Source organism: Microbacterium sp. B19(2022) (assembly GCF_012030385.1).
Taxonomy (GTDB): domain Bacteria; phylum Actinomycetota; class Actinomycetes; order Actinomycetales; family Microbacteriaceae; genus Microbacterium; species Microbacterium oxydans_B.
The window spans coordinates 227,724-285,394 of record NZ_JAAUVO010000002.1; the positions used below are offsets into that span (position 1 = coordinate 227,724).

Consider the following 57,671-nt stretch of genomic DNA (forward strand, 5'->3'; position numbering starts at 1 on the left):
CGGGCCCTGAGGCCAAGACCGTGTACCTCACGTACGAGGTCTCCGACTCGCGCCAGCAGAAGGCGGCCGGCTACGTCACCATCCAGATCCTGCCCATCGACGAGGAGAACAACGCAGCTCCCCGTCCGCAGGACCTCGTCGCCCGCGCACTCGCCGGCACCGAGGTGAACATCGCGGTGCCGCTCGACGGCATCGACACCGACGGCGACTCCGTCGAGCTGGTCGGCATCGAATCGAGCCCCAGCAAGGGACGCATCACGAACGGTCCGAACTACTTCACCTACGAGGCCTCCGACGGGGCATCCGGTGTCGACGTGTTCAAGTACCGCGTGCGCGATCGGCTCGGAGCAGAGGGCGTCGCGACCATCCGCGTCGGCATCGCCCCGGCCGAGCAGATCAACCAGCCCCCGTATGCGGTGAAGGATGCGGTGGTCGTGCGACCGGGCCGCGAGATCGCCGTGCCCGTCCTCGCGAACGACTCCGACCCCGAGGGCGACAAGGTCTCGCTCCTCAAAGACGGCCTCGAGCTCCCGGAGGGCTTGGAGGCCCGTGTCTCCGGCGACCGGGTGCTCGTGCAGGCGCCGAACGGCCCGACCGAGACCTCGCTGCAGTACACCGCCGTCGACGCCCGCGGGGCCGAGGCGACGGCGACCCTGCAGATCACCGTCGACGAAGACGTTCCGCTGCGCGCGCCGGTCGCGCGCGACGACCGGCTGCAGCCGGTGGATCTGAAGGACGGTGGCCTGAGCGCCGACCTCGACATCCTCGCCAACGACGAGGACCCCGACGGCACCACCGACAGCCTCGCCGTCGCGATCGGCGAGGGCGGCACGCAGCTCGAGAACGGCAAGGTGCGCGTCACCGTCACCGACGAGCTGCAGCTGATCCGCTACACGCTCACCGACCGCGACGACCTGCAGGCATCGGCGTTCATCTTCGTGCCCTCGCGCGCCGACCTGCGCCCGACGCTCACCTCGACGAAGCCGCTCGAGGTCGTCAGCGGCGAGACCGAAGAGGTTCCGCTGTCGAAGTACGTCACCGTCGCCGGCGGTGGTGACGTGGTGATCACCGAGAAGGCGAAGATCAGCGCGAACCACGCCGACGGCTCCGACCTGCTCAAGGACGCGAAGACCCTCGTCTACACCTCGGCCAAGGGCTTCTTCGGACCGGATTCCCTCACCTTCGAGGTGACCGACGGCGATGGGCCGGACGACCCCGAGGGGCGCAAGGCCACGCTCAGCATCCCGATCAACGTGCTGCCGCCCGAGAACCAGCAGCCCACCTTCATCCAGGGGCAGGTCAACGTCGCCCCCGGCGAGCCGGCGACCTCGCTCGACCTGGCCGCTCTCACCGACGACCCCGACCCCGAAGACGAGGGCAAGCACGACTACTCCCTCGTCGGCGGCGAAGAGAAGGGCATCTCCGCCCGCATCGACGGTGACGACAGGCTCGTCGTCGAGGCCGCATCGAATGCCAAGAAGGGCACCACGGTCACGCTCAAGATCCGCGTCTCCGACGGCACGACCGAACCGGTCGAGGGCACGGTCGCGGTCTTGGTCACGGCGTCGACAAGGTCGATGCCGGCGGCGAACACCGACACGGTCGCCGAGGCGGATGCGGGCAAGACCATCACCGTGCCCGCTCTCGCGAACGACTACAACCCGTTCCCCGAGACGCCGCTGAAGATCGTGACCGCGGTCGCGGAGTCGGGCTCCGGCGAGGTCACGTTCACCGACAGCGAGGTCACCGTCACGCCGAACGAGTCGTTCGTGGGAACGCTCGTCGTGCGCTACCGCATCCAGGATGCGACCGAGGATGCCGACCGCGAGGTCAACGGCCAGATCGTCGTCACCGTGCAGGATGTGCCGGATGCGCCAGGCGTCCCGGTCATCGCGAGCGTGCAGGACCGCACGGTCGTGGTGTCGTTCTCGGCCCCCTCGAACAACGGCGCCGAGATCACGAAGTACACCGTGAAGTCGGTCGGTGGCAGCTCGTACACCAAGGAGTGCCAGTCGACCACCTGCACGCTCGACGGCCTCACCAACAACGTCGAGTACACGTTCCAGGTGACCGCGACCAACCGCGTCGGCGAGTCCGAGCCGTCTGCCCTGTCGGCACCGGCACGCCCCGACGCGCGTCCGGACACCCCGAACCCGCCGACCCTGAAGTTCGGCGACAAGTCGCTCCAGGTGTCGTGGGCCACTCCGACCACGCCGGGCTCTCCCGTCGACCGGTACACGCTCGAGATCTCGCCCGCGCCGCCTTCCGGCGTGACGCAGAAAGAGGTCACGGGCAACTCGATCACGTGGGAGGGGCTGGAGAACGGCTCGGACTACCAGGTGAAGGTGCAGGCGCACAACAAGGCGCCCGACCCCTCCAGCTGGAGCGGCTGGTCGGCCTCCGAGATCCCGGCCGGTCCGCCGCTGGCCCCGGCACCCCCGACGACGGTCGAGCTCTCGCCCGTCGGCAACCAGGCGCAGATGCAGGTGAACTGGGCGGCGCCGGACAAGAACGGCGACGCGATCCGCGGTTACCGGCTCGAAGTGCTGCGCGGCGGCGCGGTCGTGCGCACCATCACCCCCGGCCCCGAAGCGACGAGCCAGGCGGTCGTCGTCGACACCTCGGAGACGGCGTACACCTACCGCATCCAGGCCTACAACAAGGCCGGCTGGGGCGACATGAGCGCCCCGTCGGCACCCCGCCGCGGCGTGATCGCACCGGGCGCGCCGACGAGCCTGCGAGTCACGCAGGAGCTCGACCGCGCACTCGTCATCGACTTCCGTCCGGGGTCGAGCGGTGGCGCGTCTTCCGGCGAGATCTTCTACGAGTATCGGCTCGACGGCGGCAACTGGAACGCTTTGCCGGGCAACAAGACCATCGGCGGACTCACGAACGGCCACAACTACACCGTCGAGGTACGGGCCGTCACCCGCCTCCTCACAACGGACTTCGCGGGGTCGAGCTACGCCGGCGCCGTCTCGAATGCCGCACAGGGCAACCCGCACGGAAAGCCGGCCCCTCCGGCCGTGAGCGCGGAGTCGCTCGCGAGCCAGGTACGCCTGAACTGGAACGCGAACGGCTCGGGCAACGGCCGCAGCATCGACACCGTGCAGGTCAGCATCGACGGGGGCGGATGGCAGGGCGTCGCGGCGTCGGGCTACGTCGATGTGGGCACATACAGCGAGTACCACACCATCAAGGCGCGTGCGAGGGACACCACGGGCACCTGGTCGGATGAGAGCGGCACGGCGGGGAACACCGCGCAGGCGCAGCCGCAGCCGCGTTGGTGGGCCTCGCAGGGAGTCGACTCCCGCAACTGCAGTCCCGACACGTGCTACTACCTGAACCTGAACACGGCGAACGTACCCGCGGGAACGTACATGATCCGCTGCCTCGACAACGGTCAGCCGTACCGCTCAGCCAACGGGCAGGTCTCGACCTACAACCGGTACACCGTGCCGGCCAACGGCACGATCCAGCTCTCCTGCTGGCACGGCGGCATGGGCAGGACGCTGCAGGCCGACATCCAGGGCCTCGGCGCGTCCGAGGGCACCAGCTGGCCATAGGCCACCGCTCCCGTCACACGATTTCCCCTACGACAAGGAACCCCACACTCATGACAATGACCCCCGAGCAGGCCGCCTGGTTCCAGGGCACCTTCCAGCGACTGGTCGAGAACATCGACAAGGCGGTGCAGGGCAAGAAGGAGATCGTCGGTCTCGTGATGGCGTCGATGCTCGCCGAGGGCCACGTGCTCCTCGAGGATGCGCCCGGCACCGGCAAGACGAGCCTCGCCAAGGCGCTCGCGGCGACCGTGCAGGGCACCAGCGCGCGCATCCAGTTCACGCCAGACCTGCTGCCGTCGGACGTCACGGGTGTGACGATCTACGACCAGCAGTCGCACCGGTTCGAGTTCCACAAGGGACCGATCTTCGCGTCGATCGTGCTGGCCGACGAGATCAACCGTGCCTCGCCGAAGACGCAGTCGGCGCTGCTCGAGGTCATGGAGGAGTCGCGGGTCACGGTCGACGGCGTCACGCACGAGGCCGGTCGCCCGTTCCTCGTCATCGCCACGCAGAACCCGATCGAGCAGGCGGGAACGTACAAGCTCCCCGAGGCCCAGCTCGACCGCTTCCTGATCAAGACGTCGATCGGGTACCCCGACCTCGCGGTCACGGAGAGCATCCTCGCCGGAGCATCCGACCGCAACCCGTCGGCCGGCCTCTCGGCGATCATCACCACAAGCGCCGTCGCCGACATGGCCGACCTCGCTGCGACCGTGCACGTCGAGCCGGCCGTGCTGCGCTACGTGGCGGAGCTTGCCGAGGCCACCCGTGAGGACGGCGCGATCCGCCTGGGCGTGTCGGTGCGTGGTGCGATCGCGATGATCCGCATCGCCAAGGTGTGGGCCGCGGCGCAGGGCCGGCACTTCGTGCTGCCCGACGACATCAAGGCCCTCGCGCGGCCGGTGTGGCAGCACCGTCTGCTGCTCGACGCCGAGGCGGAGTTCGCCGGCACGAGCAGCGACACCGTCATCGCCCGCGTGCTCGACGGCGTTGCGGCACCCCAGGCCCGAGCAGCGGCCTGATGACCGCGGAGGCTCTTCAGGCGGCGCCGCCGCAGACGGAACGCGACGCCGGATGGCGTGACATCGCGGCCGTCATCGGCGCGCGCGTGCTGACGCGCCTCCGGAAGATCACCGCGGCGATCCGCCCGCTGGCCTGGGTGCTGATGGCCATCGCCGTCGGCTTCTGGGTGATCGGGCAGATCGCCGGCTGGTCGGAGTTCACGATCGCCGCGGTCGTGATCGCGATCGCCGTGGGCGTGTGCGCGCTGTTCCTGATCGGCCGCACCGCCTACGACGTCTCGCTCGACCTCGCCCGCACCCGCGTGGTCGTGGGGGAGCGCGCGGTCGGCGCCCTCACCCTGGCCAACCGCGGCAGCAGGGCCATCCTGCCCTCGCGCGTCGTGCTCCCCGTCGGCTCCGGCCGCGGCGAGTTCGGCATCCAGCGGCTCGCACCGGGGGAGGAGGCGGAGGAGCTCTTCGCCATCCCCACCCAGCGGCGCGGCGTGGTCAAGGTCGGCCCGGTGAGCGTCGTCCGCGGCGACCCGCTCGGTCTCTTCGAGCGCGCGCACCGCCGTGACGATCCGGTCGACCTGTTCGTGCACCCGCGCACCGTGCTGTTCGACGGCCAGTCGCTCGGCTACCTGCGCGACCTCGAGGGGCTTCCGGCCGCCGACCTCTCCCGCGATGACGTCTCCTTCCACGCGCTCCTGGAGTACCAGCCCGGCGACGATCTGCGCCACGTGCACTGGAAGTCCACCGCCCGGACGGGCACGATGATGGTCCGTCAGTACGAGGAGACCCGTCGCTCGCACTTCGTGATCGGTCTGTCCCGCTCCCTCAACGACTACGCCACGGCCGACGACTTCGAGCTCGGCATCTCGGCCGCGGGCTCGATCGGCCTTCGCGCCCTCCGCGACTCGCAGCGCGTCGACGTGCGCGTGCAGGGCCGTGAGCTGCCCGCCGGCACCGGCAAGCAGCTGCTCGACTCCCTCGCCGCCGTCGAGAACAGCAAGGCGAAGGAGGGTGGCATCGCCGACCTCGCCGGCATCGTCTCGGCGACCATGCCGCTCGCCAGCGTGGTCGTGCTCGTGTGCGGCTCCCGCGTGCCCTCCGACGACCTCCGCCTCGCCTGCTCGCGCCTGCCCTTCGGCGCCAAGGTGCTCGCCATCGTGACCGACACGACCGCGACCGCACCGACGCTGCGGCGCATCGGCGAGGCCGACGTCGTCACGGTCGGTGCCCTCGAACAGGTCCCCCTCGCTCTGCAGAAGGTGCTCGCATGACCGCGCCCGCCACCGCGTCCGCCACGTTGGCCCCTCGTCGTTGGATCCTCGACCTCGGGGCGACCGCGCTCCTGGTCGTGACGTCGATGGTCGGATTCTGGCCGACCTTCGCCGGGCCCTCCTTCCTCCCCGCCGTCATCGGCGGCATCCTGCTCGGCCTCGCGATCGCGGCCGTCGCGACGTGGCGTCGCTGGGGCATCCTGATCATCGCGGGACTCACCGTCGCCGCGTACTTCGTGTTCGGCGCGGCGCTCGCGCTGCCGCAGACCGCGATCCTCGGATTCATCCCCACCCTCGAGACGCTGCAGAAACTGGCGTTGGGCACGGTCACCGCGTGGAAGCAGATGCTCACCACGGTCGCTCCCGTGGCAGCGGCCGACGGGCACCTGATCGTCCCGTTCCTGCTGGCGCTCGTGGTGACCACGCTGACCGCCTCGCTCGCACTGCGTCTGTCGCAGGTCGCGTGGGCGCTGCTGCCGGCCGGCGTGCTGCTCATGCTCGTGATCGCGCTCGGCACCCCCGAGCCGGCCTTCCCCCTCGTGCAGGGGCTCGTGTTCGCCGTGGTGAGCATGTCCTGGCTGGCACTGCGTCAGCTCTGGGCGCCGCAGAACATGGCCGTCTCGGTGAGCGAGGTCGACCCGTCCCGCGCGGCGCACATGCGCACCCGACGTCTGCTGGCCGGAGTCGCCGTGCTGGCCGTCGCGGGTGGGGCGGGCGTGGCCACGGCCGCGGTCGCGACCCCCGCACAACCGCGCCACGTGTTCCGCGACGTCATCATCCCGCCGTTCGACATCCGCGATTACCCGAGCCCGCTGCAGGCCTTCCGCAAGAACGTGCGCGATGAGGCCGAGGAGACGCTCTTCACCGTGCAGGGTCTGCCCAAGGGCGCCCGCATCCGCACGGCCGTGATGGACCAGTTCGACGGCATGGTCTACAACGTCACCGACGGCGGTCCGACATCGTCGAGCGCGTTCGCTCCGCTGCGGTCGAACATGGCGCCGGAGGCAGAGGGTGTGCCCGTCACGCTGAAGTTCGCGATCGACGAGTACCGCGGTGTCTGGATGCCGACGGCCGGAGAGCTGTCGGAGATCCGGTTCGACGGCGACCGCGCCGAGGACCTGCGCCGCGGCACCTTCGTCAACACGGTGACCGGAACGGCCGTGGCCACCCCGAAGCTGAACGCGGGCGACGAGTACGCGGTCGACGCGGTGATGCCGAGCGAGCCCGACGACGAGCAGCTGGCCGAGGTGGCGTTCGGCAAGGTGTCGATGCCGAAGCCCAGCAACGTGCCGGAAGAGCTGACCTCGCTGGCCGCCGAGACCGTGGCGGGTGCCGAGACGCCGATCGAGCAGGTGCGGGCGCTCGAGACCTTCCTCTCCGAGGGCGGCTTCTTCAGCCACGGCCTCGAAGGAGAGGTGCTGTCGCGTGCCGGCCACACCGCCGAGCGCATCTCGACGCTCGTCGGCGCCGACCAGATGATCGGCGACGATGAGCAGTACGCCGTGGCGATGGCGCTGCTGGCCGGACAGCTCGACATCCCCGCCCGCGTCGTCATGGGGTACTACCCCGACGACGAGCAGGCGGGAGAAGCGGTCTTCACCGCCACCGGCGACAACGTGCACGCGTGGGTCGAGGTCAACTTCGAGGGCGTCGGATGGATGACGTTCAACCCGACGCCGCCCGAGGACCAGGTCCCGAACGACCAGAACACCAAGCCCCGCGTCGACCCGAAGCCGCAGGTGCTGCAGCCGCCGCCCCCGCCGCAGGAGCCGGTCGACCTGCCGCCGACGCTGCCCGACGACCGCGAGTCGGAGGATGAGAGCCTGAACCTCGCCGGCATCATCGGCGCGATCCTGCTGATCGGCGGGATCTCGCTCGCGGTGATCGCCGTGCTCGCCTCGCCGTTCATCGTGATCGGCGCCTGGAAGGCCGCGAAGCGCCGTTCCCGTCGCGCCGCTGCCCGCACCTCCGACCGCATCAGCGGCGGCTGGGACGAGCTGACCGACCGCGCCGTCGACTACGGCGCGCGTCTGGCCCCCGGCGGCACCCGCATCGAAGAGGCCGCCGTCGTGGCGTCTTCCCTGACTGTCCCGCAGGTCACCGCGCTGGCCGAACGCGCCGACGCCGAGGTGTTCGGTCCCGCCGAGCCGAGCCCGCAGGACGTGGAGTCGTTCTGGCACGAGGTCGATGAGATCGTCGGCGGACTCGGCAAGGAGGCCGGCTTCTGGAAGCGCGTCAAGGCGCGACTGAGCGTGCGGTCCCTGGTCGGCGGTACCGCGGTCTCGAACGGCCTGCAGAATCTGAAGGAAGCGGCCGCCGCGCGCGTGCGCCGCGAACCTGGCACCATCAAGAACAGCACGACGACTTCGTCCTCCGAGAGTGAGACCCCATGACGCAGCCAGCGCTCGATCAGATCGCGCCGATCTCCCGTCGCGCGGTCGCCTACGTCATCGACGCCCTGATCGCCGGCGGACTCGGCCTCCTTCTCGGCGGTGGCCTGCTGCTCGCCTCGATGCTCTCGGGCGGACTCGAGGCCTCGATCACCGTGCTGCTCATCGGCGGCCCCGTCGTGAGCCTGGTGCTGCTCGCCTGGTTCATCGTGTACACCGTCATGCAGGCGGGAAAGGGCTCGATCGGGATGCGGGCGAAGGGGCTGCGCCTGGTCTCCGCCGCCGACGGAGAGCCCCTCGGGTTCGGACGCACGCTGCTCCGCAACATCATCTTCGGCCTCGCCGGAGCCATCGTCGTCGGATACTTCAGCCCGCTGTTCGACGGCTCGGGCCGCTTCCAGGGATGGCATGACAAGGTCGCGTCGTCGCTGATGCTCGATGCCACGGTGCCGGCACCGGTACCCGTCGTCGAGGAGGCACCGGTGCCCGAGGCGCCACCGCTCCTGCCGGCACCGTCGTTCGAGCGCCTTCCTCCGGCTCCGATGCCGGGATTCGCTCCGGCGGTGCATCCCGCACCGGCACCCGCGCAGGCCCCGGAGCCGACCCCGCCCGCTGCTCCGGCGCCGGTCGCCCGGAGCTACACGGCCCCGGTGCAGGACTCCGGCATGATCGCCTATGTCCCCGGTGTCACTCAGCCGCCATCACCCGCGAAGGTTCCTGCGCCGGCAGCCCCGGTCGCTCCGGCAGCTCCTGCCGTCGCGAGCGCTGCGCCCGCACCGGTCGCTGCTGCGCCCGCACCGCCGGCGCCCGTCGCCGCCCCTCCGATTCCCCCCGCACCCGCGGCACCGCCCGTGCCGCCCGCGCCGGTGACGCAGGCAGCACCGCCGGCACCGCCTGTCCTTCCGACCGCACCCGCCGCCGCAGCACCGACTGCCTCCGCACCCGTGACGGCCGACGACGACCTCGAAGAGACCCGCATCAGCATCCCGGGTCACCGGCTGGTGTTCACGTGGGACGACGGGACGCGCATCCCCGTCTCGCGTCGCACGGTGTTCGGGCGCAACCCCGCTCCGGAAGAGGGCGTCGTGGTCGTGCCCGTGCGTGACGAGACTCTCTCGCTGTCGAAGACGCATTTCGAGGCCGCGGCCGAGACCTCGGGCGGCTGGATCCTCGACCGTCACTCCACCAACGGGCTGACCCTCGTGCGCGAGGGCCAGCGCATCTCCTGCCCCGCAGGCCAGCGCGTGCCGATCAAGCTCGGCGACGTGATCGAGATCGGCGACCGCGTCGTCATGGTCGGAGGATACGCATGACCCGTCCGCTCATCGTCGCCACGGGCGCCGCGACCCATTCGGGCCTGCGCCGCCCGCTCAACGAGGACTCGTACATGGCGAGCCCGCCGCTGTTCCTCGTCGCCGACGGCATGGGCGGGCACGAGGCGGGCGAGCGCGCGAGCGCGACCGTCATCGACGAGTTCGCGCGCTACATCGGCCGGGTCGACCTCGAGCTGGAGGATCTGCTCGAGGCGCTGGCCCGGGCCCGGTCGGCCGTCGAGGCCCTGTCCACCGACGGCAGCGGCCGGGCGGGCACCACGCTGAGCGGCGTCGTCGTCGCCTCGGTCGAGGGGATGGGCTACTGGCTCACCGTGAACATCGGCGACTCGCGCACCTACCGCCTCGCCGACGGCGAGCTCGAGCAGATCAGCGTCGACCACTCGGTCGTGCAGGAACTCATCGAATCGGGTGAGCTCACCGCCGCGGAGGCGGCCACGGATCGTCGCCGCAACATCATCACGCGGGCGATCGGCGCCAGCAGCACCGGCGACGCCGACTACTGGCTGTTCCCGGCGGAACTCGGCGATCGGATGCTCATCTGCTCCGACGGTCTGACCACCGAGGTCTCCGACGAGCGGATCACGCAGATCCTGGCCGCCGAGCCCGACCCGCAGCGGGCGGCCGACATTCTGGTCGACGAGGCCGTGCAGGCGGGCGGTCGCGACAACATCACCGTGGTCATCGTCGATGCCGTGTCGGTGGCGGCGCGCCGGGGGGCGCTGCTCCAAGCCGACGACGTCGACGCCGACACGCGTCCACGAGAAGCCGCAGCAGGAGGGGTTCGCTGATGCAGACGATCTACCGACCGGGACAGTGGTACCTGATCGTGATTCCGGGCGCCCTGGTGGCGCTGCCACCCGACGCGACGGGTGAGACGGTCGCCGCGCTGTGGGATCGGCTGCCGCGCGAGCGGAGCCTCGCCACGGTCATCGACGTGCTCACGACGCAGGCGGGCGGTTCGTTCGCCGACATGCCGCCGTTCGTCGCGGCCGTGCTGGAGGGCACCGACGCCAGGGTGGCCGTGCGCGGCTCGCTCGCCGTGCGGGTCACCGGCGCGGATGCCGAGGCGCAGACGTTCTCCGGCGCCGACGTCACCACGTGGAGCGAGCGCTTCGTTCCGGGGGTCTCGAAGGTGGAGATCACGGTCGACGAGGGCGGCTCCGGATCCGCGCTTCCCGTGCAGAGCGGCATCGTCCTCGCGGCAGCCGTGAGCGCCGACATCGAGCCGGCTGACGCCGAGGCGATCTCGGTCGCCGCGGGCCCCGCGCCCGTGCTCGATCCGGCGTCCGCACCGGCGTCCGTGCCCTCCGTCGTCCCTGCACCTCCGGCTCCGGTGGCCGGCACCTCGGTGCCGCTGCCGCCGCCTCCCGGGGTCGGGGCCGTGCCCGCGGTATCGGTGCCGACGCCCGACGCCGCATCCGATCTGCCCACTGTGCCCCCGAGCGCCGACGACGAGACACCGGATGCCGACTCCGATGCCGATTCCGAAGCCGCGGCAGAGGTCGCCGACGCCGACATGATCGAGTCGACGCTGGTGCCGGGGGAGTCGACGTTCGCTCCGCCCGTCGACGAGTTCGACCACCTCTGGGGCGCGACCGTGCACACGCCGATCGAGGCCGCCGCGGTCCGCCCGAGCGAGGAGCCGGAGACGCCCGCCGTCGACGCCGGCCCCGCGACCGGCGATCACGACGGGGCGACGATCTCGGCCGAAGAACTCCGCAGTCTGCGGCAGAGCGCCCCCGCGGCGCCCGAGGCTCCGACGGAGGTCATCCCGGTGGCCGCTGCGGCCCCGGCATCCACGGGGCGCATCCGGGTGTCGTCGGGACAGGTCGTGGCCCTCGACCGGACGGTCATCATCGGACGCCGACCGCGCTCCACCCGCGCGAGCGGGGCGAACCTGCCGCATCTGATCGCGGTGGACAGCCCGCAGCAGGACATCTCGCGCAGTCACCTCGAGATCCGTCCGGAGGGTGACACGGTCGTGGTCATCGATCTGCACACCACGAACGGCTCGACGCTGCTGCGTCCCGGCGCCGACCCCATGCGCCTGCACCCCGGTGAGCAGACTCTCGTCCTGTCCGGGGATGTGGTGGACCTCGGCGACGGGGTGACCGTCGCGTTCGAGGACCTGCCGTGAACCGACGCCCCTCGCCGCCGCCCGCGCTGCCCGGGTTCACCTATGTGGAGCCGCTGGGCACGGGTGGCTTCGCCGACGTGTTCCTGTACGAGCAGGAGATGCCGCGACGTCGCGTCGCGGTGAAGGTGCTGCTCGCCGACCGCATCTCCAGCGGTGCGGCGCAGGAGTTCGCCGACGAGGCGAACGTCATGGCGATGCTGTCGACGCATCCGGCGATCGTCACGATCTACCAGGCGGGCGTCGCCGGCGACGGCCGTCCGTACCTGGTGATGGAGTACTGCCCGCGGCCGAACCTGCAGATCCGCTCCCGCAAGGAGCCGTTCTCGGTGGCCGAGGCGCTGCGGGTCGGCATCCAGGTGGCCGGAGCGGTCGAGACCGCCCACCGTGCCGGGGTGCTGCACCGCGACATCAAGCCGGCGAACATCCTCGTCACCGAGTACAACCGTCCGGCGCTGACCGACTTCGGGATCGCGTCGACGACCGGTGCGACGGGCGAGTCCTCCGGGATGTCGATCCCGTGGTCGCCGCCGGAGTCGTTCGCCGAGCCGCCGCAGAGCGGTCCTCGTACCGACGTCTGGGCGCTCGGTGCCACGCTGTACACGCTGCTGGCCGGGCGCTCCCCGTTCGAGCGGCCGGGTGAGCGCAACTCCAGCGCCGACCTGATCGAGCGCATCGAACGCGCCGCCCTGCCGAATCTGGCCCGCCCCGATTCGCCCGACAGCCTGCAGCGCCTGCTCGACCGCGCGATGGCGAAGAACCCCGACGACCGCTTCCCGAGCGCCGTCGCCTTCGCCCGCGCGCTGCAGAAGGTGCAGATCGAGCTCTCGCACTCGGTGACGCCGATCGACATCGTCGACGATCACCCGCCGGCGGAGGATCTGGAAGATGACGGCGACGGTCTCACCCGTGTACGGGAGATCGTCAGCATCGATCCGGGGATGCAGAGCGCGACGCGCCCGTCGGCGATGACGCAGCCGAAGGGGCCGTCGGTCGTGGTGCCCGACGCTCCGCGCTTCGAGATGCCGCCGCGTCCCGAGCCGGCCGTCGAGCAGACGCAGCGTCGCCGGGAGGCGGAGCGAACCGCGCCGGGTGCGACTCCGCCGCCGACCGCCCCTGTGATGCCCGATCGTGATGACCGCACCATCGTGCGGCCGCCGCAGGTCGTGCAGCCGCAGGCGCCGGTCACGGCGCCCCGGATCGAGCCGGCGCCCGCCGCCGCACCCGCCCCGGTCGCCGAGGCGGCCGACCACCCGCAGCGCAGCCGCAGGGGACTGTGGATCACTCTGGCCGCCGTGGCAGCCGTCGTCGTGGTCGTCGGCGGGATCTTCGGCCTGAACGCCCTGGTCGCGAACCTCGGCACCGAGCCCCAGCCCGAGGCCACCGCACAGGAGGTCGACCCGCAGGACCCGGTGTCCGACGCCGTGCCCAAGGTCACCGAGCTCACCGGCACGCGGCAGGGCGACCAGGTGACCTTCACGTGGACGAACCCCGATCCGGTCGAGGACGACAGCTTCATCTGGTCCGAGACGGGTGGTGCGGCAGACGGCGCCGTCCGGCAGGCGCCCGACGAGACGGTCACGTTCACCCCCGCGTCGACGGGCGAGGTGTGCATCGAGGTGATGCTGCGTCGCGGCGACGGACGCGCCTCCGAACCCGCCACGGGGTGCGTCGGATGACCGCGCCCGCGGCAGTCACCGTCGAGTTCGCGGGGGAGTACTTCCCGATCGAACCGGGGAGCCGCTTCATCGTCGGGCGTGAGGGAGACCTCGAACTCGACGATAACCTCTTCCTGCACCGCCACTTCCTCGAGATCAGCGACGGCGAGGGGCTCTGGTGGCTCGCGAACGTCGGTACGCGTCTCACCGCGACCGTGACCGATTCGGCGGGCGGCGTGCAGGCGTGGCTCGCCCCCGGCGCGCGGCTGCCCCTGGTGTTCGAGACCACGACGATCGTGTTCAGCGCCGGTCCCACCACGTACGAGCTGGTGCTGCATGCCGCCGAGCCGACGTTCCGCGCCACCAAGCGCGAGCACGACGACGGCGGAGCCTCGACCATCGGCGACGTGCCGCTGACGCTGAGTCAGAAGCTGCTGATCCTCGCACTGGCCGAGCCGCAGCTGCGCCGCGACGGCACCGGCATGAGCGAGATCCCGTCGTCGGCCAAGGCTGCGGAACGGCTCGGCTGGACGGTCACCCGCTTCAACCGCAAGCTCGACAACGTATGCGACAAGTTCGACCGCATCGGCGTGCCGGGCATGCGCGGTGGTCAGCGCAGCTTCGCGACCAACCGGCGCGCGCGCCTGGTCGAGCACGTCATCGCCTCACGGCTGGTGAGCAAAGACGACCTCCCGCTGCTGGATGCCCCGCAGCCGAGTGAGACAGAGGGAGAGAACGAGTGAAGGTACGGCTGACCCTGCTCCGCCAGGGCGCGGCATCCAGCGACATCGAGGTCACCGCCGAGAACACGGCGACGATCGGCGAGATCGCCGCGATGATCGTCCGGGCGGATCCGCTCGGATCCTTCGCCACCGCCGACCCGACCGCGGTGACACTCGAGGCGTACAGCTCGGTGGTCGCCGGCTCCGGTGACCTGCTCGCGCCGGAGTCGACCTTCGCGCACGTCGGTCTCGCTCACGGAGCGACCGTCCGTGTGGTCCCCGCTACCTACCAGCAGCGCCCGGTGATCGGTCGCATGGAGGTCGGCACGGGGCCGGGAGCGCGGTCGATCGCGCTCACCCGCGGCACGATCGTGCTCGGCCGCGACGACTCCTGCGATGTCGTGATCGACGACCCGCTGGTGTCCAAGCGGCACGCGCGGCTCGAGATCGGCGATCGCGTCGAGATGATCGACCTGAACTCCGCCAACGGCATCCTGATCGATGGGGCCTCTGTCGTGCGTCTGGTCGCCGCCGAGGGCGAGCTCGCCGTCGTGATCGGCGACACCCCGATCACGGTCAAGGTCGAGGCCGATGCCGCTGCGCCCTCGCCGGCCGTCGCCTCGATCCGCCAGGTCGAGTTCGTGCGATCGCCGCGCGTCGAGGAACGGTACCTGGGCGAAGAACTCGACGGCACGGATCTGCCGGTCCCCGCGCGCAAGCAGCCGTTCCCGATGCTCGCACTGGTCGCGCCGGTGCTCATGGGTGGTGCGATGTTCGCCTTCACCCAGAGCCCCATGTCGCTGATGTTCGTGGCCCTGTCGCCGCTGCTCATGATCGGCACCTGGGTCACGACGAGGAACCAGAACAAGCAGGAGCTCGAAGAGGACAAGAAGCGGTTCGAGGAGCAGCTGGAGCGTCTGGACGCCCGACTGCAGAGCGAGCGCGAACGCGAGATCGACGTGCGTCGCCGCGAGGTTCCGCTGCTGCGCGAGGTCAGCGACGCCGCGCTCGCGGCCGGACCCACCATCTGGACGCGTCGTGCCGAGCACTGGTCGTTCCTGCACGTGCGGCTCGGCATCGGCGACACCGGCTCCCGCAGCTCCGTGAAGGATTCCAACGGCCGGGATCGTGCGATCCCCGAGTACGTGGAGAAGCTCGACGCGGTGATCGATTCCACCAGGATCGTGCCGCAGGTGCCGATCCTCGAAGACCTCAAAGACGTCGGCGCGCTCGGCATCGCCGGCCTCGGCGGCCGTTCCACGGGCTACGCCAGAGCGCTCCTCGCCCAGATCGCCGGCCTGCACGCGCCCGGCGACGTCGGCGTCGTCGGTCTCTGGGGTCCGCGTTGGGGTGCGCAGCTCGCCGACGCGAAGTGGCTGCCGCACGCCTGGTCGGCACAGGCCGTTCTCGGCGTGCAGCCGATCGGCGACGGCCCATCGTCGGCCGGGCAGATCGTCGCCCGTCTCGAAGAGCTCATCGACAACCGCTCCAGCCGTGGCGGCGAAGCCGTGGAGCTCGGTGCGCTGCAGGCCGAGAAGGCCGCGACGAACAGCGGCTCGAAGGTCGGCGAGGACTCCTCGCGCAACCGCAACGACTCGGTGCCGAAGCCGGCGATCGTCGTGCTCATCGCCCCGGATGCGCCGATCGACCGCGGACGCCTCATCCAGCTCTCCGAGCGCGCCGCCATGCGCGGGATCTTCCCGGTGTGGCTCACGGAGGACGCGGCTGCCCTCCCGGCATCCTGCCGCACGTTCGTGGAGCTCGGTCAGACCGACAGCGCGCACTTCGTGCGACTCGGCGAGACGGTCGAGAACCTCGCCATCGACGAGCTCACGCGCGAGCAGTTCTCCGTCTTCGCCCGCGCCCTGGCCCGCCTGACCGACGCCGGCGAGGTCGCCCTCGACCGCAGCGACGTGCCGCGGACCATCTCGATGCTGCACCTGCTGGGGCGCGACATGGCCACTCAGCCCGAGAGCGTCGTCGACCGCTGGACCCAGAACGACTCGCTCCATTCCCGGCGCAAGTCGGGGTCGGCGCGGCGCTACCAGCCGAAGCTGCGCGCCCTGGTCGGCGCCGGCGCGGAGGGCGCGCTGCAGCTCGATCTGCGTCAGCAGGGACCGCACGCCCTCGTGGGTGGCACGACGGGGTCCGGCAAGAGCGAGTTCCTGCAGGCGTGGGTGCTCGGCATGGCGACCGAGTACAGCCCGGAGCGCCTGACGTTCCTGTTCGTCGACTACAAGGGCGGCTCGGCGTTCGCCGACTGCACGAGCCTGCCGCACTGCGTCGGCATCGTGACCGACCTGAACGAGCACCTCGTGCGCCGCGTGCTGGTGAGCCTCCGGGCCGAACTGCACTACCGCGAGCACCTGTTCAACCGCAAGAAGGCCAAGGACATCCTCGAGCTCGAGCGCGCCGGAGACCCGCAGGCCCCGCCCGCGCTGGTGCTCGTGATCGACGAGTTCGCCGCCCTCGCCAAGGAGGTGCCGGAGTTCGTCGACGGCGTCATCGACATCGCCCAGCGAGGTCGTTCGCTGGGCATCCACCTGATCATGGCCACGCAGCGTCCGGCCGGCGTCATCAAGGACAACCTGCGGGCGAACACGAACCTCCGTGTCGCCCTGCGCATGGCCGACGAGACCGACAGCAACGACGTCATCGGCACGAAGGACGCCTCGCTGTTCGATCCGGGCACACCGGGTCGAGGCATCGCGAAGACCGGCCCGGGGCGCATGACCCTGTTCCAGTCCGCCTACGCCGGTGGCTGGAGCCTCGGCGAGAGCGACGGCGTCGATGTGGCGATCGCCTCGTTCGGCACCACCGACCAGGGACCGTGGGAGCTGCCCATCGACGAGAACGCGGTCGTGGTCGATGAGGATCTCGGTCCGAACGACCAGCAGCGCCTCGTCAGCACGATGGTGCTCGCCGCTCAAGCAGCACAGGTCGAGAAGCCGCGTCGGCCGTGGCTCGACGAGCTGGCACCGACGTTCGACCAGCTCAAGCTGCCGCAGCGTACGGACGCTGCCCTGCTGCTCGGCGTGGTCGACCAGCCGGAGCGCCAGGAGCAGGTGCCGTTCCACTTCCTGCCCGACACCGAGGGTCACATGGTGATCTACGGCACCAGCGGCGCGGGCAAGAGCGCCGCGCTGCGCACCCTCGCGGTGTCGGCCGGCATCACCCCGCGCGGCGGCCCCGTGCACGTCTACGGGCTCGACTTCGGCTCCGGCGCGCTGCGGATGCTGGAGCCGCTGCCGCACGTGGGCTCGGTCATCTCGGGCGATGACGCCGAGCGCGTGGCCCGGCTGTTCGCGACCCTGCGCAGCGAGCTCGACCGTCGGGGCGACGCCTACTCCGCGGTGGGCGCGGCGACCCTGACCGAGTACCGCGCGCTGTCCGGCAAGTCCGACGAGCCGCGCATCGTGGTGCTCATCGACGGCTTCGCCGCGTTCCGCAACGACTACGAGGCCGTGATCGGCCGCTCCGACACCTACAACGCCCTGCAGGAGGTGCTCTCCGACGGGCGAGCGGTCGGCATCCACGTGGTGCTGTCGGCTGACCGGTTCCAGAGCATCCCCAGCGCGCTGAACGCGATGATCCAGCGCCGCGTGGTGCTGCGCATGTCCGACACCGACGCGTACAACATCCTCAACGTCCCCAAGGACGTCCTGAACCCGGAGTCGGTACCCGGACGCGCGATCGTCGGCGAGAACGAGGCGCAGATCGCGATCGTCGGGGGCACGCGCAGCATGAAGGAGCAGTCCCTCGCGATCGAGCGGATGGCGGCATCCATGTCGCGCCGTGGCGTTCCAGATGCTCCGCCGGTGCGGGCGCTCCCGCTGAGCTACCGCATCGACGAGGTCCCCGCTCTTCTCGGCGACCAGCTGGTCGTCGGGCTCTCCGACGCCGACCTCGGTCCGTTCGGGATCGAGCCGACCGGCACGTTCGTGATCGCCGGTCCTCCCGCGAGTGGGAAGAGCAATGCCCTCGCTGCGATCACCCAGCAGATGCTGCGGGCGCGGCCGGGCACACCGACGCTGTACCTCGGGTCGTCGCGCTCGCCGGTGAAGAACGCGGTGGCGTGGACGGCTTCGGCGGCCGACGGCATCAGCGGCACGGCGGCGGTGGCCGAGATCGTCGAGAAGGCCGAAGCGGGTCTCAAGCCCGTCGTGGCCGTCGAGGGCGTGGCGGAGTTCGCCTCGTCGCTGCTGGAGATGCCGCTGTCCGACCTGGTCAAGAGGGCCGGCCGCGGCGAGCTGCTGCTGCTGTTCACGGGCGACACGAGCGAGTGGACGAGCAACTTCGGTCTGCTCGGCGAGATCAAGCAGTCGCGCCGCGGGGTGGTGCTCCAGCCCGAGACGATCGACGGCGAACTCGTGCTCAAGGCGCCGCTGCCGCGGATCGGTCGGGGCGAGTTCCCGGTGGGTCGTGCGGTGCTCGCGCAGCGCGGAAAGGTGGTGCGTGTGCAGTTCCCGCTCGTCATCCCCGAGACCGTCTGAGCGCACATCCGAGACCGATGGGGACTTCTCCCCATTTGCAGACCAGGACCGCTTCGTTAGTCTCGAAGCACAAGAACTCTCCGGCACCCGCCGGGGCGACCGGAAGGTAACACCATGACGAACCTCAAAGTCAGCTACGCCGACATGAAGGATGCTGCTGGCCGTCTCCGCACGGGCCAGCAGGACATCGAAACGCAGCTGAAGAACCTCCGCGCATACGTCTCGCAGCTCGTCTCGGGCGGCTTCGTGACCACGTCCGCCTCTGGTGCGTTCGACGCGTCGTACGCACAGTTCAACCAGGGCGCGACCGCGACCATCGCCGGCATCGAGGGCATGGCTCGCTTCCTCGACGTCGCAGCCCAGTCGCTGCAGTCGACCGACGAGCAGCTGGCCGCGCAGATCCGCCAGTAATCGCCGCACACCACACGAGGGGATGCCGACCTCGGCATCCCCTCGTGTGCGCCTGCACGACCTTCATCCATCTCCGGGGGGAACGATGAGCGACCTCACGCTCGAGAGCAGTCTGCTGGACGCGTCGCGTTCATCGATCAGCGCCGCCATCCAGACGTTCGCGAACGCCGACCGGTTCGGCGACGACGTCGCCGGGCTCACCGGCCACGGCGGCCTCTCCGGCAAGGTGCAGGACTTCGCCGGCAACTGGGATCGCAAGCGCGGCCAGCTGCAGAAGAGCCTGGAAGGCATCCGCGACACCCTGCAGGCGATCGCCGACACCTTCGGCGACCTCGACCGCAACATGGCGAAGAGCGTCACGGACGGTATGAAGCACGTCGAGCGGCCGCAGGGCGGCCAGACCGCGACGCCTCCCACCGTCGGCGGCGGTCCGGACGGCGCCACGGGGCCGACTCCCGGACCTGCTCCCGGCCCCTCGCCGGCTCCTGCGCCGGCCCCCGGTCCTGCACCTGACCCGATTCCTGCGCCGTTGCCGTCTCTTCCCGAGCCCGGTATCGGTGGCGGTCCTGCACCGGTGCTCCCGTCGCTTCCGGATCCGATTCCTGCGCCGTTGCCGTCTCTTCCGGAGCCGGGTATCGGTGGCGGTCCTGCGCCGGTGCTGCCGTCTCTTCCGGATCCGATTCCTGCGCCGTTGCCGTCTCTTCCCGAGCCGGGTATCGGTGGCGGTCCTGCGCCGGTGCTGCCGTCTCTTCCGGATCCGATTCCTGCGCCGTTGCCGTCTCTTCCCGAGCCCGGTATCGGTGGCGGTCCTGCGCCGGTGCTCCCGTCGCTTCCCGACTTCATCGCCGACCCGCCGCGGGTCAACCTGCCGTCGCTGCCGGGTGGGATTGCCGGCCCCGACTTCCCCGACCTGATCGCGGATCCCCCGCGGGTGGATGTGCCCTCGCTTCCCGGCGCGCCGATCGCGCCCGCCCCGGGCATCGGTCTCCCGACGATCGAGGCGCTGCCCATGCCCTTCCCGGTCGCCGATCCCCCGGCCGCCCCCGAGCTCGTCACCCTCCCTGCCGAAGCCGTTCTGCCTCCCGAGAACCTCATCGCGTTCTCCGCGCCGGCCGAGCGCATCGACACGGTGCTGGGCGATCTCGGCTCCCTCATCGACATGCGCAGCGAAGGCGAGGCTCTCCGATGAACGGTCTCTGGAACCAGAACGACTGGTCGCAGTTACTCGAGGGCGACCCCGGCACGCTCGAGACCCGCTCCGGTGCACTGTCTCGTCAGGCCACCGCGATCAACGACGCCGCGCAGGCGCTACAGGACATCGTCTCGGGTCAGCTGAGCAAGTCGACGACGGCACTGCGGTCGACCGCCGCCGAGTTGCAGACCTCGATGTCGCAGGCGTATCTGCGCTACGACGAGACCGCTACAGCGCTGCGCACGTATGCCGTGACGCTCGCGCCCATCAAGGAGCAGGCGGCGAGGGACATCCCGGCGCTCGAAGCCGCACAGGGCCGGTTGGGCACGGCCGAGCACGCGGCCGGCGATGCGCAGCGGCGGCAGCTGTTCGAGGGGCTGAGCAACTCTCCGCAGGACGTCCGTCAGGACACGGCCGACGACCTCTCCCGCGCCGAGCGCCAGGCGACGGCCGCCCAGTCCGACATCAACGCGATCGTCGCTCGTCTCCGTGCCGGAGCACAGAGCAAGGAGGATGCGGCCCAGGCCGCGATCCGTGCGATCGAGAGCGTCATCAGCCAGGGCAAGGACTCGGTCCTCGACAACATCGCCCAGTTCTTCGAGGGTGTGGGCGATCTGCTCGCCGGCATCGGGCGCTGGGTGGCGGATGTCATCAAGGGCGTCCTCGACACCCTCTCCGACATCTGGAACGCCCTGCTGCCGAAGATCATGACGGTGCTGCTGCTCGCACTGATCCCGATCGTCCTCGGGCTGGCGGGGCTTCTCCTCGGCGGACCGCTGCTCGGCGCCGTGCTCGCTCTCCTCGGTGGTGCTGTCGCGCTGACGATCGGCGGGGTGCTGATCACCCGCATCCTCACCGACGTGCTCGCGCCCGACCCCGAGGTCACCCCCTTCGAGGTCGACGAGCGGAGCATCCCGATGCCGTCGCGATCCGACTACGCGACCGATGCCGAGTATCAGCAGGCGCTGGAGGCGTGGCGCAACCAGATGTCGACCGTCAGCGGCGCGTCTCTCGACAACGCCTTCGCGGAGGCCGGTCTGGTCGATGACCTCGGCGGCACGTCCGCCGCCGACGAGCAGGGCGTGATCCGGGTCGAACAGGTCGTCGGCGCCGATGGCGTCACCCGGTGGCGCGTCGTGCTGCCGTCGACCCAGGACTGGGTGATGAGCCTCCAGGGGATCAACGACACCGGGGCGACGAACGACCTCGACAGCAACCTCGCCCTCATGCTCACGCCCGAGCTGCAGACGCAGTACGAGCGTGCCGTGATGCAGGCGATGCAGGACGCAGGCATTAATCCGGGCCCGAACGGCGACCCCGTGATGCTCGTCGGGTTCAGCCAGGGCGGCATCATGGCGGGGCACCTCGCAGCGAACCGGTCGAGCGCGTACAACTTCGAGGCCGTGATGGCGTGCGGATCTCCCATCGATGCCATGCGCATCCCGCCGACGACGCAGGTCATCTCGATGCAGCATCAGGGCGATCCGGTGCCGATGCTCGACACGCTCACCAACGGCGCGGTGAATCCTCGGCAGGAGGACAACTGGCGCACGTTCACGCCCGTCGCGCCCGGACACCAGCCGGCCGCGATCGACGCCGGCGCGCACAACGCGGGTCTCTACAACATCAGCTGGCAGGAGCAGCTCGCGAATCTGCCCGCCGACGAGCGTGCGAGACTGGAGCAGTTCTACGCGCACGACGGTGCGACGGTCGCGACCGAAGAATATGCATGGAGTGAGTGATGTTCCGACGCCTGACACTAACCGTTGCAGGAATCGGCGTCGCCGGGTTGCTGCTGACCGGGTGCTTTCCGACCGGTGCGCCCGCGCCGGAGAAGACTCCGCCCGCATCCACCCAGGAGGCTGAAATGAACGATCCCGCACCCGTGGTCGACGCGGTGAAGGCCGCGCTCCCCGAAGCGCTCCAGGTGGAGGTGCAGCCGAATCAGGACGGCCTGACGTCGGGCTGGGTGATCGACGTCGAAGTCCCGCTCGGATACGTGGTGACGGGGGACAGCCTGACCGCGGTCCTGGTGTCGGCATGGAAGGCCTCCGAGCCGAAGCCGGCGTTCGTGAAGTTCAACCCGTGGTCGACGTACGAGGGCAAAGAGGGCGCGATCGAGGCGCAGCGAGCGGCCGACGAGCTCGGCATCGACTGGAGCCCGAGCCTCTCCGTGGGCGTGAACGTGCCCGACTACGAGATCGAGAAGCTCGCCGGTGAGTGAGATCGCCGTCGAGGCGGCGACGCCCGAGCTGCGCTTCCGACTCCTCGGCGCCTGGCATCCGGTGCTGCTCAACGATCTCGACAGCGGTCCGCTGGTCGCCGATTTCGTCGACGAGGTCTTCGGCCGTCGCGACGAGGATTCGACGCTGCGGGCACTGACCCGCCGTGACCTCACCGAGGCGGTGACGAGCGCTCGCGCGCTGCACGCCAAGGCGATGTTCCTGATGACCGAACTGCGCCCCGGCACGCCGCTGCCGGTGACGCTCACGGTGTTCGAGCAGCCCGACCTGCGGATGTCTCCGGCCATCGGGGTCTCGCCGCAGGCCGTCGTCGCGACGCTCGAGAAGGTCTTCACCGAGCTGCAGCGTCCCCACCTCGACACCGCCCACCGGCTGCAGATCCCCGGATCCGCGATCCTCCGACTGCACAGCGTCGAGGAGCAGAAGCTGGCCGACGCGGAAGACCTGCGTGAGGCTCCGGAAGAGCTGGCCGCCGAGGCGGGGGCGGTCTCGATCCGTCGGCTGTCCGCCGACTACTGGTACACGGTCCCCGGCTCGAAGCAGGTGCTGCTCGTGAACCTGTCGACGCCCGTCGGCGACATCCCGCACGTGCTGCTCGGGTTCTTCGACAGCATCGTCGAGGCGTCGTACTTCGAGCTTCCGGGTGCGCCGTCGGGAGTGTCCGCCGAAGCCTGAGTGGTCGGTGCCGCCGGGCGGTCAGCGCGTGGCGGCCGCGGCGTCGGCGAGGTGCCGCGCGTTGTGGCTGAGCACCTTGACGATGATGCCGTGGCGCCGGAGCTCTGCGACCGTCCTGGCGCCCTCGTCGCTGTCGCGCCCGAGCGCGACGATCGACACGACGACCAGCACGTCGCCGGGACGCAGGGTGCCGATGAGGCGGGAGAGGCGGTCGCTCCAGCTCTCCAGGATGTCGGGGGCGGGGTGACGGAAGCCCTCGATGGGCACACCGAACCGCGTGAGATCGGCGCGTTGCTCCACGACCGACGGCATGTCGTCGCGGGAGACCACCAGTCCGACCAGGCGTGAGCCGTCGGGGCGGGCGAGCCAGAAGTTCCGGTTCTCCTGCAGTTCCGTGAAGCACTTCGGGCACACCGCCGCGTCATGCGGAAGGTGCAGCGGGCTCGTCAGGGCAGCATCAACCGATGCCGCCGTCGTGGGTTCGAACGTCTCGCTCATCGCGCACCTCCGCGTTCCATTCTGCCCTGTCGCGGGTGCGGATGCAGACCGTTATCAGGGGGTGCCGTTGTTCGCCGAGTCCGTGATCTCGGCTTCCTGCGTCTCGAAGGCGGTGGCCGAGTCGCGGGCGACCACGCCGGCGCCGGCGGTCATGCTCTGCAGCTGCAGGAGAGAGGCCTTGGCCCACATGGCCCAGGTGTCGGCGGCGGCCGAGACCGTGGAGCTGCCGCAGCCGGCGAGGGAGAGGTCGACGTCGAGGCTCATGCCCCATGCCGTGCTCTGGAGCGTGCTGCCGGTGGCGCCGACGGCGTCGGAGTCGAACTGGAGATCGGTCATCACGGCACCTTCACATCGTCGGGAGAATAGGTCTCGGTGGGGTCGGGCTGCGGGTCGAAGAGGGCGATGCTCGCGTCTGCGACATCACAGTCCTTCGTGGTGACGGAGTCGGTCTCGACGAGGCGGGCGTCACCGTCGCGGATCACGCGGTAGACGACCTCTCGTCCCTCGGTGGGCTCCGGCGCGGTGGTGCGGTCGGCGTCCAGGTACCAGTCCTGCGCCTGGCAGACGGTCACGAGCGCCTCGTCACCCTGCTCATCCACCGAGAGCGGGATCATCGGCACCGGGCCGGGGTAGGTGAAGAAGCGGTCGGCCTTCGCCTCGTCGCGCTGCCACTGGGCCGCAGCGTCGATGGCTTCTTCCGTCGTGGTGTCCTGCAGCTCGTCCGACGTGTAGTCGCGGGTGAACGCCGCGATGCTGAGGGCGGTGTCCGATGCGCGGACGGCCTGCACCCAGGGGCTCGACTCGAGCTCACCCGAGGGCTCACCCGACTGCCAGCTGACGGACGGCGGCTCGGTGGCTGCGGGGGTGCACCCCGTCAGCGCGAGACCGATCGTCGCGATCCCGACCACTGTCAGACCCATGAGTCGACGCCTGTACTGCATTCTCAATGCCCCTCTGCCCACGACGAGCTGGCCTCGACGCCTCGCTGATAGTCCGCCAGCATCTCCTCGGCCAGATCGGTCGCCTCCGCCGGGGAGAGCCCCTCCGTCATGCCGAGATCGGCGAGCATCTGCTCGATGGTGTTGATCATCGCGATCTCGCGGCCGGAGGCGCTGTTCTGCTGCTCCTCCAACAGTACTTCGTGCGAGTTGCCCCACGCCGCCTCGGCATTGCCGAAGCCCCAGTCGGAGACACCGCCGATGACGGCATCCTGAACCACGTCGATCGCGACGCTGCCGCCCTCGACGAGCACATCGCCGACGGCCGGGATCGGGATCAGTCCGACGACGGTGCTCACGCCGTCGATGGCCTCCTGGACGGCGGCATCGTGGCGCCCGGCTTCTCCGAGCGCGGCACCCTCCGTCGATCCGTCGAGCCACCCCTGCAGCTCGACGACGCGCTCGAGGGCGTCCGCAGCGAAGGCGCTGCCGGGAGGAGCGATGTCGGCGAGCGCGATGAGCGCATCCTGGTACTGCCGCACCGACTGGGAGATGACATCCGCACCGGCCGACGGCGAGTCCCCGTCACTCCAGGTCGCGGTGCCGAGAAGCTGGGACAGCTGCTCCTGCGTGACGTTGGGGATCGAGCGCGGGTCGCTCGTCCCGATGAGTGCGTCCTGGATCGACAGCGCGCTCGCGGTGCGGGGGTCGCTCTCGCTGAGGTTCTCCGAGAAGTACGGCATCGCCACGGAGATGCCCTCCGCGATGCGCACCTGTCCGATGCTCGTGAGGTTCTCCGGAACGAAGCTCTCGTTGCTGGTGAGTTCCCGCACGACCTGGGTGGTGAGCTCAGCCACGCGGTCCCAGGTCTCCGGGTTGTAGGTGTGCGTCGCATCGGCGGGTCCGCCCGAGGCCTGCTGTGCGCCGGCCCAGAGCGCTCCCGGCCCCTCGAAGCCGTCGCCGCTGCCCGCGGCGCTCCAGTCGCGGTCGCCGTACCAGTACTCGATACGCCCGGGGCCCAGGTCGCCGTCGCCGTAGGGGTCGTCGCCGGTGGCCGTGAGCCAGTCCAGCGCCGCGTCGGGGTAGGTGCCGAGCGTCGAGAAGACACGGCCGGCGAGGTCGTCGACCCGGTTGCCGTCGAGCCCGGTCGTCTCTCCCTCGAGCTGCGCGAGGGTGCGACCGCCCGCGTTCGGCGAGGTGTCGTACCACCCGCCGTTCTGCATGCTCATCGGGTCGCGCTCGATACGGTCGATCTCGTCGGCCATGGCCACCGTGAGGTTCACGCCCAGCGGGTTGTTCTTCTCGTCCGAGAAGAGGAAGCCGATCGCGGCGACAGCGCCGCCCACCGTGGAGGAGGCGCCCTCGAGCATGCTCTCGGCGAAGTCACTGGAGGTCGACGGCATCCAGATCTGGGATCCGGTCGACAGGCCACCGCGGATCATGGTGGCCAGCGCCAGCGCCGCCGCGGGGTCGAAGTTCTCGGTCTTGACCGCGTCACCCAGGTTGTCGATCATCGAGACGGTGCTCTCGCCGCCGACCTCGAGGAAGAACTGCGACATCACGAACGTGTCTTCGCCCCAGACCGAGAAGAAGTCCTGCAGGGCCTGCACGTTCTCGTCGGTCACGTCGCCCTCGGCGATCTCGTCGGCGAGGTTCGCGAACGCGTCTCCGAGGTTCTCGAAGGTCAGGTCGTCGATGTCGTCGATGCCCGCGGCGCTCAACGCCGACTGCATCTGGTCCCATCGTGCCGATGCCGGCGGCTGGAGCGCCGTGGAGAGCGTGCTGTCGGCGGTCTCGCGCTGGTCGGCGAGGGTGCGCAGCTGCTGCGCGGCCATCCGCATGTCGTAGAGACCGGGCTTGTTCCCGCTCGGCACCCAGAGGTTCGACCCCAGGGTGGCGTTCGGGGCGTTGGGGGTGAAGGTCGACGGCAGGAACGGGCTGTCCTCCTGCTCCGCGGCCTTCCACGTGGCATAGCCGGTGGCGTACGCCTGGTGCGCCGCCGTGGTGGCGACGCGGATGCGGTCGACCTCGGTCGCGTAGGCGGAGAGGGCGGCCTGCACGGCGGCGAACTCCGTCTTGAGCTCGTCGCACAGGGTCTGGGGCTTCGCCAGCGACGTGCGGAACGCGGCACCCGCGTCACCCGCCCAGATCTCCTCGGTCGTGCCGGTGGCCGCGTTCGATAGAGCCGTGCGCACGGTCTCGGCGCCGGTGTTCCGGTTGCTGACGCGTGTCGCAGCATCGTTGACCGCGCCGGTGTTCCCCCGGCCTGGATGCAGTTCGTCCCACTGAGTCATGTCGTGCGCCCCTCCTCGACGGTGTTCCCGTCCCCAGCAAATCTAGCGGGGGTGCCGAAGTCCGGCGATGGGCAGAACTCCCCATGCGGTCGGCGGCGCGGCGGTCAGGCGATCACAGCATGCCGAGGGCGCGCACGGCGTCGCGTTCCTCGACCAGCTCGGCCACCGAGGCGTCGACGCGGGAGCGGGCCCAGTCGCTCAACTCGAGGCCCTCGACAATCCGCCACTCGCCGTCGACGGAGCGCACGGGGAACGACGAGATCAGACCTTCGGGAACCCCGTACTCGCCGTGCGAGACGATGCCGGCCGAGGTCCAGTCGTCAGTGCCCTGCACCCAATCGCGCACGTGGTCGATGGTCGCGCTCGCCGCGGAGGCCACCGACGATGATCCGCGCACCTCGATGATCTCGGCGCCGCGCTTGGCGACGCGCGGGATGAAGGTCTGGTCGAGCCACGCGGGCACGTCGCCGACGATCTGCTCGAGAGCTTCGCCGACGGGCTTCCCGCCGACGGTCGCGTGCGAGATGTCGGGGAACTGCGTGGCCGAGTGGTTGCCCCAGATCGGCACCCGGCGCACGGTGTGCACGGGGACGCCGAGCGTCTGCGCCAGCTGCGCGCGCGCCCGGTTCTCGTCGAGCCGGGTCAGGGCGGCGAACCTCTCGGCGGGCACGCCGTCGGCTGCAGCGGCCGCGATCAAGGCGTTGGTGTTGGCGGGGTTTCCCACGACCGTGACGCGCACGCCCGGTGCCGCATTCGCCGCGATGGCCGCACCCTGCGGGCCGAAGATGCCGGCATTGGCCGCGAGCAGGTCTGCGCGCTCCATGCCGGGACCCCGCGGGCGGGCGCCCACGAGAAGCGCGAGATCGGTTCCGTCGAACCCCACGGCCGCGTCATCCGTCACCTCGACGTGCTCGAGCAGACCGAACGCGCCGTCCTGCAGTTCGAGCGCCGCACCCTCTGCGGCGCCCAGCCCCTGCGGGATCTCCAGCAGCCGGAGCCGCACCTTCTCGTCAGGTCCGAGCAGGTCTCCCGCCGCGATGCGGAACAGCAGTGCGTAGCCGATCTGTCCGCCCGCGCCGGTGATGGTGATCGTGGTCGTCATGCTCCGAGCCTACGACCGTTCGGCCGGTGTCCGCGCGGAGTACCCTCGACGCATGACCTTCAATCCCGACGCCGACATCTCGGGCAACACCACGCGTCGACGCGGCCGCAACGGAGCCATCGCAGGTGGCGTGGGCGTGGGTGTGCTCGGCATCATCGCGCTCATCGCCGGACCGCTGCTCGGCATCGACCTGACCGGCCTGCTCGGCGGCGGGGCGCCCGGCGGAAGCAGCGAACCCGCCGGGGGATCGGTCATCGAGAACTGCGAGACCGGTGCGCAGGCGAACGCCGATGTCGACTGCCGCATGGCGGGAGCGCAGCTCGTGCTCGACGAGTTCTGGGCCGACGAGGTCGAGGGCTACCGCAAGCCCGGATTCATCGTCGTCGACGGGGCGACGAACACGGCCTGCGGCACGGCATCCAACGCCGTCGGGCCGTTCTTCTGCCCCGGCGACGAGACGGTCTACATCGACCCGACCTTCTTCCAGCTGATGCAGGAGCAGTTCGGTGCATCCGCGGGCGAACTCGCCCAGCTGTACATCGTCGGGCACGAGTGGGGTCACCACATCCAATGGATCACCGGGGTCATGGACGATTACCCGAACAACGGCACCGGTCCCGGAAGTAATGGCGTCCGCACGGAGCTGCAGGCCGACTGCTACGCGGGTGCCTGGATCGGACGGATCTCGGAGGAGACCGACAGCGAGGGCATCCCGTATCTTCAGCCGACCACCGAGAAGCAGCGCATCGATGCACTGAACGCGGCGTTCGCGGTCGGCGACGACCACATCCAGGAGCAGTCCGGCTTCTCGAACCCGGAGAGCTGGACGCACGGCTCCAGCGAGCAGCGACAGCGCTGGTTCGCCGAGGGGTACCAGAACGGCCTCGGTGTCTGCGAGCAGGTGCTGACGCTGCCGGCCGACCAGCTGGATCCCTAGCCGCAGTGCGCGACCCGCTAGCGTTGACGATGAAGTCTGCACGACCGGCCGGGGGACCGAAGATGAAGAAGACGGATGCACTGTATCCACCGATCGAACCGCACGACACGGGGGAGCTGCTCGTCGGCGACGGGCACCGCGTCTACTGGGAGGTCAGCGGCAACCCCGAGGGCAAGCCGGTGGTGTTCCTGCACGGCGGTCCCGGCAGCGGCACCTCGCCGTGGCAGCGCCGGTTCTTCGACCCGAAGGTCTATCGCATCGTGCTGTTCGATCAGCGCGGCTGCGGACGCAGCACGCCGCACGCGAGTGCGCCGGATGCCGACTTCCGTCACATCACCACCGCGCACCTGATCGCCGACATCGACCTGCTGCGCAGGAACCTCGGCATCGACAGCTGGCAGGTGTTCGGCGGGTCGTGGGGGAGCGCCCTTGCGCTGGCGTACGCGCAGGCGCATCCGGATGCGGTGACCGAGCTCGTCCTCCGCGGGATCTTCACGCTGCGTCGCGTCGAGCTCGAGTGGTTCTACGAGGGCGGCGCCGCCGCGCTGTTCCCCGACCTCTGGGAGAGCTTCCTCGCGCCGATCCCCGTGCTCGAGCGCTCGCACATGATCGAGGCGTATCACCGGCGGCTGTTCGATCCCGACCCCGCCGTGCACGTGCCGGCCGCGATCGCCTGGTCGACCTGGGAGGCGGCGACCGTGACGTTGACGCCGGATGCCGCGCAGATCGCCGGGATGTCCGACCCCGAGAAGGCGACCGCGTTCGCCCGCATCGAGAATCACTTCTTCGTCCACCGTGGCTGGTGGGAAGAGGGACAGCTGATCGCCGGTGTCGACGTCATCCGCCATATCCCGACCGTCATCGTGCAGGGGCGGCACGATGTCGCGACGCCGATGATGACCGCGTGGGACCTGCATCGCGCCTGGCCCGAGGCCGAGTTCGTCGTGGTCGACGACGCCGGTCACGCCGCCACCGAGCCGGGTACTCAGAAGGCGCTGCGCGCCGCGACCGACCGCTTCGCCCGCGCAGCGCGCTGAGCCTCAGGCCTGCAGCGCCTTCGTCAGCGTCTTCAGGAGCCCGACGACGCCGCCGTCCGCACGGTGCCGGGTCAGCCCTTCGCTCACGGCCGCGCCCGTGCGCGCCGACACGAACCACGGCGGCTTCGGCAGGATCGTGAGGCGTCCGCCGCCGTTCGCGATCGGCAGCGACCGCGGGAACGGGCGGAACGGTCCGCGAAGCACCGAGCGCTCCACCCCGTCGAGCAGCAGCGCGTTGTGCACGACGCCGATGCCACTGCCCACGTCGTCGATCGTGCCGCCGGGGAACGCGCCCCACGTGAGGGTCGGGGTGATGAACGCGAAGGCGGTCCAGCTGTTGATCGCGATGGAGCCGTAGTGGAGCGCCGCGATGGCCCGCTCGAAACCGGCGCCGAGTGCCTTCTCGGTCGCCGGGTCGATCAGCAGGTTCGCGCCGAGGGTGCCCTGGAGCTTGTCGTTCGCGTGGGCCACGGCCGCGTCGAGGAACTCCTGACCGGTGCCCGCAATGGTGACGACGCCCAGCACCGGCGCGAAGTACTCGGTGGTCTCGAGTGCCGTCGCGTCGTCGTCGGCGTCGATCTCGACGAGTAGCCGGTCGCCCAGCACGAGAGCGTCGGGGTAGGCGTCGGTCGCGAGGTCCATCCGCGAGGGGGAGCCCGGGTACCAGATGGGTCGCTCCGGGGCGTTCGCGTAGGCACGGCGCAGCGCGGCGCGGAACGCATCGGCCTGGTCCCAGTCGGACGACATGATGACGACCTGGCCGGCGATGCAGTTGTGGCCGGAGTTCTGCAGGCGCATGGTCGCGATGTGCTCGGCCTGGTAGGTGAGATCGGCGTCGGTCCACGCGCCGGGCACCACGATGATGGGGGAGACTCCGCCGAGTTCGGCGGTGATCGGCTTCTTCAGCTGCGGGCGGTTCTCGCGCCGACGACGCTTCGTCGCGGCAGCCCCTTCGCCCTTCGACGGCCCCCACACGATCGTGTCGAACGTCGCGGCGGAGCCGGTGATGTGCACGTGCACGAGTCCGGGGTGGCCGGTGAGATACGCGCCGACTGCCGGGCCGCCGCGCACGATGCGCAGCAACCCCGGCTCGATGAGGGGCGCGAGTGCTCGTTTGTACACCGGCACCAGGGCATCCTGCGTGGGGTTGACCTTCAGCAGGGCGGTGCGGTTGTGGGCGAGCAGTTCGTACAGCACGTCGAGCACCGGGATCGAGGTCACGTTGCCCGCGCCGAGCACGAGTCCGACCCCGCCCGGTTCGGTGGGGGTGCGCTGCGCGAGGCCGGCACCCGCGCGCGCGGCGTTCGGGGTGATGCCGGGCTCGAGCCACACTTCGCCGGTGAAGCCCGACAGCAGGAACTTGTCGATGCCGGTCAGAGGGAAGGCGTGCACGCGGGTGCGTCCGCCGGGGGCGCGATCGATCGTGAGGCCGTCGAGCGGGTTCACGCCCTTCGCCAGGCGGGAGAGCGTCTCGATGTAGGCGTCGAGCGCGCCGAGCACACTGTAGGGGCCGCTCAGCCACTCCTCGCCGCGCAGCGGGTGCTTACCGTCGAGCCCCTTGGAGGCGGCGGCCGTGTTCGCCCAGTCCTCGGCCGTGGCGGCGACGCTCGTGCGCACCGCGCGCAGCAGCGTGACCCGCTGGGCGATGGTGAGAGCGGACCAGGTGCGCGATCCGGCCTGCAGGTCGTCGATCGCGGTGTCGAGGCGTTCCTGTTCGCTCTCGCTCAGCGACACGGACCCCGCTGTCGACGTGCTCTTCGAGGCGGATGCGGGGGCGGGGGCGGTGCTCGCAGAAGTCATCGGCGTCTCCTTCGGACGGGATCCCAGCTTAGGCGTCGGAGGTTCCGACGGCTTCGATGTCGGCGCGACGCAGGCCGTAGTGGCGCAGCGTCAGCAGGCTCGCGGCCATCAGCACGGCGGGAAGGATGCTGAAGCTCAGCACGATGCCCGTGATCGCGGCCTCCGGCTGCTCGACGGTGGCTCCGGCGACGGTGGAGATGTAGCCGGTCGCGGCGAGGGTCAGCGACACCGCGGTGGCGCCGAGTGCGAAGCCGACGGTCTCGCCCGCCGTCCAGATGCCGGTGAACGTGCCGGCCTGTCCCGGACCGCTGGTGCGCTCGTCGTGCGAGATCACATCGGGCAGCATGGCCATGGGCAGCGACTGGAGTCCGGCGTAGGCGATGCCGGCCACCGCGACCGAGGCGTAGATCCAGGCGCCGGGCGTCCAGACCGCGAACACGAGCGTCGCTGCGGCGGCGGTGAACAGGACGCTGGCCATCGCGAACGCCCGCTCCTTGCCGATGCGCCTCGCGATCACCGTCCACACCGGAGTCGCGAGGAGTGCGGGCCCGACCAGGGCCACGAACACGAACGTCACGGCATCCTCGCTGCGCAGCACCCACGTCGCGACGTACTGCGCGCCGGCGAGCATGGTCCCCGTGGCGAGGGCCTGCAGCACGAACGTGCCCAGCAGCGCGCGGAACGGCTGGCTGCGCCTCAGCGCCCGGAAGCCTGACATGTATTGATCGCGCCACGTCGAGTCGGCGATCGCGGCGGCCGGGGCTGCCTCGGTGCGCCGGGCGGCGATCGTCGCCGTCCGGGCGGCGATCAGCATGCCGATCCCGATCACGACACCCGAGGCGATGCCCATCAAGAGGTACCCCAAGACGGGGTCGTCGCCGGCATTGCGCAGCGCGGGACCCCCGGCGCCGAACAGCAGGATCGCCGCGGTGAGCACGACCACGCGCCAGCCCAGCAGACGGGTGCGCTCGTCGTAGTCGCCGGTCAGTTCGGCGGGCAGCGCGACGTACGGCACCTGGAAGAGGCTGAACGCGGTTGCGGTGGCGAGGAACGCGAGCAGCACGCTGATCGCCCCGGCGACCGGGCCCCAGGAGGGCGGCACCGCGAACGTGAGGGCGAAGAACAGCGGGAGGGCCAGAGCGCCGGTCACCATGAACCCGCGACGGGAGCCGGTGCGAGCGAGCTGACGGTCCGACGCGGCGCCGATCAACGGATCGATCAGGACGTCCCAGATCTTCGCGGCCGTGACGATGAGTCCGGCCGCGAGCGCGGCGACGCCGAGGTTGTCGGTGAGGAAATACGTCAGCACCAGCCCGGGCAGGGTGGCGTAGCCGCCGGTCCCCAGCGACCCGATCGCGTACAGCACGATCGTGCGCGGGGAGAGACGGACGGATGCTCGTTCGGGCCGAGCCTCAGTGCTCATCGCGCCAGTGTAGCGGCGCGATGCGGGCCACTCAGATCAGTGCGAGTTCGCGCAGCTTCGACTCGACGTCGGCGTTCGACGGCTCGACGTGGTGCGAGGCGTCGGGGTACACGACGACCGGGATGTTCGTGCGTCCCGAGATCTCCTTCGCTACGTCCGCGGCGGCGGGCTCGGCGACGAGGTCGACGTAGGTGTATTCGACACCGAGCGCATCGAGCTGCTTCTTGGTGCGGATGCAGTCGCGGCACCAGTCGGCGCCGAACATCGTGATGGTGTCGGAGGCAGGAGAAGTCATGCGTCCAGCCTACGGCCGCCCGGATGGGGTGGCGCTGAGCGTCAGCCGGGTGCTCGGCGACCGGTGTCCACCTCGCGGGGCAGATGTTCGACCGGGATCACGACCACGTCCTGCATCTTCCAGTCGATGTCGGCGATCCCCTCTGCCGCGGCGGTGAGATCGTCGAGCGCCACCTTTCGGCGATGCGGCACGACGAACGCCTCGATGTGGAACACCTGACCCTGATCACGCATCCGCACTCCGGCCTGCGCGACCCAGGGTCGACTCCGCAGGTACGACACGATGTCGGCGGCCAGCGGATGCGGATGCTTGCTGTCATAGGTGCGCGCGCGCTGATCCATGAGGTCGACCACGGCCGTCTTGGTGTTGCGGAAGCCGTCCCAGATGATGCCGAGGGAGATGAAGAGGGCCGCCGCCCCGTCCAGCCACCACGCGCCGACTCCGATGCCGAGCACGCCGACCACCGACGCCACCGTGGTCTGCCAGTCCGCCTTCGCCATGTCGGCGTCGGCGTACAGCAGCTTGTTGTGCAGCACAGGGGCGAGCTTCGACTTCGCCGGGCCGTAGAAGAACACGGGCCCGATGATCACGACCACCATGACGCCCACCATGAGCCATCCGAGCCAGATCGTCTGTCCGAACAACTGCACCGTGCCGATCGTGGCGTGCTCGGCCGCGATCAGCCCGGTGACGGCCTCGACGGCGAGGTTCAGGCCCACGGCGAGCAGCGCCACTCCGGCCACGAGATGCCCGACGCCCATCGCGCGATGCAGTCCGTAGGGGTGCTTCCTCGTGGGGCGACGGCGCACGAAGATGAGCGCCGTCAGGAACGCGAACTGCGGGATCAAGGAGAGCATGTCCTCGATCCAGGCCGTCCGCATGGCCTGCGACTCGCCCACCACGAGCGCGATCACCGCGATCGTGATCGACGTGTAGACGATCGTGAAGATCTCCCACTTCACCGCGCGACGAACTGCCCGCGCCTGCTCCGGCGGCAGCGTGGTGCGGCCGAACTGCCGGGTCTCGGTCATCCGCCGACCTCCTCGTCGAGGAAGGTCTCCAGTGTCGACAGGAAGGCGTTCTCGCCGAGCGGCACCAGCATCACGAGCTCACGCCCGTCGGAGCCCTCGATCCCGCGATAGCCCCGGGTGACACCCGCCTTATCGATCCACGGGGTGTCGGGAGTGATGCCGCCGGCGATGAGGTCGAGGTCGCCCGCCTCGAGCTCCGTCACCAGTGTCTCCTCCGAGGCGACGGTCCATTCGGTGTCGGCGTCGATGCTGTCGGCGAAGCGGTCCACGAGGTCGACGATCGTTCCGGTGGGGTCGCCCTGGCTCACCTCCACCAGCTCGCCATCCGGGGACGTTCCGACGCGCAGCACCCCTCCCGTGACGGCGTCCAGGGTGCCGTCGGGGTCGGCGGGGATGCTCAGGCCGCACCCGGCGAGAAGGCTGATGGCGGCGAGCACGGCGAGGGAGGCGATCGGGCGCCGGATGCGCCGTCGCTGCGGCAACGCAGATCTGTCCACGCACCGAGAGTGCTCCGCGCGGCGTCGTCCTGCAAAGCCGTTGACGAGTGGCACTGCCGAGCGCTAGCGCCACGCAGATCGGGAGCCGTCTCTTGTGGGTAAGGGTACCCTTACCTATACTCGAACCCATGAGCAGCGCATGCGAGCACCTGCAGGATCCCGACTGGGACGACATCGAAGGCGCCGTGCTCATCGCCGGTGATGCGGCCGATGCCGGCGTCATCGCGAGCATCGCCGCGCGACTGCCGTGGGACGCGCAGGGCGTGATCATCCTCGAAGCCGCGGCGCGCATCCAGTTCCGTCACATCGACGTGCCCGAGGGGGTATCGGTGCGCTGGTTGGTGCGCGGTGACGGCATCCGTGCGCACACGCGTGGCGAGCGGCTGGCCAACGCCGTGCATGCCTGGTGCGTGGAGTGGACCTGCTCCGAGCCGCCGTCGCAGTGGACGGTCTGGCTCGGGCCGCACACGCCGCCGCACGTCGCGCGGATGGCGCGCAGCCTGCTCGGCGTCGCGAACTGACCGAGCCGACGCGCGGTCGGTGGTGTCAGCGACTCGCGGCCATCGCGGGGGCGTTCGCGCCCGCGGTGATCGCGTCGAGGGCGCGGCGCAGCGACGAGCTCGACGTGTGCGCCGTGTACGGGAAGTACACGACCTCGACACCCACCTCGGCGAACTCGCTCTCCAGACGCAGCCCCTTGTCGGTGCCGCGCCAGTCGTCGCCCTTGAAGAAGTGCGTGAACTGCACGTCGCGCCACGAGTCCATCTTCGACGGCGTGGTCTCCACGTAGACGTCGTCGACGAACGAGATGTGCTTCACGATCTCCGCACGCTCCGCCGTCGGGATGACGGGCTCGATGCCCTTCACCTGGCGCAGCATCTCGTCGCTGACGACGCCTGCGATCAGAATGTCGCAGTGCTGCTTGGCATGACGAAGTAGATTCAGATGCCCGACGTGAAACAGGTCGAAAGCACCAACGGCATAGCCGATACGCGTCCCCATGATCTCCCCAGATCAGTAATTCCCCAGAAGCGGATCCCCATCCGCTTCGCGACTCCCACAGCCGCGGTTCGACAGTCTAGCAGGTCCGGGTTTCATTCCCCACAGCAACCCATGGAACGATGGAGGCCGCACGTGGTGCGTGCGCGGAACAGGGGGCTGACGTGGGGACACCGGTGACGGTCATCGTGCCGACGTTCAACGAACGCGAGAACGTCGCCGAGCTCGTCGCCCGAACCGCGGCCGCGCTCGCCGGGTGGGACGCCGAGATCCTGTTCGTCGACGACAGCACCGACGACACCGCCGTCGAGATCGAACGGGTCGCGGTCGACGCATCGATCCCCGTGCGGGTCATCCATCGCACCGAGAACACGAACGGACTGGGCGGGGCCGTGGTGGTCGGACTCGAGGCCGCGGCATCCGATGTCTGCGTCGTGATGGACGGCGACCTGCAGCACCCGCCGGAACTGCTCCCCGTGCTGCTGGAGCGTCACGCCGCCGGGGATGCCGACGTGGTGGCGGCGTCGCGCTACGTCGGCGGCGGCGACACCAGCGGGCTCGGCACGGCGGTGCGCTTCGGCGTCTCCCGCGTGGCGACCTGGCTGACCAGGGCGATGTTCCCCCTCCGTCTCGCACGCAGCACCGACCCGATGACCGGGTTCTTCCTGGTCGACCGCCGTCGGCTCGACCTCACGGCGCTCCAGCCGCAGGGCTTCAAGATCCTCCTCGAGATCCTCGCGCGCAACGATCTGCGCATCGCCGAGGTGCCGATGGAGTTCGCGGAGCGCCGGCACGGCACCTCGAAGGCGAGCCTGCGCCAGGGGGCGACCTTCATCGCGCACCTCGCCCGGCTGCGCTTCGGGAAGATGTCGCTGTTCGCGCTCATCGGCGTGATCGGCGCGGCCGCGAACCTCGGGATCATGTGGGCGCTCACCGCCACGGGCGTGCCCTACGTCTGGGCCGCGATCATCGGCGCCGAGGTCACGATCATCGGCAACTTCCTGCTGCAGGAGCGGTTCGTGTTCGCCGACATGCGCACGGATGCCCGCGCCCTCGGCATCCGCTTCGCCAGCTCGTTCGCGTTCAACAACGTCGAGGCCGCGCTGCGCATCCCGGTGATGGCGCTGATGGTCGAGTCCTGGCACATCTCGAGCGTGCTCGCGACGGCGCTCTCGTTGATCGTGGCGTTCTTCGCCCGGTTCCTGTTCCACTCGCTCGTCGTGTACGCACCGCAGCGGCGACGCAAGGGCGACGACGCCGCCGCCGAACCGCCGACGGACACCGCCGCCCTGCGCGTCATCCGCGCGATCGATGCCGAGGCGATGAAGCCGGGCGAGCTCTAGCTGCTCGCGGCGAGGTACGTCTCGAGGGCGGCATCCGCGTCCCGCGGCGTCCATCCCGTCGCCTGGATGCGGCCGAGGTCCAGCACGCTGTTGAGCGGACGCGGAGCGACCGGACCGGCCTGGTCTGCGAAGTACTCCGTCGTGGTCACGTCGGTCACGCCCGACGGGTCATGCCCGGTCAGGCGGTAGACCGCGCGCGCGATGTCGGCCCAGGACCGCGGCTCTCCGGCGCCAGTCACGTTGTAGACGCCATAGGGCGCGTCGGTCGACAGCAGATGCAGGATCGCCGCGGCCAGGTCTTCGGTGAAGGTCAGGCGCCCGATCTGATCGCCGACGACCCGCGGAGAGATGCCCCGCTCGGCGAGCGAGGCCATCGTGCGCACGAAGTTGCGGCCCTCGCCGATGACCCACGACGTGCGGACGATGTAGTGCCGCGGAACCGTGGCGGCGACGGCGTCGCCGGCGGCCTTCGTCTGGCCGTAGACCCCGAGCGGGCGCACCGGATCGGACTCCGTGTACGGGCCCGCCTTCGTGCCGTCGAACACGTAGTCGCTGGAGACGTGCACGAGCGTGATGCCGTTCTCGGCGGCGATGCGCGCGAGCGCCGTCACGCCGGTGACGTTCGACGACCAGGCGTCACCGCGCCCCTCGTCGGTCTCGGCGAGATCGACCGCGGTGTAGGCCGCAGCATTGATGATCGCGCGGTAGTCGCGCCAGCGCCGCGCCGTGGCCAGGTCGTCGGCCCGCAGGTCGAGCGTGTCCCGGGTCGTGTACTCCACGTGCTCGGCGTCGCCCAGTGCGTCGCGCAGGGCGAGTCCGAGCTGGCCCGCGCCGCCGAGGACGAGGATCTTCTTCGGTCCGATCGGCGTCACGTCGGCGAGGCGGGGGTGCGCGAGGTCCTTGGGTGACACCTCGACGTCGGCGAGCGGGATCGGCCACGCGATGGCGGCGGTCTCATCCGCGAGGTTCAGGAACGAGTACTCGGCGTCGGGCGACCAGTGGTCGTTGACGAGGTAGGTGTAGGCCGTGTCCGCCTCGAGCGTCTGGTACGAGTTGCCGACGCCACGGGGGACCAGGATCGCGCGCGACGGATCGATCCCCGTCGTGAAGACCGTGCCGAACGTCTCGCCCGCGCGAAGATCGACCCACGCCCCGAAGATCTTCCCGGTGGCGACCGAGACCCACTTGTCCCAGGGCTCCGCATGGATGCCGCGCGTGGTGCCGACCTCATCGTTGAAGGAGATGTTGTTCTGCACCGGTCCGAAGTCGGGGAGGCCGGCGGCGACCATCTTCTCGCGCTGCCAGTTCTCCTTGAACCAGCCGCGCGAATCCCCGTGCACCGGCAGGTCGACGACGAGCAGGCCGGGGATCGGCGTCTCGGTGACCGTGAGCGCCTTGCCGAACTCCGTCATCACTGGCCCTTCGCCGCGTAGAACGACTCGGTCGCATCCTTGGCCGGTGCCCACCAGTCCTCGTTCTCCCGGTACCAGTCGATGGTCGAGGAGAGGCCGGACTCGAAGTCGGAGAACTGCGGCGCCCAGCCCAGCTCGGTGCGGAGTTTCGTGGAGTCGATCGCGTAGCGCAGGTCGTGGCCCGCGCGATCGGTCACGTGGTCGTAGGCGTCCGCCGGCTGCCCCATCTGCGTGAGGATGAGCTCGACGACCGACTTGTTGTCCTTCTCGCCGTCGGCACCGATCAGGTACGTCTCACCGATCTCGCCCTTGTCGAGGATCGTGAGCACGGCCGAGGAGTGGTCGTCGGCATGGATCCAGTCGCGCACGTTCTGGCCCGCGCCGTAGAGCTTCGGGCGGATGCCGCGCAGCACGTTGGTGATCTGGCGCGGGATGAACTTCTCGACGTGCTGGTACGGACCGTAGTTGTTCGAGCAGTTCGAGATCGTCGCCTGCACTCCGAACGACCGCACCCAGGCGCGCACCAGCAGATCGCTGCCGGCCTTCGTCGACGAGTACGGCGACGAGGGGTTGTACGGCGTGTTCTCGGTGAAGCGCTGCGGGTCGTCGAGTTCGAGGTCGCCGTACACCTCGTCGGTCGAGATGTGGTGGAATCGGCGCTCGTGCCGGCGCGCGGCCTCGAGCAGCGTGTAGGTGCCGATGATGTTCGTGTCGAGGAACGGTCGCGGGTCGTGCAGCGAGTTGTCGTTGTGCGACTCCGCCGCATAGTGCACGACGGCGTCGGTCTTCGCGAACAGCGCGTCGACGAGCTCGGCGTCGGCGATGTCGCCCTCGACGAGTTCGACGCGGTCGGCGGGGAGGCCGGCGAGCGACGCGCGGTTGCCCGCATAGGTCAGCTTGTCGAGCACGGTCACGTGCGCGTCGGTATGCGCCACGACATGGTGCACGAAGTTCGATCCGATGAAGCCGGCGCCGCCGGTCACGAGCAGCCGGGTCATCGCTTTCCTCGTTCCAGGAGCTCGAGCAGGTAGGAGCCGTAGCCCGACTTCACGAGCGCCTCGGCACGCACGCGAAGTTCGTCGTCGTCGAGGAAGCCCTGCCGCCAGGCCACCTCTTCGGGCACACCGATCTTCATGCCGGTGCGGCGCTCCATCGTGCGCACGTAGTCGGCGGCATCCGTCATCTGGTCGAAGGTCCCCGTGTCGAGCCAGGCGGTGCCGCGCGGCAGCACCTCGACCTGGAGCTTGCCGCGCTCGAGGTATTCGCGGTTGACGTCGGTGATCTCGTACTCGCCGCGCGCGCTGGGAGCCAGGTTGCGGGCGATCTCGATCACGTCGTTGTCGTAGAAGTACAGACCGGGCACGGCGTAGTTGCTCTTCGGGTTCTTCGGCTTCTCCTCGAGCGAGATCGCCTGGCCGTCGTCGTCGAACGCGACGACGCCGTACGCCTCGGGCTCGGCGACCCAGTAGGCGAAGACCGCGCCACCGTCGATGTCGGCGAAGCGCTTGAGCTGCGTGCCCAGGCCGGGGCCGTAGAGCAGGTTGTCGCCGAGGACGAGGGCGACGCTGTCGTCGCCGATGAAGTCCGCACCGATCGTGAAGGCCTGCGCGAGCCCGTCGGGCGACTCCTGCTGGGCGAACGTCAGCGAGATGCCGAACTGCGAGCCGTCTCCGAGGAGCCGTTCGAAGTGGGCGGCGTCGTGGGGCGTGGTGATGACGAGGATGTCGCGGATCCCGGCGAGCATCAGCGTCGACAGCGGGTAGTAGACCATCGGCTTGTCGTAGACCGGGATGAGCTGCTTCGAGACCCCCAGTGTGATCGGATGCAGTCGCGTGCCCGAACCGCCCGCCAGAATGATGCCCTTCATGATCCCCCTCGTGAAAACGTCGATGTCCATGGTGGCGTCACAGAAGGGACGGCCATCCCCTGCCGTCCGACGACCCCCACAGTCGTACGACCGACTCTACCGGGTCCCCTCGTCGCAGGGCGAGAGGATGCTGTGACACCCGCAGTGCCGAGCTCGGCGCGTGCACTGCCGAAAACCGATCCTTGTCAGGAGTTGCGCGGAGGTCCATAGTTGGCTCGTGGAATCCGAGGGTGGTGCCTCGCTGTCTCTCACCTGGGCTCATCGTGCCGAACAGTCGGTACCGGCCTGGGAGCGGAGCCATGCCAGGGGAGAGGTCCCGAGCGTCTGGCCCTACGGGCTGGATGCGCTGCGTGATCATGCGGCCGTGGAGGTGGTCGATCTCCCGCCGCCCGGTCGGGTCGCTCGTGTGCGAGCGCGGCTGGGCATCGGACCTCGCCCCGTCGAGGGCCTGGCCGTGACGTGGGACGAGAACACCGCGTATCGTCTGCAGATCCTCCATCCCCACGTCCGCTACGCCACCGGGGTCATCTGGCTCACCGACATGGCGCAGGCCGGATCCACTCCGACCCGCCTGCTCTCGATGCTGAGCGGGGCCGAGTCGGCGTGGGTGCTCAGCGAAGCGCAGGTCGACCCGCTCCGGCGCCTGCTGGGGAACCGGGGTCCGCGGGTCTTCCCGATCCCGTTCGGCATCGACAGCGACTTCTTCGGCGCGCAGCCCTTCCCGACGCAGCAGCGGATCGTCAGTGTCGGCAACGACCGAGACCGCGATCCGGCGACGCTCTACGCGGCGCTCGCACGCGTGCTCGCCGCGCGGCCGGAGACAGAGGTCGTGGTGCAGACCTCTTCTGATCTCGCACCGCCCGAGGGGGTTCGGGTGGTGCGGCACATGCCGCACGCGCAGCTTCGAGATCTCTATGCGACCGCCAGTGTCATCGTCGTCCCGACCAGGCCGAACCTGCACGCCTCGGGGATGACGGTTGCGCTGGAAGCGCTCGCGACCGCCCGCCCGGTCGTCGTCTCGGACACGCCCGGCATGAGTCAGTACGTGAGCGAGGGGCACACCGGACACCTCGTGCCTCCGGGGGATGCGGAGCAACTCGCGGATGCCATGCTGAGGCTGCTCGAGGATCCGCAGCGCGCAGCCGAACTCGGGCGGAACGGCAGGGCCGAGGTGGAGCGGAGGTTCACGACGCAGACCATGGTCGCGGCCCTCGTGCAGGGGCTGCTGCACGAGGTGTGATCGGGGTGGACGCGCTCCGACGCCGTGGCGCGATGCCGCTCAGCGGTGCCGACGCTTGAGGGCGACGCCTTCGCGGAACGCGTCCCGGTGTGCACGGCCGGCATCGGCCCACTCACGTCGGGAGAGGTCGGGTGACCCGGTCAGCGTCGATGCGGCGCGCCAGGCCTCGACGACCGTGGGTGCATCGAGGTCCCCGTCGTACATGAGCACCCACGCGGCGCCCACTTCGCGCGCCAGCGCCTCGTTCGCCTCGTTGCGCGGCACCAGTACCGGGCGCGCCATCGACAGGGCGGCGAGCACGCTGCCCGAGTTGTGCATGAACCGGTAAGCCAGCACGATGAGCTCGGACGAGGTCGCGAGCTGGACGAGTTCGGCATCGGTCAGGAAGTCGAGGTGCAGCTCGACGCCGGGAAGGCCCGCGGTCCGCGCCCTCAAGTCGTCGCCGAGCTCGGGGGTGGACGGGCGCCCGCCGATCTTCAGGCTCAGCGTCGGCTCGGTCGTGACGGCCTCCGCGTAGGCGTCGATGAACCCTTCCAGGCCCTTGTAGCGGCGCACCCCGCCGAACGATCCGAGTCGACCGGGCACCCGCTCGGCCGCCGGGAACTTCGCGTACCAGTCGCGGTAGTGCCCGTGCAGGATCAGGCTGTGCGGCGTCCCCGGCGGGAGCGGCGTCGTCTCGTTGATGACGATCCGGTAGTCGGTGTGGCGATCGATGAAGCGCAGCAGCCACAACCGTGGCGCGTTGTCGTCGGGGAGCTCGATGTTGTGCACCGTCCGCACCACGGCGATCCGCCGCGAGAGGCGGTGCCGGAAGACGAGCGCGGTGGTGAGGAGGAACTTCCCGGTCGACTTCCACCAGGTCGAGCCGTGCAGCTTGGCCTCTGGCCAGTGCCAGTGGAAGGCGTCGTAGCGCCCGAAGAGCGCCGTGCCCCACGAGAAGCGCAGTCGCTCGAGCCCCTCGGTGGACCCCAGAGCCTCGTCGAGCATCTTGTTGTACGGGTTCGTCGTCGCACGCGGCGCGCCGAGTGACTGCATCACGCGGATGGTGGAAGCGGTCTCGGTCATGGTGGTGTCATCCTCCGATGGGCGACGGTACTCGTCGTAGCGGCGACCGAGAGCGGCCGCGATCGTGCCGCGACCTCGGTGCACGAGGCGCGTGCCTCTGGCGTGGTGGGTGATGTTGCGGGTCAGCGCGCCGAAGGCTCGTCGCAGACCGCCGACGATGATCCTGGCGACACCGCCGACCAGGGCGCGAACGCGCAGGACCCCTCGTCGCGCCCGCCCCTCGGTGAGCTGCAGCTGGATCCGGGTGCCGGCGTTCGCCGAGCTGAATGCGCGCTGCGCCGCCCACGCCCGGCTGAGTCGCGCGGCGACGACGAGGTCTTCGGTCTCGGACTCGTTGCACCAGACGATCAGGCCGCCGCGCTGAGCCAGCTGCCGGGAGAACAGGGTGTCTTCGCCGCCGCCGAGCCCCAGCGACGGATCGAAGCGCAGGCCGAGCCGGCGGATGGAGCGGAGGTCGAGCAGGAGGTTCCCCGCTGCCGCGACCTGCAGAACCGTGCCCGTCTTCCTCGGCGGTCGCCGGAACGTGCCGGAGGCGAGCAGCCAGGGATCGACGTCCTCGTCGAAGACGGAGATGACCCGTCCCATCACCGCGTCGGCTCCCTGCTCGCGCCAGACCGTGAGGAGAGAGGAGAGCCAGGCTTCCCGCGGGATCTCGTCGTCGTCGATGAAGGCGAGGAGGTCGCGATCGCCGCATTCGTCGAGGATCCGGTTGCGAGCGGCGACGATCCCCGCCGTCGGCTCGACCACGTAGCGAACAGGGAGCTCTGTGCCGGTGGCCACCTCGCGTGCCGACCCTTCCGGGTCGTTGTCGACGACGAGCACGTCGATGTTGAGACCGAGGTCGGCGCATTCAGCGATGCGCGACGGCAGGGTGCGAAGCAGTGCCTCCAGGAGGTCCGGCCTCCGGTAGGTGGGTATGCCGATCGTCACTGCGATCATGTCGCTCGATTCCGGTCCCCTGGTCATCCGCACCATCCCCATGGCAGTCTCGCGCCTTCACTCCGGCGCGGGCCTCATCGTACCGTGATCGCCCTGAAGCCCATGCCCGGAGGCGTCTCTCGCGTATAGTCGTTCTCCTGGGAGTCGACGTCGGTCGCGACTCTGGGGAATTCGGCCGGCGACCCGAGGTGATCCGCGATGCGGATCCGGGGGGAGAGAATCGCGTGTCAACCGAGCACGGTCGGCTCGCCGTGGTGGTCGTGAACTACGCCTCGGCGAAGCTTCTGCAGCGCAATCTGGTGGTCGTCGCGCGCGAGGCGCGGACGATCGACCCCGGCGCGACGGTGATCGTGGTCGACAACTGGTCCACCGCTGACGAGCGTCGAGCCGCGGAAGACGTCGCGCGGGCGAACGAGTGGGTGCTGATCGCCCCCGAGTCCAACACGGGCTTCGGCGGCGGTGTGAACATCGGCGTGGAGCGCGCGCTCGCCGACGGGGCGACCGACGTCCTGGTCATCAACCCGGATGCGCACATCGACCGCGAGTCGCTGCGCCGACTGCAATCCGCCACCGCGGCTTCCCGGAAGACACTCGCGTCACCGATGATCTCCGACTCCGACGGACGCACGTGGTTCGCCGGTATCGACCTCCTGCTCGACGACGGCACGATGCGCGCACGACGCAAGCGCGTGACGGGTGATCCGCAGCCTTTCGAACCCTGGCTGAGCGGTGCATGCCTGTGGATCACGCGGGAGGTCTGGGAGCTCGCCGGAGGATTCGACGACGACTACTTCCTCTATTGGGAGGATGTCGACTTCTCGCGGAAGGTCGTGTCGGCCGGCGGATCGCTGGCGCTCGTCGAAGACGCGAGTGCGGTGCACGACGAGGGGGGCACGCAGCGCGCCGATCCCCAGGTCTCGCGGGCGAAATCCGAGACCTACTACTACTACAACATCCGGAACCGGATGCTCTTCGCGGTGCGTCACCTCGACGATGCGGGCGTGCGGCGCTGGCGCCGCTCGATCCCGCGAACAGCCCGCGAGGTGATCCTCCGCGGTGGACGCCGTCAGCTGATCCAGTCGGCCGCTCCGATCCGCGCCTACCTTCGCGGGGTGCGAGAGGCTCGACGGATCGCACGCACCCAGGGGACCGATCGGAAGGGCAGGAAATGGTCGTAGACGCATACCGACGTCTCGCGCGCGCGCAGAAGGGCCATGCACGTGGTGCCCCCGCGTACTCCGTGTACGTGAACCGACGGATCGGACGGGTCCTCGCCGCCGTCGCCTACCGCATCGGGCTCACGCCGAACCAGGTCTCGATCATCAGTGCGGTGCACTCCTTCGTCGCGATCGGACTCATCGCGTTCGGACCCGTGAACGTGCCCATGGGCTTCCTGATCGCGGTGCTGCTCGTGCTCGGCTACGCCTGGGACTCCGCCGACGGCCAGGTCGCGCGTCTGCGCGGCGGAGGCAGTCCGCAGGGCGAATGGCTCGACCACTTCATCGACACCCTCAAGATCGCATCCCTCCACCTCGGGGTGCTGATCGGTCTCTACCGGGTCCTCCCGGAGACACCGGTGCTGCTGTTGATCCCGATCGTGTTCAGCATCGTCGCGTCGACGACCTTCTCGGGGATGCTCCTCAACGACCTGCTCAAGGGCAAGCACGCGGTGGCGTCGACCCACGAGCGCGGCGGGGGCACGCTCGTGCGATCGCTCATCCTGTTGCCGACCGACTTCGGTCTGGTCTGCCTCGTCTTCGTGCTGTGGGGGTGGACGCCGGCGTTCCTCATCGGCTACGGCCTGCTGTGCGCCGCCGCGGTCCTGTTCCTCGCGCTCGCCGCGGTCAAATGGTTCCGCGAGATCGGAAGGCTCGGTGCCGACGCATGACCGGTGAGAAGATCCTGGTCGTGTGCGCCGCGAACGTCTGCCGGTCGCCGTTGGCGGAGCTCGCCTTGCGACGGGGACTCGGGGAGGACTCATCGATATCGGTCAGCAGTGCGGGCGTCCGCGCGACCGAGGGTGATGCGGTCTGCACGCTGGTCTCGTCGCTCCACGATGACGAGGGATGGCGCGAACAGGCGCAGTCCCACCACGCGCGGCCGGTGACCATCGACCTCATCGAGCAGTCGACCCTGATCCTCACCGCATCGCGGGACATCCGCGGCGAGCTGGTGCGGCTCGCTCCGCGCTCGCGCGACTGGATGTTCACGCTCAAGGAAGCCGCCCATCTCGGAGCGGGATTCTCGTCGACAGGACCCGACCGTGTGGCGGACTACGTCGCGTATCTGGATCGAGCGCGTTCCCGGGCGGTGCCGCTCGCCGGCAGCGACGGAGTCGGGAGCAGGATCCGACGTCTCTTCGGAAACCGGGGATCCGCCGATCCGGCGAGCATCGCCGACCGGCACGGCAGCCGGGGTCACCGCGAGACCCTCGCCGAGGTGCAGTCGTCGACGGCGACGATCCTCGCCCAGCTCGGCGGGCACCGACGGCACGCATCCTGAGCGAACCCTTGTGGTTTCCCACTCCCCGCACTATCATTAGCCGATGCCGCGTTCTGCGCGGTGGGGACCGAGGCCGAGGGGGCTTCGGAATGGGGATCTGGGTTCTGGGGAGCTGCAGTGTTCAATGTTTCATCATGCCGTCGTGGGGACGGCACTTCGCGCTCGAGACGCGCGATGTTCATCGCGCCTCTGGTGGCGCTCGCACTCGTGACGGCAGGCTGCACCGCAGCCCCCGACGCCTCCGAGTCGCCGACGCCCGAGGGCACCAGCACCACGGACTGGACGCCGCCTGCCGAGGATGAGGCCGCAGGGCCCACCGAGGCGCCGTCACTGACGGAGGAGAGCGGAGCGCTCGACGAGCCGATCGCCCTGTCGACCGACATGGTCGTCACGATCGACAAGATCTCGACCATGACCGTCAAGCCGGAGACGCCGGGCGAGTACGCCGGTCCGGCCGTCGTGGTCGCCGTCTCCGTGTCCAACGACTCGAAGCGGGCGCAGAGCGTCGAATCCGCCGTCGTCAGTCTGACGACGGACGACGGAGATATCGGGGTCGGCACGACCGCGGGGCCGAACAAGCCGCTGACGGGCGACCTGGCCGCCGGCGCGAAGGCCACCGGGACCTACGTCTTCATGCTCGATCCGACGAAGGGGCGCTCCGTGAAGATCAGCGTCAACTACGCCGCGGGCGAGCCGGTGGCGACCTTCGCCGGCACGCTGTCCTGACAATGCGCGCGCTGTCGCGCACCGATCTTTCATCACACTTTCGCAATTTCATACTCAAGAACGTTCTGCGGCTGGGGAGTCACTAATGGGGAACACAACAATCACGAAGCGGGCGCTGGGAGCGCTGGCTTCTGTCGTGACAGCAGCGTTGCTGGTCGCGGGGATGACGACGCTGGGGGCACAGGCCGCTTCGGCTGCCGACGTGTCTCCGCCGCCGCTGCTGCAGCGGGACGACAACGTCGTGACGTCGGATCCGATTCCGACGGTCCAGATCGACAACGGCTACGTCTGGGCGCAGACGACGATCGGATCGACCGTGTACGCGGTCGGCAAGTTCGACAATGCGCGCGCGCCTCTGGCGGTCCCGGGCACGAGTCTGACCGCGCGGTCGAACGTCCTCGCCTATGACATCAACACGGGCCAGCTGCTGTCGTTCGCGCCGCAGGTGAACGGCGTGATCAAGGCGGTCGCGGCCTCGCCCGACGGCAGTCGCATCTACATCGGCGGGTCGTTCAACTCGGTCAACGGACAGGCGCGCTGGAACTTCGCCGCCCTGGATGCGGCGACCGGCCAGCTGGTGCCGGGGTTCAACCCGTCGATCGGCGGCACGGGCGTCTACGCCTTGGCCACATCCGGGTCGAGTGTCTACGTCGGTGGTCTGTTCACGCAGGGCAACGGCACGGCCCGCAAGAACCTCGCCGGCTTCAACGCCGCCAACGGCGCCCTGCTGAGCTGGGCACCGCAGAGCGACCTGCAGGTCGACGCGATGGTGATGGACCCGGCAGGGCAGAACGTCATCGCGGCCGGTCGCTTCTCGCAGGTCAACGGCAACCTGGCGATGCGCGGCACCGTCGCGCTCGACAAGACGACGGGCGCCGTCGACACCGCCTGGGCGCTCCCGCAGACCGTCAAGAACGGTTCGATCACCGGCGCCAACTCCGGCAAGGCCGGCATCTTCGGCCTGGCCGCCGATGCCAACGCCGTGTACGGCACCGGCTGGGTGTATGCCGACGCCGCCACCGGAAACCTGGAAGGGACGTTCGCGGCAGAGGCCGGGACCGGCCAGGTGCGCTGGATCTCCGACTGCCTCGGCGACCACTACGGCGTCTACTCCACAGGCAAGGTCGTGTACACGACGAGCCACACGCACGCTTGCGGCACGATGGGCATGCACCCCGAGCAGAACCCGCGCACGCACCGCTACTCCGAGGCTTACACGGCCGACGCCCGCGGCACGCTGGGGAACCAGCCCGCGGCCGGCAGCACCTACAAGAACTGGGCCGGTACACCGGCGCCGTCCGGTTACGCCTGGACGCCCGACTGGGCTGTCGGTGTGACGACGGGCATGGGGCAGGCCGGCCTCTCCATCACCGGAGCGGGCAACATGATCTCGATCGGCGGAGAGTTCCGCTCGGTCAACAACGGGCGCTTCGAGGGCCTCGTGCGCTTCTCGACGACGCCTCCGGGCGGAGCGAAGGACGGTCCGCGTCTCTCCGGAGCGAACTGGACCGCCACCGCGCAGTCCTTCATCCCCGGTCGCGTGCGCGTCTCGATCCCCTCGAACTGGGATCGTGACGATCTGACGCTCACGTACGAGCTGCGACGCACGGGCACCGCGACGCCGGTCGCCACTCTGACGGCCGACGCGACCTGGTGGAACCGCCCCACGATCAGCCTCGAAGACAAGACGGCGCCTCCCGGGACTCAGCAGGAGTACACCGTCGTCGCGAAGGACGGCAACGGGAACGCGGTGAGCAGCCAGGCCGTCAGCGCGACGGTGACGGCAGGGGCAGCATCCACGTACGTGGATGCTGTGACCGCCGACGCGCCGCAGCTCTACTACCCGCTGGGTAACTCCCCGCAGGACTGGGCCGGTACGAACACGCCCGTCTTCGGCTCGGGTGTCACGACATCCACGTCCGGCGTCGCGAACACCGCGACGGGAGCATCGACATTCACCGGTACCTCCACGGGACGCGTCGCGACGACGAACAAGGTCGCCGCACCCTCCGAGTACTCGACCGAGCTGTGGTTCAAGACCAACTCCACCACCGGTGGAAAGCTGATCGGCTACGGGAGCGCCGCCTCCGGCGACTCCACCAGCTACGACCGTCACCTCTACATGACCAACAACGGTCGGCTCGTCTTCGGCGCCTATGACGGGAGCACTCGGACGATTCAGAACAGCACGGCCCTGAACAACAACGCCTGGCACCATGCCGTGGCGACGCAGAGCTCTGCGGGGATGAAGCTGTACGTCGACGGCACGCTCGTCGCCTCCGACGCCTCCGGCACCAGCGCGGAGAACTACCTCGGTTACTGGCGCATTGGCGGGGACAACCTCAGCAGCTGGCCTTCGGCACCGAGCTCCAAGTACTTCAAGGGAGCGCTCGACGAGGTCGCCGTCTACCCGTTCGCGCTGACACCGGCCCAGGTGCAGACGCACTACGGCGTCGGCAAGGGCTTCCAGGCACCGACCGCGTCCTTCACGGCGACCGCGACGGATCTCGATGTGGCCTTCGACGCCGCCGCCTCGGCTCCGGCCGGCTCCGCGACGATCACCGACTACCAGTGGGACTTCGGCGACGAGTCGCCGGCGGGCTCCGGGGCGACGGCTTCGCACACGTATGCGGCTTCCGGAACCTACACGGCGAAGCTCACCGTCACGGACAGCAACGGGCTGGCCGCGACGACCGAGAAGCCGGTCGTGGTCCAGGCGGCGAACGTGCTGCCGACAGCGTCCTTCGAGGTCACCGGGACGGGACTCTCGGTCTCCGCGGATGCGTCTGCCTCCACCGATTCCGATGGCACCATCTCCTCGTACGCATGGAACTGGGGTGACGGAACGACGTCGACCGGCCAGGTCGCCAGCCACGTGTACGCCACGGCGGGAACGCGCACGGTGACCCTGACGGTCACGGACAACCGGGGCGGCACGGCGACGACCACGCGTCAGGCGGTCACCACTCACGCAGATCCGGTCGCGACGTTCACGTCGACGGCTTCGGGCATGACCGTGAACGTCTCGGCGGCCGGGTCGAGTGCCTCTGACGGGGCGACGCTGTCCTACTCCTGGAACTGGGGCGACGGTACTCCCGCTGGTTCGGGAGCCACCGCCGGTCACACGTACAGCCAGGCGGGTGCACATGACATCACCCTGACGGTGACCGACAGCCTCGGCGGGTCGGCGAGCGTCACGAAGTCCGTGACGACGCAGGCTCAGGTCTTCGCGGCATCCGACTCGTTCGGCCGCGTGGTCTCGAGCGGCTGGGGTGCAGCCGATGCCGGTGGCACGTGGGCACCCATGAGCGGTTCCGCCGCTGTCACCTCCGTCGGCGACGGAGTGGGCAAGGTAAACCTCACGCCGGGCGAGACCCGCGAGATGCTCCTGCAGGGCACGTCTCTGCTCGACACCTCGGCACGGATCAGCTACACGCTGTCCTCCGGGCCGTCGACGGGTGTCGCCTATGAAGGGCTCGGCGCACGTCGGTCCGGCTCCAACGGCTACCGCGCACTCGCATGGCACCGCGCCGACGGCAGCTCCTGGCTCGTGATCCAGCGCAACGGCACGGCGATCGCCAGCACCGCTGTCGCAGGTCTCACGTGGACAGCGGGAAGCACGTTCAACCTGGCGATGGAGACGACCGGTTCGACGACCACCACCATCCGCGCCAAGCTGTGGGCGGGCGGAGCCGCAGAGCCCGCCAGCTGGCAGCTGTCGACGACGGACGCGACTCCGGCCCTCCAGGTCGCGGGAGCGCCCACCGTGTACTCGTACCGTTCCGGCACGGCGACCGGCACCAACCTCGCGAGCTTCGACGACTTCACGCTGAAGAACCTCGGCGCCGTGGTGCCGGATCCCGAGCCGGAGCCCGAGCCCACCAACGTCGCACCGGTGGCCGCCTTCTCGGCGACCGCGACGGCGTTGACGGCCAACGTCGACGGCACCGCGTCGACGGATTCGGACGGCACCATCGCTTCCTACGCCTGGAACTTCGGCGACGGCTCCACGGGCACGGGTGCGACCAGCTCCCGTACCTACGCCGCAGCCGGAACCTACACCGTGACGCTCACCGTGACAGACAACAAGGGGGCGACGCACACCGCGACCAAGCAGGTCACGGTCGCCGCGGCTCCTGTCGACCCGGATCCCGAGCCCGAGCCCGCTCCGTTGGCAGGCGACGAGTTCGAGCGGACCTCCGGCCCCGGCTGGGGCAGCGCGGTCGTGGGCGGCGCCTGGACGATCGCCGGCGGCTCGCAGGCAGCGGCCACCGTGGCGGACGGCCAGGGCAAGATGGCTCTGATCGCCGGGGACACGCGCCACGCGACACTCAACACGACCTCGATCACCGATGCCGTCCTTCAGACGCAGTTCCGCGTCGATCAGGCCCCGGCAGCGGGCGGCGCGTACATCGGAGTCATCGCGCGTCAGTCGGCGGCAGGCAAGTACCTGGTCCGGGCATGGCTCCGTCCTGACGGGACCATCTGGCTCGTGGCTCACCGCGACGGCACCGTGCTGCTGACGCAGCCCGTGTCAGGGCTCGCCTTCACGGCGAACACTTCCTACACGTTGAAGGTCTCCGTCACCGGCACGTCGCCGACGGCGATCTCGGCGAAGATCTGGGCGTCGGGTGGCACGGAGCCGGCGAACTGGCAGCTCAACGCGACGGATGCGACGCCGTTGCAGGGGGCCGGTTCGGTCGGCCTGAGCGGCAACCGCTCGGGGAGCGCGACGGCGGCACTCGGTGTCTCCTTCGACTCGTTCCGGGTGACCGCCCCGTAGCGGAGCGACGCGGCGCACGTGAGGTGCGCTCCCGTCCGTCGGTGCTCACGCGCCGGCGGACGAGGGCGCGCCTCACTTGTTCGTGGGTGCTGACGTGTTACATATTGACTGCGTCCCGAGCGCATAGCGCCAGGTGACACCGGCGGGGAGGAGAGGCTCATGAGATTCGTTCCGCGCCACCACCCCCGAGTAGGATCCTGACGCATGGCCACTGCTGTTCCGATCGTGCTCCTCGCAGTCGGAGGTCTCGCCGCACTGGCCCTCGTCGTTCTCGTGCTCCGGATGATGCCCCGAGCGGCATTCGTCGTCTGGGCGTGCGTGCTCTTCTTCGTCCCCCTCTGGGTGGGGGTGAACATCGGCTTCTACTGGGCCGCGATCACGCTCCTCACGGCGCTGCTGATCGTCGTCAACTGGTCGATCGTCCCGCTGCGGGCGGCCGACGCGTGGGTGGCGGTGTTCATCATCGTCACCGTCGGCCTGTACGCCTTCGGCTCCGTGGACCTCGCGTCCCTCGTCGCCGCGCTGCTCGAATGGGTGATCCCCTATATCTGGGGCCGTGTGGTGCTCGCCCGGGTCGGCACCGCATGGGTGACCTCGACCATCGCGATCGTCGCCGTGGTCGCCGCGACCCTCGCCGTCGTGGAGTTCTTCACTTCGTTCAACCCGTTCGTGCTCATCCCGGGGTCGGGGGTCATCTACGACACCTGGAGCCCGCTGCAGGAGCGCGGGGGAGTGCTGAGGGCGGAGGGCGCTTTCGGACACTCGATCGCGCTCGGCGCAGCCCTGGCCATGTCGTCGGCGTTCGTCGTCGCGACCAGGTGGCGGCTCGCCCCGAAGATCAGCGGGGTGGTGATCATCGCGGTGGCGACGGTCCTCACCTTCAGTCGCGTGGGACTCCTGACGCTCGTGCTCACGCTCATCCTCTCCACATTCCTGATCGCTGGGGTCTCCACCCGGTTCCGGGCGACCGTCGCCGTGGCCGGTGCGGTCGGAACGGCCATCGTCATCCCCATCATCGATACGGTCTTCGGAGCAGCGGGGGAAGAGGCGGGCGGAAGCGCGGACTATCGGACGGACCTGCTCGTGCTCCTCGAACAGGTGCAGGTCTTCGGCAACCCGGGCGACTGGCATTCCCTGGTCTCGGGCGATTACTACCTCGGCTACTTCGCCAGATCCGTCGACAACGCACTCGTCCTCACCCTGCTGCGGTACGGGTACGTGCCGACCTTCCTCATCATGGCTGCCGTCGTCTGCGCGGCGTGGATGGCGCTGAGGCGTTCGACGCGAAGCCCCGCAGCACTCGCGGTGGTCGGACAGCTTCCGAGCCTGGTGGTGGTCGCCCTCATCACGCAGTACAGCATGTTCCTCTGGTTCTGCGTCGGCCTGGCCATCACCTGGGCGAGAGACTCGGCGATGCTCGGAGGGGCCGATGACGAGGCCGCGGGCGTCGACATCGGCCCGCCGGAGGGGCTGCGGCTGCCGCAAGGTGCCAGGGCGTCGCATCCACAAGGGTGAGGATGTCGAAACGTTGACTCATCTAGAATCGAAATCTCAGGGGGAATGGGGAACCATGGGCGAGAGCCGGGTCAGTCTGCGCGTCATCGTGAGCTCGTTGCGCAAGTTCTGGTGGCTGATCGTGCTGTCCGCCGTTCTCGGGGCGGCGGGGTCATACGGATATGCGTCCCTGCAGACGCCGCTCTTCCAGGCGACGACCTCGCTGTACTTCGCCCTCAACCAGGGAACCAGCGCCTCCGACCTCAACCAGGGATCGGTGTACACACAGAGCCAGATGCTGTCGTTCGCTCAGCTCGCCACCAGCTCGCGCGTGCTCGAGCCCGTCATCGAAGAACTCGACCTCGACACCACGCCACACGCTTTGGCCCGTGACATCGAGGTGTCGATCCCGCAGAGCACGGTCACGCTCCGCATCACCGGCATCGCCGACGATGCAGACGCCTCGGCAGACCTGGCGAACGCCGTCGCAGACCAGCTCATCGTCGCCGTCAAGGACGTGGCTCCCAAGGATCCGCAGGGCGAGTCCACGATCACGGCGCAGGTCATCGACGACGCAGTCGTGCCGGAGTTCCAGTTCACTCCGAGCAAGCCTCGCGATGCCCTTCTCGGCGGCTTCCTCGGCGGGGTGCTCGGCCTCGCCGTCGCCATCCTGATCGGGGTGCTCGACACCCGTGTGCGCAACGAGGAGTCGCTCACGCAGGCAGGGGGCGACCCCGTGCTGGGTGTGGTGTCGAAGTCCCCGCTGCTGGCGACGCGCGGCATCGCCGTGGCGCAGGAGCCGCTGGGGCACACGTCGGAGGAGTTCCGACGCATCCGCTCCGCGCTCGCGTACGCGAATGTGTCGTCGCGTGTGAAGGTGCTCCTGGTCACGTCGGGCATGCCGGCCGAAGGCAAGTCGACGGTGTCGGTGAACCTGGCCATGACGCTCGCGGGCCTCCGCAACTCCGTGCTGCTGATCGACGCCGACATGCGCCGCCCGCGCGCGCACGAGCACGCCGGCATCGATGGGTCCATCGGTCTCACGAGCGTGCTGCTCGACGAGGTCGAGTTCGAGGTGGCCAAGCACAGCGTCGCCGACAGCACGCTGGACATCCTGCCCGCCGGCACGGTGCCTCCCAACCCGGCCGAACTGCTCACGTCGTCGCGCATGGCGCAGCTGCTCGATTTCGCCGCAGCCGAGTACGACTACGTCGTTATCGACTCTCCCCCCACGCTGAGCGTTGCGGATGCGAACCTCTTCGCCACCCAGACCGACGGAGTCATCCTCGTCGTCGATGCGACCAAGACGCGCCGTGCCGCGCTGACGAAGAGCATCAAGTCGCTCGAGTCCGGTGGTGCCCGCATTCTCGGGACGGTGCTGAACAGGGCTCGACCCGATAGACATCGCAGCGAGTACTACAGCGATTGACCGCTGACCGGGGTTCACGCCATCATGGCGTATATCGGTCGGAAGGCGGTGCCCGTTTGTCTTTGCCTCCTGAGCCGGTTACTCTTCATGAGTTGCGAGGGGGACTCGCACTTCACCGCCGGGGTGTAAACAGCGGCGAGGTGCTGGTTGATCGTTGAACCTGCCCCAGAAAACGGTGACATATGTCCTTTCCGTTCCTTGAGCTCGCCTCATCCCGAAAGACCTCCCGCCAGCCCCGACAACACCGCCGACGAGCGCTCACGGGTGCTCTCGCCGCCGTGTTGGGAGTCACAGCCGCGCTGACGGCGGTTCCGGCATCCGCGTCGGCAGACCTGGCGCAGGGAGCGGCGCGCCCGGCGGCGGCGGCTCCTGCCCCCGTCATCGACGACGACATGGACCGCACGGTCGGCTCCGGATGGGGTTCCTCGGCGGTCGGCGCGTGGCGCGTCACCGAAGGCGCCTCCAGCGTCACCGGAGATGTGGCTCTCCTGGCGAGCCGCAAACCCGGGATCACCGCCCGGGCGACCGTGGCCGGCGTCTCGGCTGCCGACGTCGACAGCCGGTTCTCGCTCTCCATCCCGAAGCTCCCCGTCGGTGGGCCGCTCTACCTGGCACAGGCTGTCCGGGTCTCGGGGAAGGACTCGTACGGAGTGCGGGTGCGGGTGCACCCCGATGGCTCGGCCTACGTGTCCGTCGTCCGACTCACCGACCTCACCGGGGTTCAGAACCTCGCCGAGCGTCGCCTTCCGCTGACCGTGAAGAATGGGACCTCGCTGGACGTCGCATTCCGAGTGACCGGCACGAACCCCGTCGCCCTCTCGGCGAAGGCATGGGTCTCGGGTGCCGCAGAGCCGTCGGCGTGGCAGGTCTCGCACTCGGATGCATCCTCCGCGCGCCTGCAGAAGCCGGGTGGCTACGCTTTCGCGCTCTACACCTCGTCCGGGGCGAAGTCGGCGGTACCCGTCGGCATCGATGACATCCGCGCCACCGCCACTGGTGCTCCGGCGCCGGCCCCTGCTCCGGCCCCCACGCGTCCACCGGCACCGACCCCGGCACCCGCACCGGCGCCTGCTCCGGCGCCAGCTCCGGCACCGGCACCGGCTCCCGGGCCCGTCACTCCCGCGACTCCGGCAGGTGTGCGCGGTGAGCCGGGTGCACGAGTCCCGGGCTCGCTCTCCTACGACGCCCCGGCGACGGCGATCTACGCTGCTCCCGCGGGCTCGGACGGCGCTGCCGGCACCAAGAACTCGCCGGTCAAGACGATCGGCGCCGCCCTGCGTCTGGTCCCGAATGGCGGGACCATCGTTCTGCGTGGCGGCACGTATCACGAGCAGATCGTGATCCCCCCGCAGAAGAAGGTCACCATCCAGCCGGCGTCGAACGAGGCGGTCTGGCTCGACGGCGCGAAGTCCGTCACGGGGTGGAAGGCATCAGGAAGCACCTGGGTCGTCGACGGCTGGACGACGAAACTCGACTCGAGCCCGACCTACACCAAGGGCGCTCCCGACAACACGCAGGCCGAGTGGCGCTTCGTGAACCCGGAGCGTCCGATGGCCGCCCACCCGGACCAGGTCTGGGTGGCGGGCGTGCAGCTGCGCCAGGTCGCCACCGCGGCGCAGGTCAAGGCCGGGACGTTCTTCGTGGATGACGCGGCGAAGCGACTCGTGATCGGCACGAACCCGACGGGCAAACCTGTCGAGGCGAGCGTGCTCACACAGGCGCTCTCGATCCGTTCGGCCGGTACGGCGATCCGTGGGATCGGCGTTCGTCGGTACGCCACCACCGTCCCCGAGATGGGCACGGTGATCGCGGCTGCCGCCGACGTGTCGCTCACCGACGTGACGATCCGTGACAACTCGACGACGGGCTTCTACTCGTGGTCTCCGCGGACCACGCTGAATCGGGTGTCGCTGATCGGCAACGGGCTGCTCGGCGGAGGAGCCTCGCAGGCCGACGGGCTCAAAGTGACGCAGATGCTCTCCACCGGGAACAACTCCGAGGGCTTCAACCACTCTCCGGTCTCGGGCGCCTTCAAGGTCACGCGAACGCAGAAGGTGACGGTGTCCGACAGTGCCTTCACCGCGAACAACGGGCGGGGACCGTGGTTCGACGAGTCCGTCATCGACATCGCCTTCACCGGCAACGACGTGATCGGCAACACCGGTCATGGTGTCATGGTCGAGCTGTCAGAGCGGGCGATCGTCGCCGACAACATCATCGCGCGCAACGGCGACTTCGGTCTCTTCGTGCTCAACTCCGGCAACGTGAAGATCTGGAACAACACCTTCGTCGGCAACGCGAACCGCAACATCAGCATCGGGCAGGATGCGCGCAGCGCCTCCGATCCGAACGCCGCGGGTCACGACCCCCGGACGAGGTACGCCCCGCTGGCACCGTGGACCGTGCGCAACACGGTGGTATCGAACAATGTCATCGCGGAGAGCGCGGGCAACTGCCTCGTGTGTGTGCAGGACTACTCGCTGAGGTTCACCGGCGCGCAGATGGTGTCGAGTATCGACGGCAACCTGTATCACCGCACGGCGCCGGGCACACCGAGATGGTTCTCGGCATGGTCCCGAGGCGCGGTGTCGAAGGACCCGACGGTAGCCGACACGCTTGCGGCGTTCACCGCGGCGACCGGCCACGACCGGCGATCGCAGTTCGTCGAAGGGGCGAGCGTCGTCAACGGCGAGTTCATGCTGCTCGCTACCCGCGCGTCCGCAGGGGTCCCGGTGCCGGCAGATATCGCCTCGGTATCGCGACTCCCCGTCAACGGCGCGTCGCTGGGAGCCCGACAGCGGTGACGATGTAGGTATGGGTTCACTTCTCGCTGTCGGCGCCCGCGCGCTGACGATGGTCATCGCGCTTGTCTGTGGCGTTCTCACGACGCGCATGATCATCGGAGGCGCGGGCGTCGA

Annotated in this window: 44 protein-coding genes (2 of these 44 cut by a window edge); 29 read left to right on the top strand and 15 right to left on the bottom strand. The window is 69.6% G+C overall.

Annotated features, from left to right (window positions below; genetic code table 11):
- The 15 genes from HCX50_RS02785 to HCX50_RS02855 all read left to right on the top strand — a co-directional run.
- Window positions 1-3,566, top strand: the 3' portion of a protein-coding gene (locus HCX50_RS02785) for an Ig-like domain-containing protein (protein WP_167632932.1). 2,524 nt of this gene lie to the left of the window's left edge; the window shows 3,566 of its 6,090 coding nt (coding positions 2,525-6,090); its start codon lies off the left edge, out of view; it ends in the stop codon at window positions 3,564-3,566.
- A gap of 50 nt (window positions 3,567-3,616) precedes the next feature.
- Window positions 3,617-4,588, top strand: coding sequence for an AAA family ATPase (locus HCX50_RS02790; RefSeq protein ID WP_091032360.1), 972 nt, complete (start codon window positions 3,617-3,619; stop codon window positions 4,586-4,588).
- The gene (locus tag HCX50_RS02795; protein WP_167632933.1) at window positions 4,588-5,850 is read left to right on the top strand and encodes a DUF58 domain-containing protein; all 1,263 of its coding nucleotides are present in this window, start codon (window positions 4,588-4,590) and stop codon (window positions 5,848-5,850) included. Before HCX50_RS02790 ends, HCX50_RS02795 begins: the two co-directional genes overlap by 1 nt.
- Window positions 5,847-8,243 carry a transglutaminase-like domain-containing protein gene (locus HCX50_RS02800; protein WP_091032356.1) on the top strand — a complete coding sequence of 799 codons (2,397 nt, stop codon included), beginning with the start codon at window positions 5,847-5,849 and terminating at the stop codon, window positions 8,241-8,243. The genes HCX50_RS02795 and HCX50_RS02800 overlap by 4 nt, the downstream gene beginning before the upstream one ends.
- Window positions 8,240-9,553: an RDD family protein gene (locus HCX50_RS20005; RefSeq protein WP_167632934.1), complete on the top strand. Its 1,314-nt coding sequence runs from the start codon at window positions 8,240-8,242 to the stop codon at window positions 9,551-9,553. The genes HCX50_RS02800 and HCX50_RS20005 overlap by 4 nt, the downstream gene beginning before the upstream one ends.
- Window positions 9,550-10,362, top strand: a complete 813-nt coding sequence (locus HCX50_RS02810) for a PP2C family protein-serine/threonine phosphatase (protein WP_029261272.1) — start codon at window positions 9,550-9,552, stop codon at window positions 10,360-10,362. Before HCX50_RS20005 ends, HCX50_RS02810 begins: the two co-directional genes overlap by 4 nt.
- Complete coding sequence (locus tag HCX50_RS02815) at window positions 10,362-11,711, top strand: FHA domain-containing protein (RefSeq protein WP_091032350.1); 1,350 nt, start codon at window positions 10,362-10,364, stop codon at window positions 11,709-11,711. The genes HCX50_RS02810 and HCX50_RS02815 overlap by 1 nt, the downstream gene beginning before the upstream one ends.
- Entirely contained in the window at window positions 11,708-13,387 is a 1,680-nt protein-coding gene (locus HCX50_RS02820; RefSeq protein WP_091032348.1) for a serine/threonine-protein kinase, read from the top strand. The genes HCX50_RS02815 and HCX50_RS02820 overlap by 4 nt, the downstream gene beginning before the upstream one ends.
- On the top strand, window positions 13,384-14,109 hold the full coding sequence (locus tag HCX50_RS02825) for a hypothetical protein (RefSeq protein WP_167381566.1): 726 nt from the start codon (window positions 13,384-13,386) through the stop codon (window positions 14,107-14,109). Before HCX50_RS02820 ends, HCX50_RS02825 begins: the two co-directional genes overlap by 4 nt.
- Window positions 14,106-18,581, top strand: coding sequence for an FtsK/SpoIIIE domain-containing protein (locus HCX50_RS02830; protein ID WP_167632935.1), 4,476 nt, complete (start codon window positions 14,106-14,108; stop codon window positions 18,579-18,581). The genes HCX50_RS02825 and HCX50_RS02830 overlap by 4 nt, the downstream gene beginning before the upstream one ends.
- A 114-nt stretch (window positions 18,582-18,695) precedes the next feature.
- Window positions 18,696-18,992 (top strand): WXG100 family type VII secretion target, encoded by a 297-nt coding sequence (locus tag HCX50_RS02835; RefSeq protein ID WP_017204355.1) that lies wholly within the window; start codon window positions 18,696-18,698, stop codon window positions 18,990-18,992.
- 85 nt (window positions 18,993-19,077) lie between these two features.
- Complete coding sequence (locus HCX50_RS02840) at window positions 19,078-20,181, top strand: hypothetical protein (protein WP_167632936.1); 1,104 nt, start codon at window positions 19,078-19,080, stop codon at window positions 20,179-20,181.
- On the top strand, window positions 20,178-21,926 hold the full coding sequence (locus HCX50_RS02845) for a hypothetical protein (RefSeq protein ID WP_091035845.1): 1,749 nt from the start codon (window positions 20,178-20,180) through the stop codon (window positions 21,924-21,926). Before HCX50_RS02840 ends, HCX50_RS02845 begins: the two co-directional genes overlap by 4 nt.
- 125 nt (window positions 21,927-22,051) lie before the next feature.
- Window positions 22,052-22,408 carry a hypothetical protein gene (locus HCX50_RS02850; protein WP_205828737.1) on the top strand — a complete coding sequence of 119 codons (357 nt, stop codon included), beginning with the start codon at window positions 22,052-22,054 and terminating at the stop codon, window positions 22,406-22,408.
- Window positions 22,401-23,102, top strand: coding sequence for a hypothetical protein (locus tag HCX50_RS02855; RefSeq protein ID WP_167632937.1), 702 nt, complete (start codon window positions 22,401-22,403; stop codon window positions 23,100-23,102). The genes HCX50_RS02850 and HCX50_RS02855 overlap by 8 nt, the downstream gene beginning before the upstream one ends.
- 21 nt (window positions 23,103-23,123) lie before the next feature.
- On the opposite strand, the gene HCX50_RS02860 is transcribed toward HCX50_RS02855, so the two are convergent.
- The 5 genes from HCX50_RS02860 to HCX50_RS02880 all read right to left on the bottom strand — a co-directional run bounded on the left by HCX50_RS02860 (window position 23,124) and on the right by HCX50_RS02880 (window position 27,934).
- Window positions 23,124-23,600: a recombinase family protein gene (locus tag HCX50_RS02860; RefSeq protein ID WP_091035840.1), complete on the bottom strand. Its 477-nt coding sequence runs from the start codon at window positions 23,598-23,600 to the stop codon at window positions 23,124-23,126.
- 54 nt (window positions 23,601-23,654) lie between these two features.
- The gene (locus HCX50_RS02865) at window positions 23,655-23,936 is read right to left on the bottom strand and encodes a hypothetical protein (RefSeq protein WP_029262893.1); all 282 of its coding nucleotides are present in this window, start codon (window positions 23,934-23,936) and stop codon (window positions 23,655-23,657) included.
- Window positions 23,936-24,520 carry a hypothetical protein gene (locus HCX50_RS02870; protein ID WP_167632938.1) on the bottom strand — a complete coding sequence of 195 codons (585 nt, stop codon included), beginning with the start codon at window positions 24,518-24,520 and terminating at the stop codon, window positions 23,936-23,938. Before HCX50_RS02870 ends, HCX50_RS02865 begins: the two co-directional genes overlap by 1 nt.
- Window positions 24,521-24,543: 23 nt before the next feature.
- Window positions 24,544-26,832 carry a DUF6571 family protein gene (locus HCX50_RS02875; protein WP_167632939.1) on the bottom strand — a complete coding sequence of 763 codons (2,289 nt, stop codon included), beginning with the start codon at window positions 26,830-26,832 and terminating at the stop codon, window positions 24,544-24,546.
- Between the two features lie 112 nt (window positions 26,833-26,944).
- A complete protein-coding gene (locus HCX50_RS02880; protein ID WP_167632940.1) occupies window positions 26,945-27,934 on the bottom strand; it encodes a malate dehydrogenase in 990 nt (329 codons plus the stop codon).
- A 52-nt stretch (window positions 27,935-27,986) separates the two neighbouring features.
- Here HCX50_RS02880 and HCX50_RS02885 point away from each other — a divergent pair, with 52 nt between their 5' ends.
- Entirely contained in the window at window positions 27,987-28,871 is an 885-nt protein-coding gene (locus HCX50_RS02885; protein WP_091035966.1) for a neutral zinc metallopeptidase, read from the top strand.
- A gap of 29 nt (window positions 28,872-28,900) precedes the next feature.
- Window positions 28,901-29,908: a prolyl aminopeptidase gene (gene pip / locus HCX50_RS02890; protein WP_237682289.1), complete on the top strand. Its 1,008-nt coding sequence runs from the start codon at window positions 28,901-28,903 to the stop codon at window positions 29,906-29,908.
- 3 nt (window positions 29,909-29,911) lie between these two features.
- On the opposite strand, the gene HCX50_RS02895 is transcribed toward pip, so the two are convergent.
- The 5 genes from HCX50_RS02895 to HCX50_RS02915 are packed head-to-tail and all read right to left on the bottom strand — an operon-like array spanning window position 29,912 to window position 34,954.
- Window positions 29,912-31,708 carry an aldehyde dehydrogenase family protein gene (locus HCX50_RS02895; RefSeq protein WP_167632941.1) on the bottom strand — a complete coding sequence of 599 codons (1,797 nt, stop codon included), beginning with the start codon at window positions 31,706-31,708 and terminating at the stop codon, window positions 29,912-29,914.
- Between the two features lie 28 nt (window positions 31,709-31,736).
- Entirely contained in the window at window positions 31,737-33,131 is a 1,395-nt protein-coding gene (locus HCX50_RS02900) for an MFS transporter (protein WP_237682290.1), read from the bottom strand.
- A 31-nt stretch (window positions 33,132-33,162) separates the two neighbouring features.
- Entirely contained in the window at window positions 33,163-33,426 is a 264-nt protein-coding gene (locus HCX50_RS02905) for a glutaredoxin family protein (RefSeq protein ID WP_029262885.1), read from the bottom strand.
- A gap of 41 nt (window positions 33,427-33,467) precedes the next feature.
- The gene (locus HCX50_RS02910) at window positions 33,468-34,457 is read right to left on the bottom strand and encodes a cation transporter (protein WP_167632942.1); all 990 of its coding nucleotides are present in this window, start codon (window positions 34,455-34,457) and stop codon (window positions 33,468-33,470) included.
- Window positions 34,454-34,954, bottom strand: a complete 501-nt coding sequence (locus HCX50_RS02915) for a transporter substrate-binding domain-containing protein (RefSeq protein WP_337748973.1) — start codon at window positions 34,952-34,954, stop codon at window positions 34,454-34,456. The genes HCX50_RS02910 and HCX50_RS02915 overlap by 4 nt, the downstream gene beginning before the upstream one ends.
- Window positions 34,955-35,082: 128 nt before the next feature.
- On the opposite strand from HCX50_RS02915, the gene HCX50_RS02920 reads away from it, so the two are divergent.
- The gene (locus HCX50_RS02920) at window positions 35,083-35,475 is read left to right on the top strand and encodes an SIP domain-containing protein (protein ID WP_167632943.1); all 393 of its coding nucleotides are present in this window, start codon (window positions 35,083-35,085) and stop codon (window positions 35,473-35,475) included.
- A 25-nt stretch (window positions 35,476-35,500) separates the two neighbouring features.
- Here the strand turns inward: HCX50_RS02920 and HCX50_RS02925 are convergent, their stop codons facing one another.
- Window positions 35,501-35,956 (bottom strand): adenylyltransferase/cytidyltransferase family protein, encoded by a 456-nt coding sequence (locus tag HCX50_RS02925; protein ID WP_091035818.1) that lies wholly within the window; start codon window positions 35,954-35,956, stop codon window positions 35,501-35,503.
- A gap of 119 nt (window positions 35,957-36,075) precedes the next feature.
- Between HCX50_RS02925 and HCX50_RS02930 the strand changes: the two genes are divergently transcribed.
- The gene (locus HCX50_RS02930) at window positions 36,076-37,296 is read left to right on the top strand and encodes a glycosyltransferase (protein WP_167632944.1); all 1,221 of its coding nucleotides are present in this window, start codon (window positions 36,076-36,078) and stop codon (window positions 37,294-37,296) included.
- Here HCX50_RS02930 and HCX50_RS02935 read toward each other — a convergent pair.
- Genes HCX50_RS02935 through rfbA form a run of 3 tightly spaced genes read right to left on the bottom strand, consistent with a single transcriptional unit; the run spans window position 37,293 to window position 40,575 of the window.
- On the bottom strand, window positions 37,293-38,708 hold the full coding sequence (locus HCX50_RS02935) for a sugar nucleotide-binding protein (RefSeq protein ID WP_167632945.1): 1,416 nt from the start codon (window positions 38,706-38,708) through the stop codon (window positions 37,293-37,295). The genes HCX50_RS02930 and HCX50_RS02935 overlap by 4 nt on opposite strands.
- On the bottom strand, window positions 38,708-39,706 hold the full coding sequence (gene rfbB / locus HCX50_RS02940; protein WP_091035812.1) for a dTDP-glucose 4,6-dehydratase: 999 nt from the start codon (window positions 39,704-39,706) through the stop codon (window positions 38,708-38,710). The genes HCX50_RS02935 and rfbB overlap by 1 nt, the downstream gene beginning before the upstream one ends.
- Window positions 39,703-40,575: a glucose-1-phosphate thymidylyltransferase RfbA gene (gene rfbA, locus HCX50_RS02945; RefSeq protein WP_091035958.1), complete on the bottom strand. Its 873-nt coding sequence runs from the start codon at window positions 40,573-40,575 to the stop codon at window positions 39,703-39,705. The genes rfbB and rfbA overlap by 4 nt, the downstream gene beginning before the upstream one ends.
- 217 nt (window positions 40,576-40,792) lie before the next feature.
- Here rfbA and HCX50_RS02950 point away from each other — a divergent pair, with 217 nt between their 5' ends.
- Window positions 40,793-41,815 (top strand): glycosyltransferase, encoded by a 1,023-nt coding sequence (locus HCX50_RS02950; protein WP_167632946.1) that lies wholly within the window; start codon window positions 40,793-40,795, stop codon window positions 41,813-41,815.
- 39 nt (window positions 41,816-41,854) lie between these two features.
- Here the strand turns inward: HCX50_RS02950 and HCX50_RS19815 are convergent, their stop codons facing one another.
- Window positions 41,855-43,819, bottom strand: coding sequence for a glycosyltransferase (locus HCX50_RS19815; RefSeq protein WP_237682291.1), 1,965 nt, complete (start codon window positions 43,817-43,819; stop codon window positions 41,855-41,857).
- A gap of 224 nt (window positions 43,820-44,043) precedes the next feature.
- On the opposite strand from HCX50_RS19815, the gene HCX50_RS02965 reads away from it, so the two are divergent.
- From HCX50_RS02965 to HCX50_RS03005, 9 genes are all read left to right on the top strand, one after another.
- Window positions 44,044-44,997, top strand: a complete 954-nt coding sequence (locus tag HCX50_RS02965) for a glycosyltransferase family 2 protein (protein ID WP_337748974.1) — start codon at window positions 44,044-44,046, stop codon at window positions 44,995-44,997.
- On the top strand, window positions 44,988-45,707 hold the full coding sequence (locus tag HCX50_RS02970) for a CDP-alcohol phosphatidyltransferase family protein (RefSeq protein WP_167632947.1): 720 nt from the start codon (window positions 44,988-44,990) through the stop codon (window positions 45,705-45,707). Before HCX50_RS02965 ends, HCX50_RS02970 begins: the two co-directional genes overlap by 10 nt.
- A complete protein-coding gene (locus HCX50_RS02975) occupies window positions 45,704-46,321 on the top strand; it encodes an arsenate reductase/protein-tyrosine-phosphatase family protein (protein ID WP_167632948.1) in 618 nt (205 codons plus the stop codon). The genes HCX50_RS02970 and HCX50_RS02975 overlap by 4 nt, the downstream gene beginning before the upstream one ends.
- 174 nt (window positions 46,322-46,495) lie before the next feature.
- Complete coding sequence (locus HCX50_RS02980; RefSeq protein WP_205828738.1) at window positions 46,496-47,047, top strand: DUF4352 domain-containing protein; 552 nt, start codon at window positions 46,496-46,498, stop codon at window positions 47,045-47,047.
- 85 nt (window positions 47,048-47,132) lie between these two features.
- Window positions 47,133-51,830 carry a PKD domain-containing protein gene (locus tag HCX50_RS02985; RefSeq protein WP_205828739.1) on the top strand — a complete coding sequence of 1,566 codons (4,698 nt, stop codon included), beginning with the start codon at window positions 47,133-47,135 and terminating at the stop codon, window positions 51,828-51,830.
- Between the two features lie 204 nt (window positions 51,831-52,034).
- Window positions 52,035-53,345, top strand: a complete 1,311-nt coding sequence (locus HCX50_RS02990; RefSeq protein ID WP_167632949.1) for a hypothetical protein — start codon at window positions 52,035-52,037, stop codon at window positions 53,343-53,345.
- 55 nt (window positions 53,346-53,400) lie between these two features.
- The gene (locus tag HCX50_RS02995) at window positions 53,401-54,753 is read left to right on the top strand and encodes a polysaccharide biosynthesis tyrosine autokinase (protein ID WP_167632950.1); all 1,353 of its coding nucleotides are present in this window, start codon (window positions 53,401-53,403) and stop codon (window positions 54,751-54,753) included.
- Between the two features lie 278 nt (window positions 54,754-55,031).
- Window positions 55,032-57,557, top strand: a complete 2,526-nt coding sequence (locus tag HCX50_RS03000) for a right-handed parallel beta-helix repeat-containing protein (RefSeq protein WP_337748975.1) — start codon at window positions 55,032-55,034, stop codon at window positions 57,555-57,557.
- Window positions 57,558-57,567: 10 nt separating this feature from the next.
- Window positions 57,568-57,671, top strand: partial view of a lipopolysaccharide biosynthesis protein gene (locus tag HCX50_RS03005; RefSeq protein WP_167632951.1) — the 5' end (the start) only. 1,231 nt of this gene lie beyond the right edge of the window; the window shows 104 of its 1,335 coding nt (coding positions 1-104); the start codon lies at window positions 57,568-57,570; its stop codon lies off the right edge, out of view.

What these genes read in the sequence shown, in the direction of transcription:
- HCX50_RS02790 (WP_091032360.1), top strand. Translation starts at nt 3,617, where the DNA reads ATGACAATGACCCCCGAGCAGGCCGCCTGGTTCCAGGGCACCTTCCAG.
- HCX50_RS02795 (WP_167632933.1), top strand. Translation starts at nt 4,588, where the DNA reads ATGACCGCGGAGGCTCTTCAGGCGGCGCCGCCGCAGACGGAACGCGAC.
- HCX50_RS02800 (WP_091032356.1), top strand. Translation starts at nt 5,847, where the DNA reads ATGACCGCGCCCGCCACCGCGTCCGCCACGTTGGCCCCTCGTCGTTGG.
- HCX50_RS20005 (WP_167632934.1), top strand. Translation starts at nt 8,240, where the DNA reads ATGACGCAGCCAGCGCTCGATCAGATCGCGCCGATCTCCCGTCGCGCG.
- HCX50_RS02810 (WP_029261272.1), top strand. Translation starts at nt 9,550, where the DNA reads ATGACCCGTCCGCTCATCGTCGCCACGGGCGCCGCGACCCATTCGGGC.
- HCX50_RS02815 (WP_091032350.1), top strand. Translation starts at nt 10,362, where the DNA reads ATGCAGACGATCTACCGACCGGGACAGTGGTACCTGATCGTGATTCCG.
- HCX50_RS02825 (WP_167381566.1), top strand. Translation starts at nt 13,384, where the DNA reads ATGACCGCGCCCGCGGCAGTCACCGTCGAGTTCGCGGGGGAGTACTTC.
- HCX50_RS02835 (WP_017204355.1), top strand. Translation starts at nt 18,696, where the DNA reads ATGACGAACCTCAAAGTCAGCTACGCCGACATGAAGGATGCTGCTGGC.
- HCX50_RS02840 (WP_167632936.1), top strand. Translation starts at nt 19,078, where the DNA reads ATGAGCGACCTCACGCTCGAGAGCAGTCTGCTGGACGCGTCGCGTTCA.
- HCX50_RS02845 (WP_091035845.1), top strand. Translation starts at nt 20,178, where the DNA reads ATGAACGGTCTCTGGAACCAGAACGACTGGTCGCAGTTACTCGAGGGC.
- HCX50_RS02850 (WP_205828737.1), top strand. Translation starts at nt 22,052, where the DNA reads ATGAACGATCCCGCACCCGTGGTCGACGCGGTGAAGGCCGCGCTCCCC.
- HCX50_RS02860 (WP_091035840.1), bottom strand. Translation starts at nt 23,600, where the DNA reads ATGAGCGAGACGTTCGAACCCACGACGGCGGCATCGGTTGATGCTGCC.
- HCX50_RS02865 (WP_029262893.1), bottom strand. Translation starts at nt 23,936, where the DNA reads ATGACCGATCTCCAGTTCGACTCCGACGCCGTCGGCGCCACCGGCAGC.
- HCX50_RS02870 (WP_167632938.1), bottom strand. Translation starts at nt 24,520, where the DNA reads ATGGGTCTGACAGTGGTCGGGATCGCGACGATCGGTCTCGCGCTGACG.
- HCX50_RS02875 (WP_167632939.1), bottom strand. Translation starts at nt 26,832, where the DNA reads ATGACTCAGTGGGACGAACTGCATCCAGGCCGGGGGAACACCGGCGCG.
- HCX50_RS02880 (WP_167632940.1), bottom strand. Translation starts at nt 27,934, where the DNA reads ATGACGACCACGATCACCATCACCGGCGCGGGCGGACAGATCGGCTAC.
- HCX50_RS02885 (WP_091035966.1), top strand. Translation starts at nt 27,987, where the DNA reads ATGACCTTCAATCCCGACGCCGACATCTCGGGCAACACCACGCGTCGA.
- pip (WP_237682289.1), top strand. Translation starts at nt 28,901, where the DNA reads ATGAAGTCTGCACGACCGGCCGGGGGACCGAAGATGAAGAAGACGGAT.
- HCX50_RS02895 (WP_167632941.1), bottom strand. Translation starts at nt 31,708, where the DNA reads ATGACTTCTGCGAGCACCGCCCCCGCCCCCGCATCCGCCTCGAAGAGC.
- HCX50_RS02900 (WP_237682290.1), bottom strand. Translation starts at nt 33,131, where the DNA reads ATGAGCACTGAGGCTCGGCCCGAACGAGCATCCGTCCGTCTCTCCCCG.
- HCX50_RS02905 (WP_029262885.1), bottom strand. Translation starts at nt 33,426, where the DNA reads ATGACTTCTCCTGCCTCCGACACCATCACGATGTTCGGCGCCGACTGG.
- HCX50_RS02910 (WP_167632942.1), bottom strand. Translation starts at nt 34,457, where the DNA reads ATGACCGAGACCCGGCAGTTCGGCCGCACCACGCTGCCGCCGGAGCAG.
- HCX50_RS02920 (WP_167632943.1), top strand. Translation starts at nt 35,083, where the DNA reads ATGAGCAGCGCATGCGAGCACCTGCAGGATCCCGACTGGGACGACATC.
- HCX50_RS02925 (WP_091035818.1), bottom strand. Translation starts at nt 35,956, where the DNA reads ATGGGGACGCGTATCGGCTATGCCGTTGGTGCTTTCGACCTGTTTCAC.
- HCX50_RS02930 (WP_167632944.1), top strand. Translation starts at nt 36,076, where the DNA reads ATGGAGGCCGCACGTGGTGCGTGCGCGGAACAGGGGGCTGACGTGGGG.
- HCX50_RS02935 (WP_167632945.1), bottom strand. Translation starts at nt 38,708, where the DNA reads ATGACGGAGTTCGGCAAGGCGCTCACGGTCACCGAGACGCCGATCCCC.
- rfbB (WP_091035812.1), bottom strand. Translation starts at nt 39,706, where the DNA reads ATGACCCGGCTGCTCGTGACCGGCGGCGCCGGCTTCATCGGATCGAAC.
- rfbA (WP_091035958.1), bottom strand. Translation starts at nt 40,575, where the DNA reads ATGAAGGGCATCATTCTGGCGGGCGGTTCGGGCACGCGACTGCATCCG.
- HCX50_RS19815 (WP_237682291.1), bottom strand. Translation starts at nt 43,819, where the DNA reads ATGATCGCAGTGACGATCGGCATACCCACCTACCGGAGGCCGGACCTC.
- HCX50_RS02970 (WP_167632947.1), top strand. Translation starts at nt 44,988, where the DNA reads ATGGTCGTAGACGCATACCGACGTCTCGCGCGCGCGCAGAAGGGCCAT.
- HCX50_RS02975 (WP_167632948.1), top strand. Translation starts at nt 45,704, where the DNA reads ATGACCGGTGAGAAGATCCTGGTCGTGTGCGCCGCGAACGTCTGCCGG.
- HCX50_RS02980 (WP_205828738.1), top strand. Translation starts at nt 46,496, where the DNA reads ATGTTCATCGCGCCTCTGGTGGCGCTCGCACTCGTGACGGCAGGCTGC.
- HCX50_RS02985 (WP_205828739.1), top strand. Translation starts at nt 47,133, where the DNA reads ATGGGGAACACAACAATCACGAAGCGGGCGCTGGGAGCGCTGGCTTCT.
- HCX50_RS02990 (WP_167632949.1), top strand. Translation starts at nt 52,035, where the DNA reads ATGGCCACTGCTGTTCCGATCGTGCTCCTCGCAGTCGGAGGTCTCGCC.
- HCX50_RS02995 (WP_167632950.1), top strand. Translation starts at nt 53,401, where the DNA reads ATGGGCGAGAGCCGGGTCAGTCTGCGCGTCATCGTGAGCTCGTTGCGC.